Raw genomic sequence first — 55,920 nt, forward strand, 5'->3', positions numbered from 1 at the left:
TATGCTCACCTCAGAACATTACAGGTGCCTCAATGAAAAAAAGAAATTTCAGTGCAGAGTTTAAACGCGAATCCGCTCAACTGGTCCTTGATCAGAACTACACCGTTGCAGCTGCGGCCAGTGCTATAGCCGATCGCTGGCACCTGCTGAAGAATATCGGTGATGCGCTGGAACGAATGATGTACAGACACATGCCACTGATAAGGCTGGTTGCCACTGAGTTATCTCCCCAAAAGCAAATCCCTGAAGCGTCTCTGGTACCAGTCTCAACACTACGTCGCCCTGAGAAAATTAAACAGCAGCGGCGTGACAAGCAATATCAACGCTGGTCTGAGGTCGACGCTCTTCATAAAAAAGGTTGCGGGATCCGAGAAATATCACGCCTCACCGGGCTGTCCCGGGTGACGGTTCGTCGGTGGATACAGTCGAAAGCCTTCCCTGAAATATCAACGAAACCACCAAAACCCGGGCTTCTGGATCCGTGGCAGGGATGGCTGGAAGAACAACGAATAAACGGTAACCATAATGCCAGCCAGTTATGGCGAGAGATGGTGGATGCTGGTTTTACCGGGAGTGAAACGACCGTCAGGGATGCTGTGTCCAGGTGGCGTAAACATATCAACGCTCCGGTTGTCGCCCCGAGGCGGCTTCGCTCAGCATCCCGGGTCAGTCGCTGGTTAATGCCCTGCCGAATGATCAGAGGAGAAGAAAACTATGCGTCCCGCTTCATCGAGTCAATGTGCCAGAAAGAACCCCAACTGAAAATGGCGCAACAGCTGTCACTCAACTTCTACCGGATGCTGAAGATGAAGAATAAATCCCAGCTAAATCAGTGGTTCATTGACGTCAGTCGGAGCGGTCTCGTTGACCTTCAACGTGTTGCTGCCGGGATGGAGGCTGATGCAACAGCAATAAAACCCTCGACGAGCTCACTCCGACCGCGTACAGCAGCTTCTGAAGCGTTATCCGTGGTTTTGGCTTTACAGGGCGGGGATGGCGATAGGCAGTACCTGTCAAACAGCTGCCGGCTACGCCGGGCTTCGGCGCCACTCACTTTCCGTTCACCATTTAACATAGGCTGGCGCCTCCATGCCGCAAAGCGGCATCAAATACAAAACCCCAAAATGAATTTTGTTGACGATTCATTGAACAATAAACTGTTCACGAAACGTTACTTTTCTAAATTTACAATAATGTATAGGTTAATTATTTTATATAATAAAAACACATGCATAACTTAATTACCTGCCATTAACAATTGATTCTGACGATCAATTGTTTTTATGTGATAGTTTTTCACTATCAATTGGGTGTGTAATGATCGATATTAACCACTGTAAATACATCCTTATAAGGTCTATGGTGATTCTAACGCAGTATGCAATTTCACATCGCCATCCGGGAATATAAATATCCGGAGTGTAGTTTCACGGTAATAGCCATTTATTTAAATGGGGTATCTATGTCATTATCTATAACTGACCACATTAACCTCGATGTAATCATAGCCTCCTTATCCGGAGCCCTCGTTTATATTCTTACTCAGCATCATTTTGACAAAGGCAGACAACCATTTATTTTTATTGTCTCGTTTGTTATGGGAATTGTCGGAGCTGATACCGCACTTATGCTGGTGAATAATTTTATTCCTTCCGATTTTACCGGTAAACGTCCGGTCGGCGCTTTCCTCTGTAGTGCTCTGGCAGTTACTGTTATGATCAAAATCATTGCTTACATTGAAAATAAAGTAATTATAAAGAAAAAGGACTAAAGACCATTTAACCACGGAGCAGGACAGGGATTTTTGTGAGTATATTCTGAAAAAGAATTTTCGAGTGTTGGTAACCAGTACTCAGGATAAACGACAACCATCGGGTCAGGAGGTATATAATGAAAAGAAGAGGCGGAACACCTGCTGCGTATTGATGTCAGGGATGCCGAAGCATGTATCTCTGCGAATGTTAATGTCCCCTTGACGCAGAACCAGTTTGATGCCCTGGTCTCGTTTATATTCAATCTCGGTTGTGGGCATTTCAGTACATCAACTTTGTTGAGAAAACTGAACGCAAGGGATTACTCCGGCGCTGCTGAAGAGTTTCCCCGATGGGTGAAAGCAGGAGGGATAATCATGCCGGGTCTTGTTCGTCGTCGGCAATATGAGTACGAGCTCTTATAAGTGGCAGATAATCAATCCTTCAATGTTCGGAAATTGTTTGAAAAGAAAAAGGAAATTGTATATGTTTGTGAAAATAGATGGTAAGGGTCTTGAAGTTAAAGCTGTTCAATTAAAAAATGGAGTTTTGAATCATAAGCTTGATGTTTCAATTAAAACATCTGAGCTAACTGTCCAGATGGAACATAAAAATGCATACAGATTTTCTTTAAGTAAGGTTAAATTATCAAAAAAATCCGTATTGTTGATTGCTAATGAAGATGGTACGGATTTTGCCTCATTCATGGGGAAAAGAATCCAAGAATCAAATGATGGTGTCAGTATCACAACTCGCCCTCTTAAAGGCCATAAATTCATTTTTAAAATTATATCTCCCTTGAAAGGAGAAGATGGTTTTATTCTTGATTCATTGTCGTACATTAAAAATGAATATCTGATTAACCCAGACGAGAATGGCCAGTTTTACTCGTCTGAACTAGGTGATGTCGATCCTGGTGCCTATGAAGCGACCAGGCCTGTTGGTATTTATCATGGAGGTGTTACCGAATCAGGAACGAGTTGGATCTTAGGTAAAACAAACTTAGCTGTTACTAATAGCCACGTCATAATACCTTCAATTAATGAAAGTGGAGTATCTGCAGCCCTCGAGCTTTTACATGATAATACAGAAAATAGCATGAGTATTGATATTCAAAAAGTCCTGAAAATTGGAACTACAGACCCTGAAAACGATCCCAACAATGATTATGGTGTGGTTGAGTTGGATGAGTTTGATGTTAAATATTCCAGGTTGGCTGAACTTATCGGTGGATTATCACTTCATACAAATGATGATTCGCTACCAGGTAAAACAGTTTATATGCCAGGACATCCGGGAGGGGTGGTGCAAAAGACCTCATACTTTTCAACACAAGATATCAACGAAAGATGTTCCATCCTTGATGTGATTGAACAACAAGTCAAATCAAATTGTTTCTCAGCACCAGGCTCGTCTGGATCACCAATTATCTCTGCAGATGAAAGAAAAGTAATTGCTATGGACTGGGGGAGAGAAACTGAAGATGATGATAATGTTTATCGAGGGGTCAAAGGAACACATATATGGAATGGAATAAAAGCTTTTGTAAGTGAAGAGGACAATACTGAATCTTTAGGTTTGGCTTCTAAATATCCTTTGGTATCACGTTCAAATTTATTATCCCTTGATGAAGGATGGAGAAAATTAGCATCAATTGAATCCGTTTTTTTTCATGGGTTCACTGGAACGTTACTTCATCGTGACACATATACTGAATTCAGTGCTAAAGCTCAGGGCAATTTACTTGAATATGTAGTTGATATGAGATTTAGAATGGCAATAAAAACCGTTAATGGGTACACAAACCTTGTAACTATTCCTGATGTCAATACTGACCCTGAATTAGTTATATGCATTACACAAGAAGATAACCCTGATTTATTTAATCAGGTCGGTTACCATTATCGTTCGTGGGTAAGCTTGGAAGCGCGTACATCAAGGCCTTCAGCCGTATCAGGGTATTTTGTTTTTAATATTATAATACAGGCTTAATCCGTAATGCTAAGTGTATTTTAATTCAATCTAATATATTAAGCCTGGGTGCCCATGGAAGCTGCGCCACATCCGCGATGAAGTGAGCGAAAAACTGGAATATATCCCGGCTCACTTCGTGGTGAACCAGTATGTTCGCCCACAATATGGATGCACCTGTTGCCAGCGGGTGGTCAGTGGTGAAATGCCCGCTCATATCATCCCGAAAAGTACCGCAGAGGCCAGTCTGGTTGCGCAAGTGGTGATCAGTAAGTACCGCGACTATCTGCCCCTCTATCGCCAGCAGCACATCTTTGCCCGAATGGCTTTGTTAAATTTACCATTTTACAGGTACAGCAAAGCCGTTTCTACCTATTTCAAGGCAATCCGAACGCTGACTAGCATGCGTCATTCTAGTCATCGCTTCCCCGTTACTTTATTCATACCCATTTATAATGGGTTAGCCAGCCAGACCCGGCATGATTACTGCCCTCAGTAGTTCATGAGCCGGGGGGATGTCACCGGGTCTGGTGGGGCGTTGGTAACCGCTGATAGGGGCCTGGTCAGACACTTTTGCCGGGACCGTCTGTAACGTGGATGCCGGTACCTTCTCCCCGTGGTTATCTGGTTAACCCGTATAAACAGGGAGACAGAATGACCGAATCCAGCAATTACGAATAAGTTCAGGTCATTATTGGCGTTGATGTTGGTAAAGATACACATCACGCTGTTGCCGTTGATCGTTCAGGTAAAAGCCTGTTCGATAAGGCATTACCCATCGACGAAAACAAACTCAGATCGCTGATATCTGACCTGAAACAGCATGGTCAGATATTGCTGGTTGTTGACCCGCAGTCACCATCTGCGCATAACCCGTCGCCGTTGCCCGCTCTGAATGCGCCGCATCGCTGACTTACACGCCGGTGAAGCCAAAACCGATACCCGCGATGCGGCCATCATCGCCGAAGCGGCCCGTACCCTGCCTCACGCGTTATGCACGCTAAAACTGGCTGACGAGCAAATAGCCGAACTCTCCATGCTCTGCGGCTTTGATGATGATCTTGCCGCACAGACTACGCAGGCCACCAACCGTACCCCTGCTGCGTCATAAACATGCTTGACAACTAAATAGGAGCCCCCCGCCATTTACTCTCCCATCTGCGCATTGTAATCACCTTGCGACAGCCACTCTCCAAATATCTTCTTCATCCGTAGCATCGTCGTTTCCGCCAGTGGACGCCTGCCATTCCCAACATCTAACCGGCGGCTCTGCTCACATCAATCCCGTAAAATATAAACCAACAACTCGTTGCAATATTTTAACAAAGCTAAATTTTTGCGTTTTGTATTTGTTTTAGTTACTCGCGTTTTATATAAACATTCCATATACCAGTCGGGTAATTAGAAAGTTATATTCTGTTGCTAAATTGTTAGGGGTGTCTGTCTGGCTTAAAAATGGATGAATATTGGTTTTTGATTAAATTGTTTTAAATCAATGTGTTGTTTTTTTATTGATATCGAGTTGAACGATCGATAAGTTAAGGTGTGATAGTTTTTGACTATTGGGTTTGGGCTATTGATCGCCATTGTCGATTCTGTAAGGTTGTGTATACTCTTGTTCAACACAAGGAGATTCGGAGAGTTTTGGTATCTATGATTTTATTTTTCTGAGTAATTTACAGGGCCTCGAATGATAATGAGTAAAGGTGCGATCACCGTTAATTCAGGAGATTACATTTTAACTCGGGCGCAGATAGAGAACAGAGTCAGTGATTATAATTTCTCCGAAACAGGAGACATCCTGCGTTTTCTTTCTTGTGTCTGTGGTATGCAACCGGATGACTGTGGCTATATTTATATCCGAAGTAAACTAGGACAATGTCTTTCAAACCATGACGACTGCAGTGATTACTTTATTCCATTGCGTGAATTGGCCTGTGAGCTTGATTTTCTTGTCCGACGAAAGCTGAAAGTATTTTGTGATTAAATATTGAGATAGAGCGATTTTTTAAACATCGTCATTTTTGTCTGATGCCTGATGTACATGCTTCACCACATATCCAGACCCGGGTGATATAGACGTTTTTTCGCCAGAACTTATTTATATCGTCGGCATCACTGATCTGATATGAGTGTGTATGTTTTGGGTGTTTTACTGATTTTTCTTCTCTCTGTTGGCTTTATGGATAAGGCCAACCTGTTCGACCACAGGATGTATATAACATTTCTACCGGACATTATCCGGCAGAAATGGTTATATTTTTATTTTAATATATTTAACCTGGAGTTAATAATGAAACTGAACAAACTGGCTGTTGTTTTTGGTGCCGTAATGGCAATGTCCATGGGTGTGGCGCACGCGGAGGATGATGTTCCGACCACGCCGACCACCACCACCGTCTCCGGCGGTACTGTACACTTCCGCGGCAGCCTAGTAGATGCGGCCTGTTCTGTCAGCGCGGATTCCGCTGACCAGACTGTCACCCTGGGACAGTACACCCTGCACCACTTCAAGAACAAGGGCGACAAGTCTGCAGCCATCCCGTTCAAAATCAAGCTGGAAGACTGTGACACCTCTGTAGCTACCACGGCTGCCGTCGCCTTCTCTGGTCAGCAGGATGCCGCTCAGGCCGGTCTGCTGGCGATTGACTCCAGTTCCAACGGCAACACCGACACCGCTTCCGGCGTGGGTATTCAGATCCTGGATGAAGCTTCCAAGGCTGTCAGCCCGGATGGCTCAACTTTCTCCACCGCGCATACGCTGATTGACGGTGAGAATACCCTGAACTTCTCTGCGCAGTATGTATCCACCACGCCTGCACCGACTGCTGGTCAGGCGAACGCCGACGCCACCTTCATCATGCAATACCAGTAATCCGCAACCTGTAGCGTAACCTCCCCGGCTGGATACATGACAGCCGGGGCTTTTATGGGAAGGTGATTATATGCATTTCCGTCATTCCGGCGTGGTACTGGCCATGCTGTCAGGTCTGTCCTGTCTTCTTATGGGAACTTCCGGCGCGGAGGCCCGTAACCATGTGGTGACTGTCCGCGGAGGTGAGGTGCATTTACGAGGCGCACTGGCAGAAGGCAGCTGTGTGGTATCGGCAGAAAGCCGGGACATGCAGGTCAGCATGGGCCAGTACCGTAACGACACGTTTCACGGCGTCGGCTCCCTGTCTCCTGTACGGGTGCCATTCGCTATTCACCTGACTGACTGTAATCCGTCACTGGTCAGTGACGTGGGGGTCAGCTTTTACGGTATGACCGACCCGAAGGAAGCCGATGTGTTTCTGGTGACCTCCGGCGACGGGGCACCCACCGGCGTCAGCGGAGGTGAAGGTTACAGCGGACTGGGGCTGATGCTGTCTGATGAGTCCGGGCGACAGGTCATTCCCGATCAGGGTACCGGTACCACGGTTTCCGTGAACGCCAGCGAAGTGATTATGAATTACGTGGCTCGTTACCGGGCGACGTCCCGTGAAGTCTGGCCTGGCGCACTGCACAGCGAAGTCTGGTTCAGACTGGTTTACCCGTGACAGGGACCGGTCGTTTATTAATCCAACAGGTATCAACATCATGAGTTTCAGAATAACCGCGTCAGCGCTGATGCTGGCCGCTGCCGGAATGGCCGTTACCGGGCCGGTGTATGCCGGTGGGGTCGGTCTGGGCGCCACCCGGGTGGTTTATGCCGCCTCTGCCAGCCAGGCCTCTTTGCCTGTCACCAACAGCGACCCGCACGAACGTTATCTCATTCAGGCCTGGGTGGAGGACGAGAGTGGTCATAAGACGCATGATTTTGTCGTGACGCCGCCGCTGTTTGCCTCGGCGCCGAAAAGCGAGAACACGCTGCGCATTATGTATACCGGTAAACCGCTGCCGCAGGACAGGGAAACGGTGTACTGGATGAGCGTTAAAGCCATCCCGGCTGTCAACAAGGAGGCCATCAAGGACAAAAATACGCTCCAGCTGGCCATCCTGTCACGCATCAAGCTGTTCATGCGCCCGGACGGACTGGTGATGGGGGAAGCGGAAGCGGCCGACCACCTGCGTTTTCAGCAGAGTGGCGGTCACCTGACGATCACCAATCCGACGCCGTACTACGAGACGCTGGTTAACCTGTACGTGGGCGGAAAGAAAGTACCCAATACCATGGTGCCGCCAAAGGGACAGCAGTCCCTGAACCTGCCTGCAGGTACCGCCGGTGAGGTTCGTTTCCAGACGGTGAATGATTACGGTGCGGTGACGCCGCAGCAGACCGGGAAAACACAGTAACCAGAATCCATTGTCCGGGACCGAACGCTATGAATCCTCTTTTATTTACTCCCCGATATCTGCCCGCCGGAGTACGGGTCTCTGCCGTTGCGCTGGCTGTGCTGGGGGCCTTGACGTGCCCGTCACGCGCAGCTGACTGGTTTAACCCTGCGTTTTTATCCGGGGATGGTACGGAAGTGGCGGACCTGTCACGCTTTGAAAGCGGTGCCGGTCAGGCACCGGGCGTCTACCGGGTGGATGTCTGGCTCAATGAGGAGTTTGTCACCACACAGAATGTCCGTTTTGAAGCGGATGAAACACCGGTCGCAGACGGTCAGAGCACACCGGTTTCAGCGCACCGTGGTTCTGCCAATGAGGCTGCCGGAATGCCCCGGGATGATACAGGTCTGGTGCCTTGTCTGACGATGAAGTGGCTGAAACGACTGGGTGTCGCCACCTCCGGTGTTCCGGCCCTGCAGGGAATAAAAAGCGATGACGGACAGTGCCTGGACTTCAGGGCGCTGTTCCCGGGGGCCGGGTCTCACTACGATTTCTCCTCACAGCGTTTGGTTCTTACCTTTCCTCAGGCTGTTATTCAGAGTAGCGTCCGGGGATATATTCCGCCGGAAGAATGGGATGAGGGGATTAACGCCGGCCTGCTGAACTATACCTTCACCGGCGATAAGGGACGTGACAGTGACAGCTATTACCTGAACCTGAATGGTGGGCTGAATCTGGGGGCGTGGCGGCTGCGCCATAACGGGGCCTGGAGCTATTCGGATTATAAAAATGGTTACCGGACAAACCGGTGGCAGAGTATTTCCACCTATGCACAGCGCACGGTCATTCCGCTGAAGAGTGAGCTGATTCTGGGGGACAGCAGCAGCAGCAGTGATGTATTTGACAGTCTGGGCTTTCGTGGCGCGCGGTTGTACACCTCAGACCCGATGTATCCGGACAGTCAGCAGGGTTATGCCCCGACGGTCAGGGGGCTGGCTTCCGGTCGTTCAAAAGTGACAGTCAGACAGAACGGGTATGTGATTTATCAGAACACCGTCCAGGCTGGCGCCTTTGAAATTACCGACCTGAACCCGACGTCGTCCAGCGGTGACCTTGACGTCACAGTGGAAAGCGAGTCAGGCGATGTTCAGCACTACAGGGTGCCCTATTCGACGGTACCGTTGCTTCAGCGCGAAGGGCGACTGAAGTATGACCTCGTTGCCGGTCGCTACCGGAGCGGGATGCATGACAAGAGTTCACCTTTCTTTGCGCAGGGCACGCTGGCCCGAGGGTTTGCCGGCGGGTACACCTTGTATGGCGGTACACAGCAGGCCGGGCGATATCAGTCCCTGGCCGGCGGCATCGGGCAGAACCTCGGCACGTGGGGGGCGGTTTCCGCCGACCTGACCAGCGCCTGGAGCCGGCTGGCAGATGACAGCCGTCATCAGGGACAGTCATTGCGTTTTTTATACAACAAGTCGCTGAACGGGTTTGGCACAAATTTCCAGCTGCTAGGCTATCGCTACTCCACGCGCGGTTTCTACACCCTGAGCGAGGTGGCATGGGACGCGATGGAAGGATACCAGTACGCCTGGAAGGATGAGGGTAATGGCCAGGGGTATCGTTACGAACCGCTGAGTTATCACAACCTGCGCCGCAGTAAGAAAGGGCGGTTCCAGATGAACATCTCCCAGCAGTTGGGGGACCTGGGTTCGCTCTATCTGTCAGGAAGTCAGCAGACCTACTGGAATGCCACCGGGAAAGATTCCTGGTATCAGGCAGGATTCTCCAGCGGCTGGCACGGCATCAGCTACAACCTGTCGTATGCCCTTAACCGCAGTACCGGGCTGTCCGGGGATAACCGGCTGCTGTCGCTGAGTGTCTCTGTACCGTTCGGTAGCTTCCTGGGGCATAACAGGCCGGAACATGAGGCGCTGAACAGTCTGTATGCCACGGCACTGGCCAGCCGGGACCAGGACGGCGTGACCCGGGTACAAACCGGGGTTAGCGGGACTCTGCTGAAGGAGCACAACCTCAGCTACAGCGTGATGCAGGGTCACAGCAATGGTTCAGGTAACAGTGGCAGTGCCAGCGCATCACTGCGTGGGGGGTACGGCTCGGCCAGTGCCGGCTACAGCTACAGCCGTTACGACCACCGGGTTAACTGGGACGTGTCCGGCGGGGTGGTTGCTCACGCCGACGGGGTGACGTTCGGGCAGGAACTCGGTGACACCAATGTGCTGATAAAAGCACCGGGGGCGAAGGGGGTGCATGTGGAAAATGGCAACGGCGTGAAGACGGACTGGCGAGGCTACACGGTACTGCCGTACGCGACGATGTACCGGCGTAACCGGGTGGCACTGGATGTGAACAGTCTGGATATGCACACGGACCTGGACGACAACGTGCAAAGCGTGGTGCCGACGCAGGGGGCCCTGGTCAGGGCAGAGTACGGGACGCACACGGGGGTACGTGCCCTGTTGACGCTGATGCACAACAATCGTCCGGTACCGTTCGGTTCGGTGGTGGCAGAGAAAACGTCTGGCGTGACCGGTATAGTAAGTGAGTCGGGAGAGGTCTACCTGACGGGGGTGCCGCTGGCCGGGGAGCTTGAGGTGGTGTGGGGCGACAGTGATGCACAGAAATGCAATATGCCGTACCAGCTCCCTCAGAACAGTGAAGATGAGGCTGTGGTTACGATGACAATATCATGTAAGGCGTAATAAAATAAGATGAATAATATCCATGATCAATTTACTGCTGTATTGCTGTCAGATTTCAAGATCCCTGAATTACAAGGAGGTAATGAGTGAAAGCAATTGAAAGATATTTTCATGTCATGATTGTTTTTATTTTTTTTATTTATGGTGAATATGTAAACACAGCAAGCGCTGAATCATTTGGACCGTGCATCCCTGTTGGAGGAACGCATGTTTTTACGTACGATAATGTGAACGGCTCAGTCGATTCAGTAGGTAAAAATAAAGCCGGAGAAGTATTGGAAAATTCTTTTACCTATTCCTTAGATGGTAAATTTAGTACAACAGGTTGTAATGCCAAAGCTGCTGGATACATAACAACAACCAGTTCTCTCCCTAAATTGTCAAATGATGGTCAAAGGACCTGGTATGTTCTGAATGAATATCTGGCCGTTTCATTTGAGTCATGGGTTGGCGGGTACGTAAGCAAATATATACCAGTGCCATTCATCTCTGAATCAAATAAAACTGTTACCAGCTCCCAGTCCGTGTGGTCATCAGGGAGTAAGGGGAGGGTATCATTAAAAATTATAAAACCATTTGTTGGTTTCTCGGCATTTAGTAAAAGCGTTTTACATACTCAAATTTCAAAATCTCCTGATATTGGCGAGGCCGGACCCTATGTATCTGAACTCTTTATGTCAGGGGAAGTAGATGTTCCACAAAGTTGTGAATTAAATTCAGGGGATTATATTACAATGAGTTTCGGAGATATTGGTGCTCCGTCGTTTTCACAGGCTGGTGCCGGCAACAGGCCTGCTGGTATCAATCCTCAGACAAAAAACATTGGAATTAAATGTAAGAATATGGATGCTCAGGCTATGTTGTCCATGCGTCTTGAGGCTGACAAGGTATCTGGCAATGTCATGGTGTCGGATAATAAGGATGTGGGGTTTATTATCGCTGATGTAGACCATAAACCTCTCACCCCCAACAACATTGACAGCAAAATACCATTCAGACTGGATGACAACTTTTCTGCTACGGTTCCTGTGTCTGCCTGGCCTGTCAGTGTTACGGGAAATAAACCTGCAGAAGGTAAATTTACTGCAGCAGGTTATTTGCGTGTTGATTTCGACTGAGTAGGGCGGGAGATATATGATGAGTCTTGAAGAAAAATACGGTACGCTGGGGCTGTTAGTAATCGCGTTTTTTATCTCTTCTCTACTGGCATTCGCCCCTGCCAATGAAGTATATGCGGATGAGCTAGCTCCTGACGGAAGTGGGCTTGCGAGGATAAACATCAGGCTTACCGGCAATATCGTGGCACTGTCTTGTGAGGTCGATCCAGCCGATGTGGATAAAACTGTCAATCTGGGGGACTGGTCGATCGGGCAGCTCGCTTATCCCGGTGGACACTCCGAAGCAGTAGATTTCGCGATTAATCTTACGGGGTGTGCCGCCAGTGGTGTTAAATTGACCTTTACCGGTGATGCAGACTCCAGTAACAGCAGTCTGCTCGCACTTAATGACCAGAGTTCAGCAACCGGAGTGGCTGTGGAAATTATGGATGGTTTGCATAAACGACTACCTTTAAACGAGGCGACCGAAAGAGTTGCAGTGGATAATAATGGTAATGCCAGTCTTAATTTATCCGCTCGTTATCTTTCGACTGACGGAAGAGTGACTGCAGGTTCGGCGAATGCCGACAGTGTTTTCGCCTTGACTTATGATTGAACTCAAAGCTGATAGAGCCTCAGGGGAAAGAAACTGAGAATTCAAGCGTTATATTGCGTATTCCGATGATTCCGGTCAGTGATTCCGGCGATTTCGATCGTGCTTCCCACGCTGGTTATTTCTTACTTTAGTTTTTAACCCGTCTGATCGGTTTGCGCCAGTTTACGCATTGATTCGCCCCTGAGTAGCTCACTGATGGCCAGATTCAGCACGGCCAGCGTATGGAACACTTCATTCCGCAACCGCATCAGGATCCAGCGCTCCACTACCTGGACGGCATTTTCAACTTTGGGTTTGTCTTTCGGCTTGCGGGGTCGGGCCGGGATCACGGCCGTGTTGTAGTGCCGGGCCAGCTTACGGTAGTTCTCGTTCAGTACCGGCTCGTAGCGGTCTGCGCGGCTGACTGCCGCTTTCAGGTTATCCGGGATGAGAAGCTGAGGAACACCGCCGAAGAACTCGAACGCCCTGACGTGGGCCATCAGCCAGCTTTCCTGCCGCTGGTTTTCACAGGCTTCAACATAGGTGTAGTTTGAGGCACCGAGCGTGGCGACGAAGATGTGCGCCTGCCGTACCTCGCCCGTATCCGGGTTGATAACCGGGATCGTCGGCCCGCAGAAGTCGAGGAACAGCTTCTCACCGGCAACATGATGCTGACGCATACTGCGTTTTTGCTGCTTCAGCCACTCACCATAGAGGTTACAGAACTGGCTGTACCCGTAGGCGTTTTCGCCGGCTTCCTGTTGATATTCCTGCCAGAGCAGGATTTTGGTCATCCCTTTACGCTTCAGTTCCTGATGGCACTGCGGGAAGTCGGGCATCCGTTTATGGCTGTCGCTGGCGCGTCCGGTATAGAGCAACGCTTCGAGTTGTGATTCCGTCATCTCTTCTGGCAGGGGCCACGCCAGCTGGCTCCCCCTGAAGCGGGTGACCACATCAGATACAGTGCTGCACCCGATATTCAGACAGGCTGAGATGCTCCTGTTGGGCAGGTGACAGTCAAATTTCAGGCGCAGCAGTTCTTTAATTTTACTCATCCGCATTCTCAGTCTTGCCATGGCGACACTCCTCCGGAAGATGCGTTATCAGGAGAAAGTGTTGTCCATTGTTTTAAAAGTGAAAAGCGCGGGATTCCGACGACAGGATCACCGATTCCGACAATCCGATCACGGATTCCGGAGCCAGGATCACGGATTCCGACGGCGGGCCAAATCTGGCCGGAACAAATCGGAATTCGTGGTCGAATTAAATCGGAAAGTCCGATCGGATTAAATCGGAATCAATGGTCGGTTTGGGTCGGAATACGCACACATGAGTAACATTATTGGCAGGGCCAACTTATTGCTAACCACCTCCATAGGAGGTGGTGTTCATGCAGGGCTTAAAGAAGAATGGATGTGGCTACTTCCCGTCACAATATGATCTGAAGTTATTTATTGCTCCCTTCATATCACTGGCTTTTAGCTCAAATGTTTTACTTTTATCTCCCTCTGGAGTCCAGACTTTCACCTGTACGTCATTTTTAGCTATTTCCAGATCATGGATTAGGCTAAGAGTACTGTCTGTATCATAAGATTTGACTGTTAATGCATCAGGGGCTTTTTCGTTGAGCTTTCTGCTGGCAGTAAATTTGACCGGATGGTTATTATCTACCCGGATTTCTATATTAACCGGTGCATCCGTCGCAACATTAAGATCATTTTTCGGGCTGTAATAGGAAATTCCTCCGGGTTTTCCACCAACACATTCAAGAGCAATACCCTGGTGTAACTCTCCATTATCAGCAGTTAGTTTTCCATTCTCGGGTAAAACTGTTGCTACAGGTCTGTGGGGAGTAGCCTCTTTATTCTGCATAACTGTATCCGCAGATGCCATTTTTGCACCAGAAAACATCCCAAGAACCAGGAACGATACTTTCAACAATTTTCCGTTCATTATATTTCTCCATAATGATTACTGAATCAGTAAGACATCTGAAAACAGATTGCTCCCACCCTGATCACTACAGCTGTCATTGTCCTGTATTGACAGTCAACCGGGCATCAACGGTATCCGGGAAAGATTTCTTTGTCCACCGCGCCCACCGACACCATGGTAAGCGTACAGCATGAACCGTCTGGTCATAATCTGAAGCATCCGACAAAGTGGTGTCCACCAAAATAAGTAGTGGGAACCAAAGTGTCAGACATGCAGAAAAATATGACTCCCGGCAGGCGTAAAGGCTGCCCTAACTATTCTCCTGAGTTTAAACAGCAGCTCGTTGCTGCCTCCTGCGAACCCGGGATATCCATCTCAAAACTGGCGCTTGAAAATGGCATTAACGCCAATCTGTTGTTCAAATGGCGCCAGCAATGGCGCGAGGGAAAGCTGCTATTACCTTCTTCAGACAGCCCTCAGCTACTTCCTGTGACTCTCGATGCAGCTGCCGTACAGCCAGAACCGCCCGCAGAGGACCCGGAAACCCTCAGTATCAGCTGTGAGGTAACGTTCCGGCACGGGATGCTCCGCCTCAATGGCACTGTCAGCGAAAAGCTTGAAGCCCTGAAGCGAATCGGCGAGCTGTACGCCGTTGAGGCGGAGATAAGGGGAATGCCGGCGGAACAACGGCTTGCTGAACGTCAGCGGAAAACGAAACCGCTGCTTAGTACCCTGGAAAGCTGGTTGCGTGAAAAGATGAAAACGCTGTCGCGACACTCGGAGCTGGCGAAGGCGTTCACGTATGCGCTAAACCAGTGGCCGGCGCTGACGTACTATGCAGATGATGGCTGGGCCGAGGCGGACAATAACATCGCTGAAAATGCGCTGCGGATGGTCAGTCTGGGGAGAAAGAACTGGCTGTTCTTCGGCTCTGACCACGGTGGTGAGCGGGGAGCACTGCTGTACAGCCTGATCGGGACGTGCAAACTGAACAGCGTGGATCCAGAAGGCTACCTCCGCTATGTGCTTGACGTCATCGCCGACTGGCCAGTCAACCGGGTCAGCGAACTGCTACCCTGGCGCATCCCTGTCAATACGGCTCTCGCTGTACGCTTACCAGGATTATCAATATGACAGACAATAATAGACCCCTCCTGTGGCGTAAGCCGCTTCAGGATGGCGTGCTGAATTCTGTTGGATATCCGACGACCTTACGTCGTCGGATCGACAATGGTGCTCTGGAAATAAAAAAACCACAGCGGCAGGACACTATCTGGTTGCGTTCAATTGTCAGCTGGCACAGATGGCTCGGCAGTGATAAAAACACTATTCTCTACCTGCGACCCGGCCATGATGGTAATTATGTCTACCTGCAACGCCATATCCCGCAGCTGGACGGCCTGGTAAGCGGCGAGATTACAGAAAATTATCGGTGCGATATCTCCAGTATCGGGGGGCTGAGCTCGTCGGGAGAGGATGACCTGAACATATCTCAGCTGAATGATTTTGCGTTACAGCGTTGTTCTGAAATCACAATACCGGTCAGTTCCGAACAGCTGGCGCGAAATCTCAGTCGCTACACAGCACGGCTGTCGCAGATGGTGTTCAGCCAGTTCTCCTGGGCACCGGATCGGCTTTACTGGAACAATGTCGACGGCGCCCACCATTTTGCAGCAGCCCGTTTCCTGGCAACACAGTTGAGTCAGCCGGTTTCTCTGACAGGCCAGTTGAACACCTATAGTATAAATCCGCAAAAAATACGGCAGCTGACGGCGCAGTGGGATTTGTTCCTGGTACCGGAGGGAATTGTCTATGGCGAATTTAAAGACGCGCTATTGCGACTGAAATGCCCGTTTGGCGTATCCAATCCTCCTCACTGGGAAAATGGAGACGAGCAGCATTTCCGGGTTATCTGGCTGGAGCGGCACCAAACGGCTCCGGCGCGCGTATCACGCCTGCTGGCGCAGGCAGGATTTCCGTCACTCAGTCAGCAGTTGAGTGAGCTGAAATAGTCCAGGGCACGAGTAAAAGTTACTTTTACCAGGATAAACACAGGGGCGAGGTCGTCGCCCCATCTTTAGTCTATTTCACAAATTTCCATACACCAGGGGGGATTTTGTCATACAATTTCCCCATTGTCAGCTCTGCCAGGCGATGATCCACGGCAGCGTTAAAATGCTCAAGTTCAGAATCTGAAAGCGAATACTTATTTTTTTCAATAACCTTTTCCAGCGTTTCCCCTGAAGTACAGCGCCTCAATCGTAAAATCCATTCATTTTTGGTCATTTTTTCTCTGCAGGTTCTGTGTACTGTTTGAAATTCTAATATTCTAAGTATTAAAGTCAGTCATCAACGGACTATTATCTTTGTACTCTTTTACGAACAAACCATTTTGCGTATATGAGATAAACCACAGAAGTTAGAACTGCGGACAGACTATATATCCACATAACAGGAATCTCTTTATAAAAATTTATCAACTGGCCGCTGTTATCTGCCAGATCCAGAAGTCCTTTAACATAGTTAGTAACCTGAAATAATTGGTAGAAGGGTTCCATCAAAACATACACAAAAAATAAATTAAGCAGATATTTTAAAGTCAAATCATGCTCATGCCCGTTGAAGGGAGCATGCTGCGCAAAGCAGGCCACCCATCCCGAATATAGCCTTGCCGGGTTGCTGCACCGCAACCCAGATAGCTCGGGCATCCATCACATCATTCTTGTTGCCCATAACGAATGCTTTAACGAACCGTCCCTGCATCAACCGAACTGAGTTCCCCATCTTCTCCAGCTCGCGTGCCCAGTGCTGCGATCCACCACATGCCTCCATACCAATCAGGCAAGGTTCCCGATTACTGAAAAATGATAGAAAATCCTTGCTGCGTAATTGCTTATCGACCACTTCACCCGTGTGCTTATTGATGAAGTGAACTTGAATCAGACTTTTTGCGATATCAACGCCTACAGGTAGATATTTCATAATCGTATCCTTCAGTTATCCAGGTGTTTTGCAATACCGTAAGTCTGTAAGGATCGACACTCCGATTTCCCCGATAGCAATCACAAATCCCCTCCCCAAAAACACTTTTGAATCAAGACTGAGGCGGAGCGCAACACAGTGAGCACCGAACAGTCTTGCTGAAAAAGTGGAGATTTACACTCCGCTTGAGAAGGGTGGGATGCGTTCATCTCATTCGCTCCGTCTGATAATGTCCGGTTTAGTTAAAAATCATACTTCGTATGATTCAGATATAAAATGATAAACATCATGCCAGCTCAGTATGATTTTATGCATTTTCTTTAATTATCATATCTCTTGCGGATTTCCCGCCTCACAGATCCGATTTCTGGCTAAGTAAGAAGAAACTTAATCCATCAGCTAAGGAAATACGCTTTCTGTCCGCATACCGGATACCGGCATTCTCTCGTCTGCACAGGAAAATTATTTTCTAAGGACGAGATTTATAACGGGCGGGCATTATTTTCGAGCCCATCTGCCTGCGAAGTTTCTGAAGGAGAATAGTTTCCTTGTCATTCAGTCCCTCCCCATTCTTCACGAAATTTATAGCGGTTTCACTTCACCCAGTCTTCCAGCACCAGGTCCGGCACCCGTTCAAATTCCCGCGTGTTATTCGTCACCAGGATGGCGCCGGCGGCGATGGCGTGCCCGGCAATCGCGGTATCGTTCGGGCCAATCGGTGTCCCGGCCGCGGCCAGTGCCGCCTTGATCGTCGTGGTGGCATCCACCGCCACCCGATCCCAGGGCAGCACGGCATCGAGGCGGGCGCAGAATGCGTCGACCAGCTGCCCGTGGCGGGGTGAGGCTTTCCTGCCGATGGCGCCAAAGCGCATCTCGGCGTAGGTGATCGCCGAGACCACGATGCGGTGATTGCGCAGGACGGCCTGCTCCAGACGCTTAATGACGGCTTCCGGCTGCTCGCGCATGATGAACGAGCAGATGTTGGTGTCGAGCATGTAGGTTTTGTTCACAGGTTAAATCGTCCTTCGTCGGTGACAACGTCCTCGCGCTCCGCCATAAAGTCCGGATCGGCCTTTTCCAGCTGCGCGAACGAGCCCCAGGTCGGCCGGACAGGACGCAGGATGATGCTGTCCCCTTCCCGGACGATCTCCAGCTCACTGACCCCGTCAAAATCCAGGTCCCGGGGCAGACGTATGGCGCGGTTATTGCCGTTTTTAAATATCGAAACTGTGCGCATGGTTTTTCCTCATATGCTGAGTGTGCCAGGGAGTATTCCCGCATAGGTGAAGTATATGCCTTCAGAACGGGTTTGTATATGTAAAGCATATGCAGATGGTGAGTATATGCGTATGTCTGACCTATGCAGATGTCAGGCATATGGATATGCCACACCTATATACAGTTCTCTCTTTTTTCCGCCGAGATCCGATTTCTGTGAGTTCCGGATCTGCCGGTCGTCATCCGGCCCCGCCCTACCCTCCTCCACAATATGTGGTGGCTCTATCAGCTGCAGGAGCTACCAGATGTTGTGTTTCTCCCCTGCCCCGTGACCCGGCGCGCAGCAGCAGAAAACAGTGCTTCGCTTACTTCCTGACCGTGGTACACTTCCGGAAATTTCGGAATAACATAAAAGTCGGATCAGACCGGAATGGCCATCCGGTAATTTAACGGCGTGGTTATATGGTTGCTTATTATCTCTCAGGTGATGATTTTTACGTATGGAGATAATGCGAAATGAAAGAACTGACGTCAAAGGGAGTGGTTGGTATGAAACTAAGGAAAAAATCGTGAAACGCTTATTTCTTGTTGAACTAGACGAATCTCTGAAAATCCTCGGACACACCCATCTCTGGTTGCGTGGAGACCTTGAGCCGGACCTGCCTGATTACTTTGAAGTGATTAGCTCTGACGAACGTGAGCTCGCATGGTGGTGTGCTGATTCACAGAGCTGGTTCCTGACCAAGGAAGTTGATGTCATTACTCCCTTTAGTCAGAGCCAGGTTCCTGCGTTACCAGATTGCAGAGAGCTCATTAACGGCAATATTTTTAATCTGAGTGTACGTTTTTACTGCTAAGCACCTATGCAAGGAAATATTGCTGGCGGGATTTCTCAGTAAAGGAAGGATTATGTGTGATTTATGCAGGGCGGACGGGAATTACTTCCATACGCCAGAATGCGTGTATGACCAGCTGGTCAGTGAGTACCCCGTGATGTGGCTGCGGGATTCGACCCGGATCGGCGCCTGCTACACCCTCCGTGAACTGCTGTCGCCGGAAGGGATGGTGCTGGCCATACAGAACGCGCCTCCCATGAAGGGATGGCGGCTGCGTATGCGGTATAACGAGGCCACTGACGAAGAGATAGACCCGCAGTGCGGGGACTGTATCGAGCTGCCCTCCAGGACGGATGCCCGGCTTGCCTTCCGGTCGTTGCAGGATGACACCGCGTCAGCTTAGACGATTGGTCCACACAACAGCCCTTAACCCAGTTAACAGGAAACCAGATGAACAGAACCGATGATGAACCACAGACAGAAACGGACGTGATGGCCACCGCCTTCAGCACCATGCGCAAGTACGGCATGAATATCCTCACCGCCACCCAGCATATGGATATTAATGCTTACGTGAAATCCGATACGCGGATGCCGAGAACGCGGCTTCGCCGCTACCTGGGGCAGTATGGCCTGCGCGGTGAGGCGCTGAGCAGGGAGGTCAGACGTATCGTTGCCGGACCAGAGCGACGCGATAGCACTCTGCAGGACGGGATTTACTATACGTGGCCCTATGGCTGGGAGCCTGCAGATTTCACGCCAATGATGCGCCGTATTTTTCGCGGAAAGCGTACCCGTCATGTGATGATGTTTGACGAAATGGGTCTCCTGTTCAAAACAAAATGAGTGGCGGGTTTTCTCTGTTAAGGAATAAATATGGCTGACTGGTTTATTGCCACAGAAGGTGTGAAGGTTGTGAAGGACAGCACCAGCCTGTGGCCACAGATCATCACGGCGGTTTCGTCCATAGGCGCTGCACTAGGTGGTGTGAGTCTGACACATCGTTTTACCCGCAGACGAGAAGAGCGTGCTGCGGCTGATAAAACTGCGGCTGAACGTCTTTATATCGTTACCGAACTCGTATTTTCGCTGGAGCGCTATGCTTCGGCATGGAGATATGTACGATGGCATTCTTTGTATGAATTTTTAAAGGAGAACTCCATTCCGACATTGGATCTTTCTGGCGCAAGCGGCGACTGGCGAGTTCTTCCTTCCCGACTGATATTCAGGATTCGTTCGCTTGAAGCAGAGCAGGCTGCGTTAGTATTGCATATAGAACAGATGGATTCTCCAACAGATCTGCGCGAGCAACAAACCCTTTATCTTGAGTGCGTTCAAGCAGGTTTAAAGGCTTTTCTTCTGGCCGCTAAGTTACGCAGGGAAGCTGGGCTTCCTGATTCAGCTCAGTTAAGCGGCAAGTCGGGTACATTCATGCAATTACTTAATAAACGTCGGCAACACTGGGGCGCTGCAATTATTCAGAGGGAAACTGACAGGGAAGTATCTGAATTAACGAGGTCATTTAACTCTCAGTTTGAAAATAATAAAGGGAGGAAAGAATGACAGGTCTTGTCTCGTATAAAGGTCTGGACTCTCAGACGCATCTGCCAGTCGCTATTGACTATCCGGCGGCACTGGCGCTGCGCCAGATGGCTTTGGTACAGGATGAACTACCGAAATATCTGCTGGCGCCCGAAGTGAGCGCCCTGCTCCACTACGTCCCTGATCTGCATCGCAAGATGTTGCTGGCCACCCTCTGGAATACCGGCGCCCGCATTAACGAAGCACTGTCGCTGACCCGGGGAGATTTTTCGCTGGCACCACCGTATCCTTTCGTGCAGCTGGCCACCCTTAAGCAGCGCGCCGAAAAATCCACCCGAACGGCCGGGCGGTTGCCGGCAGGCACGTTGCCTCACCGACTGGTGCCGTTATCGGACACACAGTACGTCAGCCAGCTGCAGATGATGGTGGCCACGCTGAAAATTCCGCTCGAGCGGCGCAATAAGCGAAGCGGCAGAACCGAAAAAGCGCGTATCTGGGAGATCACCGACCGGACGGTTCGGACGTGGCTGAATGAAGCCGTGGATACCGCAGCGGCAGACGGTGTGACGTTTTCTGTACCGGTAACACCGCACACGTTCCGCCACTCCTACGCCATGCACATGCTCTATGCCGGTATTCCTCTGAAGGTGCTGCAGTCGCTGATGGGTCACAAGTCAGTGAGTTCAACGGAGATCTACACGAAAGTGTTTGCGCTCGATGTCGCGGCACGTCATCGGGTTCAGTTCCATATGCCGGGAACCGAGGCTGTATCGATGCTGAAAGGACAGGTTTAACTTTTACAGGCTGACGCGCCGGAGGCTTGTCCAGCCCCTCGTCTGTCCAGAAGCCAGTTCTGAACAGACGACGCGCTCGGAATGAAATGGTGTGGGTATTCCTGCCCTCATCCGGGCAGTAAAGGCGTTCTCAGGAAAGAATAATCAATGGCGGATCTGCGCCAGGTCATCCTCCGTCAGACCGGTCATTTTCATCACGGTATTGCGGTCAATGCCGTTCTTGAGCATGGTACGGGCAACTTCCAGTTTGCCTTCGTTACGGCCTTTTTCAATACCACGTTTTTCACCCAGCTGGATGCCCTTCTCGATCCCCTGCTCGATCCCCTGCTGGATACCCTTCTCAATACCCTTCTGCTCAAGTTGTTGTGCGATGGTCATAAGTGCGTCTCCGTGTTGCGGCACACGCTGTGCCAGTTCGCGTACAAATGCTTCGGCGTCGTCTGTTTCGCCCGCCTGGACTATATAGTGTACCAGTGATATGACCTGGGATGAAGTCAGGTACCCGGCCAGCAAAATGGGCGCCAGGCGGTCAACCAGTTCAGCCAGGTCACGCTGGTGAATATGTTTCTGCAGTAAGGTCAGAGCGGCCATACTGCGGTGGCCGGCGATTTCATCATCCGGAATAACGGTCACATCAACCAGCGGGAAAGCACTACTGTAGAGGCTGCCTGCCAGCGCCGGATCGTCAAACTCATCCAGCCAGCGGGTGGAGTACGGATACGGGCTGCGCTTACCGGTATAGAACAGGACCGGTATCACCAGGGGCAACTTCTTATGGCCTGCTTCCAGATGGCGCTGCATGGCTGCCACGGCATAGCGTATCAGGCGAAAAGCCATATGTTTGTCCGGCGAAGACTGGTGCTCAATGAGCACGTGAACGTAGCCGTCACCGCCGGTGGTTTTCAGGCTGTAGAGAACGTCACTGAAATACTGGCGGAGGTCATCCTCAACAAACGAGCCGGATTCCAGCTTCAGCGTAGTGAGGTCACAGATGGCACGCAGCTTTGCCGGGAGATGTAGCTCCATGAAATCCCGGGCTATCTCCGGCTGCGTCAGGAACTGCCTGAATGTCGCATCGTGGGGTGTGGGCGTAGTGGTTTTCTTTTTCATCGATCCATGCTCTGAAAAATGACCCAGTCATAATATCACAGGCAAAAAATGCTAACATTCGCGTAGAAGGCACTTGTCGTTCCTTCAGGGGGGCAGTGCCGGGGTGGTTCTGTCCTCCGCCTTTCTTCTCAGGCATGACTTTCCGTGATGCCAGTCACTCTACAGTTACATACATCTCTGAAGACATTTAAGTGGTCATGTATTTTATGGCCTCACATATCTGGTCACATTAGCGCGGAGGCAGAGGAAGCTCCCGGTATTGTTGACGCATGCCCTAATGTGACATCGGTTATCCCTTCACATTTTGATATACCGTCATGCGTGTCTTTCTTTTACTCATTTGAGTTTTTACTTACTCCGTGAGTTTTTGAGTATATGAGCCTTTGTGTAAATGTGTGTTTTTGCTTTTACTCATTTAACTGAGGTGGTAAACTCAAAAACTCAGAAGAGTAATTGAGTAAATACACAAAGGAGTTTTTGAGTATGAAGGTAATTTCTTTTCTTAACCCTAAAGGCGGTTCAGGTAAAACCACGGCAGTAATCAATGTGAGTACTGCAATGGCTCGAGCGGGATACAACATCGCAGTTGTGGATACAGATCCTCAGATGAGCCTGACAACCTGGAGTAAATCTGGGAAGGCTGCATTTGATGTGTTTACCGCCGCTTCTGAAAAAGATGTATATGGCATTAGGAAAGACCTTACTGAATATGATTTTGTCATCGTTGATGGTGCCGGTTCGCTTTCCGTTATTACATCTGCTGCGGTAATGGTCAGCGATCTTGTTATCATTCCGGTTACTCCCAGCCCGCTTGATTTTTCTGCAGCAGGAAGCGTTGTCACTGTCCTTGAAGCGCAGGCATATAGCCGGAAAGTTGAAGCTCGTTTTCTCATTACCCGAAAAATCGAACAGGCAACCATGCTTAGTGTTCTAAAAGAAAGCATCAGGGACACTGGAGTTAAATCGTTCCGCACGGCTATTACCCAGCGTCAGATTTACGTCAAATCGATTCTTGATGGTGACAGCGTGTTCGAGTCTAGTGATGGAGCGGCTAAAGGTGAAGTCGAAATCCTTACAAAAGAGATAGTTAGCATATTTGAGTAATTGTGTTTTTACTTATATACTCAAATGAGTAATTGATGATAGGAGTAAATATATGGCACTTGAAAAAGCCCATAGTGGTAGCAAAAAAATGACATTCGGTGAGAACAGAGACCTCGATAGGGTGGTTTCTGCGCCAGCCCTATCAGGAAAAGTTAAGCGTGTTAACGTCAATTTTGATGAGGATAAACACACCAGATTTAAAGCCGCCTGCGTGCGAAATGGAACTTCAATAACGGATGTCATCAACCAACTTGTAGATGGTTGGCTTAAAGAAAATGAATAACCGCCATTTAAGCAGTAATGTACATCGGACTGTCAGTGTCGAGGGATACTGCTGGCGTCCTCTTCAGGCTGTGGGGCGCGACCAGGCGCATTGAACGTGATGGTGATGATCTTTCTGGCCAGCCCCTCATTAGAAAGGGCATCATCCACACTGACATCACGAATCAGTGGACTTTCCTCTTCTATATGTTGGGCAATATCCCGCAGCCACTCTGCCAGCATTTCTCTGTCCATCTTTCTCCGCTCCGGTTGCGTACATTCAGCATCAACATACCACACCAGGAAAAGTGAAGTCTGCGTGGTGTGGTTAAAAGATAACCGTTTTGTCAGGCGTGCTGTCATCCGTGCTGGTAGCGACCTGCGCGGAATACCCTCATTTTATACACAGGATTGCCCACCGAAATTGTGGACAGCAACGATGAAAATACGATGTCGCTGCGCTCCTCATTCATACCGCTCTGCTGTGAACGCCGTGCCGCTACTGTAGCCGGGCCGCTGTGCAGAAAAGGGAGGCTTCGCCACCATCCTCACCCGGTCGCAGTGATTTCAAAATGCATTTTCCTCTGTCTTCCCGTCGTTCTCCGGCTCAATTTTCGCCGTCAAACCGTCCAGTCAGCGTCTGCTTTTATCTGCGCTGCGGCTTGCGGTGGTGCCCTTGTCTGCTCCGCTTTTCGCCCGGCTGTCGTATCGGCACGGCGTAACTGGCGCCGCATTTGAATAAGGAGAATGATTATGTCCCGTCTGATTTTGGGTGACTGTGTGCAGGTAATGACTGGCATTCCTGAGAAGGCTGTCGATTTCATACTGACTGACCCGCCATACCTCGTTGGTTTTCGTGACCGTCAGGGCCGCACCATTGCCGGTGATAAAACGGATGAATGGCTGCAACCTGCCTGTAATGAAATGTACCGCGTACTGAAAAAAGACGCGCTGATGGTGAGTTTCTACGGCTGGAACCGTGTCGATCGTTTTATGGCTGCCTGGAAAAATGCGGGATTCAGCGTTGCCGGCCACCTGGTGTTTACCAAAACGTACTCGTCCAAATCGGCTTATGTCGGCTACCGCCATGAATGCGCCTATATCCTGGCAAAAGGCCGTCCACGTCTGCCGCAAAACCCGCTTCCGGACGTACTGGGCTGGAAATACAGCGGCAACCGGCACCACCCGACCGAAAAACCTGTAACCAGCCTGCAACCGCTGATTGAGTCCTTCACACATCCCGGCGCGATTGTGCTCGATCCGTTTGCCGGCAGTGGCTCCACCTGCGTGGCTGCCCTCCAGTCTGGCCGTCGCTACATCGGTATCGAACTGCTGGAGCAGTACCACCGGGCCGGGCAGCAGCGTCTGGCCGCTGTCCGGCGCGCCATGCAGTACCCGGCCGCTAACGACGACCTGCCGGAGGCCGCGTAATGAATTATCAGGGACATGAACAACTGCGTGACGACCTGGCCGCGCTTTCCAGCACCATGAGCGACCTGCGCCTGCATATCCGGGCGCTGGAAGTAAAGTATCACGACGGATGCCCCGCGCTGGTTGATGCGCTGGCCGCTGATTTCCTGCGCAATCTCAACGCGGAGTATCTGACCGTTTACCTGCGCGTGCTGGCGTTCAGCGACTGTTTTCACGACTGACTGCGACCGGGCGGTGTTCCGCCCGGCCTTCTTACCCGATTTTGAGGAGATTACCCATGTATGGAACCCGACAAGCGCTTTGTGAGGAACTGGCGCGGATGTTTACCCACGATGAACCCCTGGCTCTGCTGGTCTGGACGGAGGAGGGGATTCACTCCGCGTGCCGGGAACTGCGACCAACAGACGACGAGATTACGGCCCTGCTGGAAACGGTCGGCAACAGCGACATGGAGGTGTATCGCCGGGAAGGCGTCACGGATGCGTCGGTGTGCGATCTGCTGACCCGCCATCGTGAAGCGGTTAACCGGCAGGTAATGGTCCCGGCGCAGGTGCTTTCGCGCCTGGTGCATGACGCAGAACGCAAGCTGGTTCACCAGGAGGGGCTGGCATGGGAGGCGGGCGGGCCGACACCCGCGCGTATCCGTCAGGGAATGGCGGACGTGGAGGTGCTGAAAGCGCTGCTGGCAGCGTGAGGCGATGCCGGAGGGATAGCCTCCGGCTTTTTCTTCTTCGGATGTCGCGCGGCCGCTCCGCTTTTCTGGCTCATCCTCCACGCTGTTCCGGCTTCGCGGTGAGTAACGTCCCGAGCGGTCTGCGGCTTACGCCGTGCCTCTACTCTAGCCCGAACGCTGCAAATGCAAGGGTTCACTGACGTCGATGCTTTCACCCGGTCGCCGTATGTTTAAATGCCTGTCGCGGTTCTTCCCGTCGTTATCTCGCTCAATATTCGCTCGCTAACCGTCCAGACCCTCTCCGCTGTTTACCGGCGCTGCGGCTTCATGCATCGCCCCTGCATTTTTCGCTCCCTGTCGGGCTGTCGTGTCGGCACGGCGTAAGCCGGAACTCAGACAACATCGACTATGGAGGATTTTTTATGCGCACTACGACCACCACACCGGCTGTTTATGTGGGTACGTATCACAAATACAACTGCGGCAGCATTTTCGGCAAATGGTTTGATCTGACGGAGTTTGACGGCAGGGAGGATTTTTACGAGGCCTGTCAGGCGCTGCATGCCGATGAATGGGACGCCGAATTTATGTTCCAGGACCAGGAAGGTATCCCGTCGCAGTTCGTCTCTGAAAGCTCCATTGACTGGGATTTTATCGCCGCTTACAAACGAGCCGAAGAAGAGGGCAGGGAAGCCGCGTTTATCGCCTGGGCGGAGTATACCGGCGAGTGTGACTATGACGCGTTTGATGATGCATACCGCGGCGAGGCGGAAAGTGAGGAAGACTATGCGCAGGAGATGGTTGACGATAACGGCCTGCTGAATGAGGTGCCGGAGCCGCTGCGCAGCTACTTCGATTTTGAGGCGTATACCCGGGATTTGTTCAGCAGCGGCTATGTGTTCCATGACGGTTATGTCTTCAGTAACTGATTTTCCCCGGCAGGCGGTTTAGCCGCCTGTCAGCCCGCGCGCAAAACCCTGGCAGGCTCTGCCTGCCGGCGAAGTACGCCGCGCCTGCGGCGCCGCGTATCTCCGCCAGTGCCTGATGTCCCGGTGGTGTCAGAGTATGAGTATCGATGTGTTGTAGCCGGTCGGCGATATTCCTGTTCTGTTGATAATCTCTGCGTTGTCGTTGTCAATAGTGGCCATACCGATGGCGTACTGGCTGATATCGCTGTCCTGTCGGTTTTTCTTCCTGTTGTGTCTGCCTGTGGGCGACTTCCCTGACGGGAACCGGCGCTGTCGTGAACGGAGCCGGTAAACCGTCTCCGCCCTGTCGGGCTTCCATCGCACTGTCGCAGGTTTAACATCACGCTTGCGGCATCCGTCTACGGATGCGCCGCTCTCACCAGCCCGGCGGTAATGCTGCCGGGCCTCTTCGGTGCAACGCCGTTTCGCGCCCGCGCGTTCCGTCGTTGCGGCGGGTTCCTGCTCATTCCTGGCCTGGTTTTTTCACCCTTTTGAGTCCTTTCGCCGGGGCTGAGACAAGCACAGCCGCTGTCAGCTGTCCAGGGTAAATGGCACGCGGTAAACCGCGCCCCGGACATCCGCCATCGCCCGCGCTGGTTTACGCCCCTGCGGCGAACGGCTCTCAAACGGGTGAAGGTAACAACCAGCGGGGGCGTTCAGCAGGTCCCCGCAAAACGTCAAAACCGCGGCCCCGGCAACTCAACGGGTGAGGGTTTTTTAAAAGCAAAACAGGTTCAGAAGGAGGAGCAACATGAGCGAGGCGCTGGCGGTTTTACCCGACGACACCTTTACCCGCGAACAGGCTGAGGCCGTTGCGTCACAGTACACCAACGTGGCGATAGAGGACGATCAGGGTTCGCATTTTCGTCTGGTTGTCCGTAAGGACGGTGAAATGGTCTGGCGCACGTGGAACTTTGAGCCGGGCGGCACGTACTGGCTCAACCGTTATATCGCGGACTACGGTATCCGCAAGCCGCAGTAAGAAAGAGGTGCCCTGCCGGAGCGCGAACTCCGCAGGGCCGGACAATCATTAATATCCCACAGGAGTATCAACTATGTCAGTAACCGATGTTAAAGCAAAAGCACCCAAAAAAGCGAGCAGCAAAAAAATCACGAAAGCGCAGGAAGAAGCCCTGAAAGCCGCCCTTGAGGCCGCTGTCATCGAGTATGTTCCGCTGTCCAGTCTCGCTAAATCCCCGCTGAACGTGCGCACCATCCCGTATTCCGTGGACAGCGTTCGCGGTCTGGCTGACTCCATCGAGGCGCTCGGACTGCTGCAGAACCTGATTGTTCACACCCTCGTGGACGGACAATCCGGCGTGGCCGCAGGTGGCCGCCGACTGACTGCCCTGAATCTGCTGGCGCAGGAAGACCGTCTTGCGGCCGATCATACCGTCATGGTGAAACGCGTCTCAGACGACATTGCTGCCCTTGCCTCCATTGCTGAGAACGAGCAGCGCGCCGCCATGCATCCCGCCGAGCAAATCGCAGGTTTCCGTACGCTGGCAGAGCAGGGCAAAACCCCCGCGCAGATTGGCGACGCCCTCGGCTTCGGCTCCCGCCACGTGCAGCGCATGCTGAAGCTGGCAAACCTCGCCCCGTCCCTGATGGATAAGCTCGCACAGGACGAACTGACCGTTGAGCAGTGTCAGGCGCTCTGTCTCGAGGACGATCCTGCCCGTCAGGTTGAGGTATTTGAAAGCGTGAAGGCCAGCTGGTCGAACGCGCCCGCACACCTGATTAAACGCGCCATTACCGACACCGAGATGCGCACCGACAACACCAAATTCCGGTTTATCGGGCGCGAAGCGTACGAGGCGGCGGGAGGTTACGTCCGTGAAGATCTGTTCAGCCAGGAAGAGGGCGACGGCACGGCAGACAGCGTGCTGGTTGAGCGTCTGGTGCAGGAGAAGCTGGAACGTATCGCGCAGGACATTCAGCAGCGTGAGGGCTGGGCATGGAGTCGCGGACGCGCAGCCCGCATCTGGTACCACGGCGAAGACGGTAAAGAGTTCGTTCAGCCTGTTGAACCCGATCCGGTGTACACCCCTGAACAACAGCAGCGTCTTGATGCGCTGCGGGAGCAGTACGACACATATGACAGCGTTTGCGACGAGTCGGATGCGATCGAAGCGGACATCCTCGCCATTCAGGCGGCGGCAGAAGTCAGCGCGTGGACTGACGACATGAAGTCAGGCGCGGGGGTGATGGTCAGCCTGTACGAAGGGCAGGTGTACGTCCAGCGCGGTGTGCGCCTGAAAGCGGATATGCCGGAAAAAACCGAAACCAGCAGCGTAACGGTGCCGTTCACCTCGCGCCAGCCCGACGCCGCAGAGGGGATCAGCGTTCCGCTGCTCACGAAAATGACCTCCGAGCGTACGCTGGCAGTCCAGGCAGCGCTGATGCAGCAGCCCGAAAAGGCGGTGGCGCTGATGGTCTGGCGCATGTGTATCTGCGTCTTCTCGGGCTGTCTGACCACGACGCATCCGTTCCGTATCAGCCTCACCGTGTCTCACGGCAGCCTGACGGAGAACGCCCCGTCCGGTAAGGATGGTGCAGCGTTTAACATCCTGATGACCGAACAGGCAAGGCTGAAAGCCCTGCTGCCGGAAGGGTGGGAGAAGGACTTCACCACCTTCTTTGCCCTTGACGGCGGGGTGTTGATGTCGCTGATGGCCTTCTGCACGGCCTGTTCCGTTGACGGGGTACAGACCCGCGATATGGGGCACACCTCCCGCAGTACCCTCGATACGGTCGAGGCGGCAATCGGCTTCCACCTGCGCGACTGGTGGCAGCCGACGAAGGACAACTACTTCGGCAGCCTGAAACATCCGCAGATTGTGGCCTCCCTGAAAGAGGCGGGGCTGACGGGCGCGGCGGGTGATGCGGAGAAGATGAAGAAGGGCGATGCAGCAGCGCATGCGGAGCACTTTATGCAGCACACCCGCTGGGTTCCGGCATGGCTGAAAGGACCAGAGCCAGCGGCTGAATCCGGTGCTGACGACGCGGTTTCCGATACCGACAGCACTGACAACGACACCACCAACACGGCACACGCCGCCTGATAACGGAGAGCCGCCCTTGTGTGAACAGGGCGGCAATAAGGAGATATCCATGCGCACTATTCTTACCCCCGATGTACTGAAAACGATGTCCTGTGATGAGTTTGAGGACTGGCGGGACAGCGGCGAAGACTTTCGCCGCGAACTGACCCACGCCGTTATGCGTGACCTGTCCTGCCCTGAGAACTGGGATGTAAACGGCGAGTACCGCAGCGAGTTCGGTGGCTTCTTCCCCGTGCAGGTGCGCTTTACGCCCCCGCACGGCAACTACCATATTGCCGTGTGCAGTCCGGGTGCCATCAGTCTGGCGTGGATGGTGGTGTTCGTTCCCGCCAGCGGTCGCCCGTTCTCCGTCATTCGTACCCTGAGCGTCTACCAGCCGGAGCTTGTCAGCCACACCGTCAGCCTGACGGCGCGTCTCGATGCGGACGGATACAGTCAGGCCAGCATCATCAGTATTCTGGCAGCGGAGGGCGCGGCATGATACCTGCAAACCTGTCACTGGTTCCCTTCAGCCCTGAGCGACGCGCCGCGATGGAGGCCATCGCGGAGGTTGAACGCCGGCGGTCGCGCGGCGCGGTGTCCACGGTGTATCCCTATGCCAGCGCCTTTTTCCGGCGGCTCACGGGCAGCACGCGCATCACTATCAGGGAAATCCATCATTTTGCGCCGGTGCTGACGGCGCGGGAGCTGCGGGGCAGCAGGGACAGCTGGCTCAGTGCCATCGATGCGCTGATTGAAAGTCGCGGGACGCGTTGCTGGCTGCCGCTTCCCGTTGGTGCGGGTCAGCGCCTCTTTCCGGAGGTGGCCTTTCAGCAGACCGAGCGGGTTCGCTGTCAGGACGCCCTGCGGGATGAAAAATACACCCGACAGCGTCACAAAGAACGGTGCCAGCGTGAGCAGGCGTACCAGGCGCTGGCGGGGCAGGCGGAGATTGAGCTGGCATTCCATACGCCGGAAACGGTCAGCAGCTGGAGCGCACGCTGGTCGGGGACTGAACTGCGCCAGTACGACCTGGAAGAGATGTTCTGGCGCTGGAGCGAGCGTTTCCCGTCACTGGAGCCAATGGAGCGCTGGACGATGGAGAGTCAGCCTTTCTGGACGGTGATGGCTGAAACGAATGCGCTGGCAAGGGAAAGTCCGGGATCTGTCCGGCAGCTGGAGCGCTGGATGGTACCCAACAAGCTGACAGCGCGGAGTCAGGTATGAAGTGGCGTTACTCGCTGCGCTGGAAGCGTCCCGGTCCCTGTCCCGGTGAACCTGAACTGGCGTCAGAAGTGGTGGAGGCAGGGAAGCCCGCCCCTGAGTCCGTGATGTCACTGTGGGTGGCTGGAGCCGGATATGCTGTATGCGTTGATTTTCTGTATGAACGGCCGATCAGGCGCTGGAGCGACGAGCGAAAGGCGGCAACCCGTCGCAGGAATCTGGCTCGTCGTGTTAACCGAATAGCACCGCTGTTTGCTGATGAACTCATCGGGCGGGAACTTGCGGCGCGACCGGACTATTATCGAGGAAAGTCTCACCGGTGAGTTTTGTTATTATCTCCTTCAAATCTTCGGGTCTGCAGGGGCCGGAGAGCAGTAGTAGTCTGCAGCCATAAAAGGAGGCTGATTCTGAATAAAGGACTGACATTATCGGCGCTGATTGCCATGACGCCGGAGGATTATGAGCAGTTTCGCTCTGATGGCTGGTCTTCTCGTAAGGTGCTGACGCAGGCCGTGCTGCGGGAGTTGGTTTTGCCGGAGGGCTGGGTGGTTTCACCCGAGAATCACACTGAATACGGTGGCGTATGGCCCGTTAGCCTGCGGTATGTTCCACCGCATGGCAGACACTGGTTCATGCTGACCAGCCCCGGCGAAGTCTGTGACCACTGGATGCTGTTGCTTCAGTCAGCCAGCGGACAGCGGATTAAATGTCTGCTCAGAATGCCGGTACTGGATACCTTTCTGATAAACAGCCTGCTGCTGCGGACTGATGTGCTGGATAAAAAACGGTACACGCTGGCGGGGCTGGCTAATGAACTGGCTGGCATCACCGTTACGGCAATATCCGGGCGTCGTCCCTGACGGGACACGGCTGTCGTGAACGGAGCCGGTAAACCGTCTCCGCCCTCCGGGCATCCATCCTGACGCAATGTCAACCCCTGCGCTTGCTGCGTCCGTAAACGGACGCGCCGCTTCACCCTGTCGGCGGTAAAACTGCCGACAGTCCTCTGACGCCCCGTCGTTCCGCCGTGTCGGGTGTGTTCATCCTCTCCCCGTACCTCTGGCGAGCCCTCTCCCGTTAAGTCCCCGGGCGGAGGGCTTGTCGTAGCACCGCCGTGTCGTCATCCGAAGGGTGAAATGCACTCCGCCAAAACTTTTTGCGAAGGATCGCAAAAACTTTTGTCTCCGCCCTTCTCCTGCCGCCCCGCCGTTGCTCCTTTGCCCTTTGCCGCCAGGGAACTCACCGAGAGATGGATTAACCACCAGACAGGAGGAAAAGCAGGATGAACACACAAAACGTCAACGTCAAAACCGCCACCAAAGAATCTACCGAAAGATGGGTGAAAACCTCGTTCCTGCGTACTGATGGCTTTGTGCGCAATATCCATTCCCGTAACCCGTTCGATGTTATTCGCGCGGACGTGGTGCTGGCCCGTATGGAAATACAGGCTAACCGGGGGTGTGGCCTGCACTACGAGATTTATGAGTCCCGTCTGCTGGGTATGGCTATGCATTACCTGGCAGAACTGCCACTGAAAGACCGTCCTGTGTTTATGGGGGCGGCAGCGAAACGGGGTTACATGCTGACGACTGCGGAAGAAGAACGTGCCGATGGTGAATGTGCTGACCTGATGATCGAGCTGGCGGCGGATTACTGATTACTTAACCGGCTGGCGGCAGGGGATGCCGCCAGTCACACCGGAGAAACATGATGAGCAACAGCAACACGAACAGTACGTTCAGCTTCGACGCATGGGAGAAAAGCGCGCTCAGCGAGCTTGATACCCTGCAAAACCACGTCAGTAAAGTCCTGATGAAGTACCAGAGCAATACGGACAAAACGGCGCTGGGCGAGTCTGCAAACCGCTATATGGGCGAACTCAGAACCGCTGTCACGCGCATCCTGAAAGCCACGCCAGCCATTCAGCAGAAAGTCGACGGGATTGCCGACATGCTGCACCTGATGGCGCATTTTTCCGGCATCACGTTCGACGAATAACCACCACGGCGAAATATCAACGCCATTAACCAGAAGGAGATAAACCATGCACTTAAATCTGACCGAATCCAGTGCCGAAGCAGGTATTTACGCGACCAGTGAGGCCGAACGCGCGTACTGGCTGAGCCGCGAAAAGTCATATCTGACCGCGCCCGTCGAAATCGACGTTCACGCCTTCCATGATGCGCTGGGGGTGATGTACCCGATGAACTGGCGCAGCAGTGAGAACGGCGAGTGTGAAACCTTCATGCTGGCGGAAATGGTCTGCGGCAATGTGACCGAAATCTACGCGCGGATCGGTATCCGTTATTACCGCATGCGTGACTACAGCAACCTTGACCACGCGGAGATTCTGGCACGCGTTAAGGAGGGAGTGCAGCGCCAGAAATGAGAAAAGCAGGCTTTCGCCTGCCTTAACCCGCCGGATTTATTCGCCTTCAACGATAAATCCGGCCTTCACCAAAAGGAACAAACCCATGCAATTCAGTGAAGTTTCGATTGTTACACCGACCGCCCTGTATGTCCAGATGCTTGAGGCGGAAAACGCACCCGTAAAAAAACAGGTGCGTATTAAACGCAGTGATATCGACCGTGACGACATCAGCGCCGAAATGCGGGCGCTGGGCCGTCACATAGCGCACTGCCGGAAGAAGGGGCGCGCCGTTCGTATTCCTGCCATGCGCGGGAGTGAGTGGGGGCAGGTGTTACGCACGCTCGAACTGAAGCGGGCATTTAGCTGACGGAGGAGCCGCTCCTTACGGGGCGGCATTTAAGGAGGAAATATGTCTCAACTCAGTTTTGCCCGCTTCTTTGATCAGGCGAGAGAAGCCGCACCCTTAACACCCGCTAAACCCGTCTTGCCCAAAGTGAATGCGCAGCCGATACCGCACCGGATGATGACAATCGACCAGGCCCGCCGCCAGTTTATCAGCGTGTTCAGGGATACCGCCCGCAGCCTGCGCCGCTGGGAGGTGTTCAGCGACTTTATCACGCTGGCCGCCAGCGAGCTGGATATGGCGCGGATAAGAACGCCGGAGAATATTGAGCAGAGCCGTGAAATCTGCGCGAAGTACGGCGAGAGCGATATCAGCAATCTGCATACGCTTTTCTGCCTGATGGTCTGCGCGCTGGAGGCAAAATTTCACGACTTTCTCGGCGCGATCTTCATGGAGCTTGAGCTGGGCGACGACCGGAACGGGCAGTATTTCACGCCGTATCACGTCCAGTCACTGCTGGCGAGGCTGCTGATGCCGGACGTCGACGAAACGATACGCCGTGAGGGATTCGTTACCGTAAGCGATCCGGCAAGCGGTGCGGCGGGAATGATTGTGGCGTATGCAGAATATCTGCTGGAGGCGGGCTATAACCCGTCTGAACATATGTTCGGAAGCTGCATCGATATTGATCCTGTTGCGGCTGATATGGCGTTTATTCAGCTTTCCCTGCTGGGTATTCCTGCCGAGGTGGTCACGGGCAATACGCTGACGATGAAGTTAAACAGGGTGCGGTATACGCCTGTGTACTACATCAACAACTTTGGTAAGCGGCTGGACGATCAGCGCCGTATCAGTGCCATGCGCGAATTTTTGCGCGGGCTGAATAAAGCCGCATAGCCAGCCTGAAGGGCAGGGGAATACCCTGCCTTTCGTGGCATCAAGGACCGCGCGCCTGCGGCGCAGAATAAGCAGGCTGCGCTGACGCGCTGCCTGCGTTATTCCGGCGCGAGGTTGTCTGAAGTTCCTGTCTTTTGGTTAGCTGATTACTATTCTTCATTCTCCTGCTGGCGATGGTCTTTATTATTCTGCCGCTGATATGGATATTATCCTTCCTTTTCCGGGCGTCGTCCCTGAAGGGACACGGCTGTCGTGAACGAAGCCGGTAAACCGTCTCCGCCCTTCGGGCGTCCATCCTGACGCAAATTCAAATTCACGCTTGCTGAATCCAGAATGGATGCGCCGCTTTCACCGTGGCGGTAATAAATTACCTCCACTCTGAAGCCCGTAACGGTAATTCGTCTTACGCCGATTTTCCGTTACGGGATGTGTGCATTCTCCTGGTGTGACTATCGCCCGATTTCATCAGTTCGCGGAGGGCTGCTTTTAGCATCAGCCAGGAAGGAAATAAAGGGGTATATAAACGCTGCGCGCCCCTTTATTTCCTTCCTGTCAGCTGCTCATTGCCCTTCGCCGCTCAGTGATGAAGTCGAACGATGTAATAACCCAATGAGGAGAAAACCAGAATGCACACATTAAACGTCAAAACCGCCACTCGTGAATCAGCCGAACAATTTAAGATCGATGAACGCCAGCGCTACTCTGTTACAGATGGTGATGAACGTCTGGATTTTATTCCTGCGCTCTTTTTTACGCCTTCTGCTGATAACATGATTGCCAGCTGGTTACGTCAGCATTCAGATTATGATGGCGGTTTCTGGAATTACTGGATTATTCCGCAGGGCACCGGAGGAAACATTGCTCCGAACTGTGTCAGATTCACCACGACGCAAACCGGATATATCGCACCGGAAGGTGAACAGCGCTATAACATGGTTTTTCCCGGTAATTAATTTGAAGCAGAGGTCAGTGCCGATGCTGCCGGAATTATTGCGACCCTGATGATCATGAACTGGTTGTCCTGGCAGGTTGCAGATATGGGGCCTGAATATTCGAAAGTCTGTAAACACCTCGTCGCTCGTCAGGATGCACTGAAAGACTACATCAGTATCATAAAACACCCTGAAGCAGATTTAATTTATCGGGCTATTGATTGACGACATAAATACTGGATGAATAAAAAGACCTCCTGTTGAGGTCTTTTTACTGTTTTGCAAAAGTCTGCGCTGCATTTTTATTATTCTTTATCGCCCGATATGTTGCCTCAATTTTTCTGGCATAGACATATCTTCTCTGCGCCTGTTCTTCTGTTTTCCTGAAACCTGCATTATAAGCGCCCACGGCCTGCCAGCTGACTCCCCACTTTTTGAATGCAATTGCAAGATAGTAAGCCCCGGTGTAGATATTCATACACGGATCGGAAATAAGGTGCTCCGGTTTGATTCCATAACGAGCCAGTTCGTTAAAGTGCTGGGAGTCCACCTGCATAAGTCCGGAGCCAAAGCCCGACACAGGATTGTAGCCTTTAACGTCTGTGCGGAAGTTCGATTCATTCCAGGAGATTGCCCGAAGTAGATCTGGATCTATATGATAATCTCTGCCCGCCATATCAAAACAATCTGCATTAGCATTCTGAGCGGCTATCAGTAGTAATGCTGCCAGAAGTAGATTCCTCACTATTATTTCCCTGTGATGTGTTTTAGATGCCCTGATGATCGCATTATTACCTGATCTCAGGCAAGCCAAATATGGCCAAGAATTACTCTATGGATGCCTGTGCTAATATGCTTCTCCGGTAGTTTCTGTCTCACACCCCACGCAAAATTTCATTTTGCAGGATTATCTAGTTAAATCATGTATTTACGCTTGGATTATGAATGCAAGTTAGTGTTTTATCGCACAGAAGGGCACTGCCATAGTGCCGTAATGTCGCCTGTTTGTGGCTTTATTGTGGCTAATGTAGTGCTAAATGAGAATAATCATGCAATTACTTTGAGTGCCACACATTGCGGTGCCGCTTAATGTGTGGCATTGTAGTGCCTGATTTTTGCTATTTGGCACTGTTGTGGTGCTGTGTTTTAATTGGCGTAGTTTTTTTACAGTGCCGGCATGGTGCTGTAAGGACAAGAGGGTAATAAAGTTATGCCACGGCAGAATGTTTATATGAAGCAAAAAACAATTGATGGTATCCGACAAATCGTCGATATGAGAAGGGAAGAGGGAGCGACAGCTTCTGATGCCAATATCTCCAGTGTCTGTTCCGAAATGCTGGAACTGGGAATGCGTGTGTACCTCAATGCAAAAAATAAGAAGGCATCAGATGCAGAAGCTGGTGAGGATGTATTTCAAAGCTCTCTTTTTGAAGAGGTTGTAAAATCAAGAATGGCATCACAGGAGATACTGGCGCTGATGTTTTCTTTGCAGGATATAAAATCTGATAGTCGTAACAATTATGATAAATTGATCGACTCTCTAAAAGAGAAAACAGATTTACGGGTCAAAAAGGTACTCAACAGAGAGTAGAATTTTCTGGTTAAGGAAGCCAGCTAACAATAGTGGTATGGGATGATTGCTACTTTTCTATTTTCAGAAAAACCATGCAATATATATGATGAATTAGTTTTGTAAGTATATCTTTTTGTGGTATATTTTAAATACAACATAAGGTTATGTTGTAGACAATAAGAAATCGCTCACACAGGGGGATAGCGCCCCCTGCATGAGCTAACCAAAAACCAACTTAGGAGAGTATGGTTATGGCTACGCACGATCGTATGGATCTGAATGTCAGATCTCAAGCGTTTTATCGGGATTTTTATCACTTCTGCAAAAATTCCTGTGAGATGTGGTACATAAAAGATGCAAACCATCATTTAGTTGATGCTAGTTTTGCTTTTTGTTCCCGATTTTCGCTCCTGAATGTTACAGCGACGAATCTTTCTTCAATGCAGAATGCTCTTTTCCCTTCTGGTCAGGGGGACTTGGCTATGCGCGCTTTTGAAAAGCAGGCCATATTACAAAATAAAGAGATGCTGATTTACACCTGTGGTTACCTTCGTGATTCCGATGGTTGCAATGCGTTTATCCTTAAAATGAATAAAATGTATTGTAGCGGATTGGAATATACGTTTGTTAATGTAATTGATGTGGCTTCATATGATTCTATAAATGAATGGATTCCATACCTTTTTACAGATATGAAAATTAATAATTCTGATGTTCAACTAAGCAACTTCAGGAAGGTCACTCCACTTACTCTCGTTTCTCAGGATGAATGGGATGTGGCGTGGTTGCTTATTTGCGGTTATACAATAAGAGATATTGCTGTAATTTTGAATTTTAATAAATCAACTATTGAATCTCGAATTGATAATGTTTATATGAACCTCCAGGTAGTTAATAAAATTGGACTTCTGAGGGTGGCTAAATTTTATGGGTGGATAAGATTTGTACCTGACAGGTATTCATCTGAGCCATTTTTATTGAAGATTGATTAGATTGAAAAGGAAGGTATTAGCCTTCCTTTTATTATTTTTATTAAAAGGTTCTTCGTTATTGTTAATGGTTTTGTCTATTAAATTTATTCCCCTTTCGACATCCCTTATAAAAAGCATTTACAGGACATTTTAGTGATTAGGAATGTTTATTCCCTGCCAACTGTTAAGTTGGCCAGGGAGTGTCACTTTTCTAATCGGTAGTCGAGTCGAAAAATGTGTATATTTCAATTGTTGTTGATTTGCATCAATGTTTTGCTCGATTAAAGTCACGTTAAACATAGCTATTTTTTAATGAACTTATTTAATTACAACAACTTATGTTGTCAATGTGTGTATTTATACACCAGACACCTGTCCGGTGTGACGAGTTTTCCGTTCATGAAACAATTTTATCCAATATTTATATGGATACTGTTTATGACTAAACCAGCATCAATTTCATCAGGGGCACCCCAAACCCGGAGAGTAAAAGTGATCCTTACGGCAGAAGCCAGTGAACTTCTTTCTGCCGCTGCTAAAAAGGGCAAGCGATCCCGACAAGTTGAAGCTATGTTGCGATTGCATGACAGTCTTAAGAATATCCCTGAAATACAAGTGTGTTACTGGGAAAGTAATAAATAGTCTTATGGGAAATATCATCCGACCTGCATTATCGATATTCCCCACCATTAAGTCGGACTGACGCCAACGGTCTGATTTCAGTTTTTTTTGTTTTGTCTTATCCGTTTTTTCTTCACCGATAAAACGGCGGGCATCCCTTTGCCCAAAATCCGTCGGGCGAGTTTCCCCCCACGACAGGTGTGACACCCTGGGGCGGTAGCGTGTCTGAAGACGTTTGTACAGATAATCCCCCGCGGCTTCTGCCTTGCGGGCGTCGCGGGGGCGTATCTGCCCGAACAACTTAATCGTTAATTAAAGGAAATAATATGGCTGATATTTCAGTGATAAATCAGGGGGCGGACGTTGTCTGCAAGGGGAATAAAAATGGGCTGCTCTCACGCATGGTGTCTGCCGTGAAAGCGGTGCCGTCGCTGGTGAATAACCGTACCGCGAAGGCGCTGTTTAAGTATGTGGCAATGCCGCTGGCATTATTTCTGGCGGCGCGCGGTATGGCGCATGCCGAAGACCTGACGGCGGCCGGCAAACAGGATGCGACGGATACCTTTGGTGAAGACTCCACCATGATGTACTACTTCATGATCGCGGAAGTTGTGCTGGTCTTCCTGCTGTACCTCAAATCACATAACCCGGCGACCTTCCTGCTTATCCCGGTGTTTATCGTGATTACCAAAATCATCTTCTCCATCATTTCTGCCCGCTCCGGGGGCTGATCGGCACGGAGACTAGTCAATGGATGAGGAACGCGCTTCGCGCTTCATGTTTCCTCAGACACTGACAGAGCAGACACGGCCCATCGGACTACCGATGGATGAGACAATAGCCCTGTTCGCACCGATGGGATGGGGCTTTTATACCGGTAAGTACGTTACCGGTCTGGTCATTGCCGTTCTGCTCTGGTTCTGTCTGAAGTATTTCAAAAAGGGGAGAGGGACCGACTGGCTGCTTAACGCCTGTTACTGGTACCTCCCGTCTTCACTCTTCAAAGGCATGTACAAAGTCATTCCCGATTCGTCATTCCGGCTGTGGCTGCGTTGATGACCAGGAGGTATTCCCATGGACCTGAAGGCAAAGCGCCTGTCGGCCCGCTACACATCACTCATCTTTCTGCTGCTTCTGGTGTTCTTTGGTCTGAGTCTTGCCGGCAACCTGGTGGCCTGGTTGCGACTCGATGCGCTGATTAACAGCCGTGAAGAGACCTATATCCCGATGGGGTTTGATACCCCGTTCACACTGACGCGCAACCGGATGGATGCGAACTATCTGGAGCAAACTGCCGAATCGCTGGTCTTCCTGCGCTACAACGTGTCGCCGGAATCGGTGAAAGCCAATCACAAAGCGCTGCTGCGCTTCTTTGATAACGAAGAGCGTCCTGCCATGCAGGAAGTTTTGGCCAGCGAAGCGCAGCGCGTTATCGACAATAACGTCACCACGGCCTTTTACCTGTCCGGTTTCGACACCTACCCGGCTTCGGGGATCGTCGATATTCACGGAACGGTACAGCAGTGGATAGGCAATCGTAAGCAGCTGCCGGAAGACAAAATTATCCGGATGGCACTGCGCTATCACCGGGGTATTACCACCATTCAGGATTTCAGGGAGCAGGTGGATGAAAAGAAAAAATAACAGGTATGGCAGGCACCGTCTGGCATTGCTGGTCAGTCTGCTCTGTCTGAGCGGCGCTGCGCTGGCAGAGCCGGTGGCGATGTTACCAGTAAAAATCCCCGTTTCGCCGGACAGCCAGGTCCGGGTTGCGCTCAGCAATACCAACCCGAATCTGCTGGTTGTGCCCGGCGATAAGATTATCGCCGTGGACAGTGCGCAGGGGATGTTTCTTAATGACAACAAGGCGCTGGGGCAGGCTAACGGCGGTGTGCAGCTGATGACCGCCCAGACTACCCCGTTCACCTTCTATGTCCGCACGGAAGGAGGGCTGACCGTTTCTGTTATTGGTGTCCCGCAGAAACGGGATGGCCGGGTGCTGCAGTTTATCTCCAGCCGTCCGGTACAGCATGATGATGCGCGGCGCTGGGAGCAGTCGCAGCCGTATGTGCGCACCCTGATCTCTGTTCAGCAGGCAGTACTGAGCGGCGGCGTACCGAAAGGGTTTACTGAAGCTCCTGTCGTGGCGGTACCGACATTTTCCCTGCCGGGCTGGTTGTCGGTGACGCCTCAACAAATGTGGAGTGGTGGTGGGCTTCGGCTCTATCGCCTGACGGTGCGTAATCGTGGTGCCAGTGTGCTGGCTATACCAGAACGACTGTTTCAGGCACCTGGCGTACGTGCAGTGATGGTGTTTCCGTTCAGTACCACGCTGATGCCCGGTACCGATACGCAAGTGTGGGTCACGGTCAGCAACGACGGGGAGGGGCAGGCTAATGGCTAACATTAACGTGCTGACCCGTCGCAAGCAGATGGCGGTGCTGATCGCCGTGGCGCTGGGATTAAGCGCTATCGGCGGTGTCGCCTGGTATATCGGTGCACCATCAAAGGTGTCCCCCGGTAAGAGCCAGGCAAAAAAACCGGTACCGGATATGACCGGCGCGGTGACCTCCAGTACCTTCGGTAAAAAAGTCAGCGATACGGCGGTGGCTGACCTGCAGCATACCGCGAATCAAGCCGATAAAAAGCTGGCCAGCTTCGAGAATCAGCTCAATAAGCTCGCCAGTGAAAACAAAGCCTACCGGGACAAAATTCAGTCACAGGATGATGATATCAAACTGTTGCAGACGCAGATTGATGCCATGAACCAGGCGGGGGAAAGCGGCAGCGGTAATGCCACACCGGGTCCGGGAGTGCCAGCCGGCACCCTGCCTGTCGGTGGTGGTTCGGGGGCGGTACCTCCGCCGACCGCCTTTTATCCCGGCGTTCCCGGCAATCAGACGACGGTGAATATCTCCCCACAGCTCAATCAGGGGCTGTCCACCATGAGTATCGATTACGGCGAAAAAAAGGATGATGCGCCAGCGCTGCCGTATATTCCGTCGGGGAGTTTTGCCGGGGCGACGGTGATTGAGGGGGCGGATGCCAACGCCTCAGTGACAGGGGAAAGCGCGTCATCACCCATGCTGTTCCGCCTGACCGGTAAGATGATTTTGCCGAATGACGGGGAATACGACCTGCGGGGCTGCTTTGTCACGGCGGCGGCCTATGGCGATATTTCCAGCGAACGTGCCCTGCTGCGCACCGACCGTCTGTCCTGCCGCATCCATGGCCATGTTATCGACCAGCCCTTCAAGGGCCATGTTTCCTTTATGGGTAAAAATGGTATCCGGGCTGAGCCGGTTATCCGCAACGGCAAGATTATCGGCTACGCCTTTGCAGGCGGGGCCATCGATGCGATGGGCAGTGCTATCTCAAATGTGGGTTCAACCAGTGTCGGTCTGGGGGCGGCGAATACCGTCAGCGGTGGCGATGTTGCCCGCGCCGGTCTCGGCGGCGGCACGTCTCAGGCAGGCAAAACCCTTTCGGATTACTTCATCAAACGTGCCGAGCAATACCACCCGGTTATTCCTGTGGGGGCCCGCGTTCAGGTTTCAGTGGTCTTCCAGGAAGGATTCCAGCTGCAGTATGCCGACGTGAAGAAGGAGAAGAAGCCCACGGTATCTTCTCAGGAAAAAGCGACCGGCAACGGTATCACCATCACCAAAGAAGCGCTGCGTAACCTCAATCTCGGGGACTCCGTGGGTGCCATGAAGGACCAGATACAGGCAGGAATGCAGGAATCGATGCGATGAAAACGTTATGGACAGATATCAGAGAGGGATGGCGGGCGATGCAATATCACTACACTGGCCCCGGAGCTGCATTGCACTTAATAGCGCTGGCTGTCCGCTGCCTGCTGTGGTGGGTGATGGGCTGCATTCTCCTTTTTACGGTCTACGGCGGGTTACTGTTGTTTTATCTCGAACAGATGCCGGGACGGGTGGCATCAACGATCCCGGGTCTGCTGACGGTGGTTCATGAGGTGGTGGTTCTCTGGCAGTGGCAGTGCATCACGGTACTGAGCTCGGTCCTGCCGCTGTTCTGTTTGTGGGTGACGCTTGTTCATTTTATTTGGGTACGTCCCGCTAACGCTGACCGTACCCGCATTCCGTTCAACCCGCGTCGTTAATTTTTCTTCCCCATTCAGGAGTTTGTATGCGTAAACCACAACGCCATCCTCTGGCTTTGTTGTCTTCCCCGGAGCTGGCGCAACACATTCTGGATAACTGCACGACGTTTATCACGCTGAGCCAGCCTGCTCACCCATTCCACCTGCCGGATGGGCCTCAACGAGACCATACGATAGTTGTCGGGCGTACCGGTGGCGGTAAAACAGACCTCTGTGCTCGCGTCATGAATGATGTGCTTCGCCGTCCCGGTGAGGGGCGCTCTGGTGAGTGATAAGCGCCACCTCTTCGGCGCACTGGCGGCCATAAAAATCTTCACCCGCTGAATTTCTTTCTCTCAGGATAAATCATGAATAAATTCATTATGCCTTTACTGGCAGGCGCTGGCCTGCTCTCCGGCTGTGCCGGAATGAACTCTGACTTTGACTGTAATACCGTGGCCCATGACCGCTGCATCACCATGGAGCAGGCTAACCAGCAGGCGGCAGGACGTACGTCGTCTTCCTCTGCGATGTCCGGCTTTGATGGTGATGCGGGAAAGACGGACGCGGCTGCTGAGACCCTGCCGCGCCTGGCACCGGTTCCGGTCTCACCTTCACCGCTGACCGGTATTCAGGCGGCCACCCGTGATGCGGGTACGCGATCAGTAAGAACGACGACGGGGAGCCTGCTGCTGCCCGCGTCGCGCCCGGTTCGTCCGGATGTGGGAGGCCCGGCAGTACCTTCCCACCGGCCGGCAGTCTCTCCAGTCTTGCCGACACCATCACCTGTCACTGAAGCCCGGCGCTATGCCGACACCGGGGTCAGTCAGCCTGTACGGGTCAATCCGACCACGGCACGACTGTGGATTGCAGGCTGGATTGACCGGGATGATGTTATGCATCAACCGTCGGTAGTGTCTTTCGTGGTGAAGCCTGATCACTGGGCCGGGAGCTGAATATGGCCCTGCATGATGAACTGTTCCGTCGCCTGATGACCGACTGGCAGCGGAAGGATGGTGCCGCGAAGGCCGGAGAGGCGCTGGACGATATGGACTACCCTTCTCTGGTCAGCGTGCTGCCGTACCAGCATTACGATAAAGACAGCGGCCTGTTTGTAAACCAGAACACCATGGGTTTTATCCTCGAATGTACGCCGCTGATTGGGGCTAACGACGGTATCGTGGAGGCCCTGGACAACTTCCTGCGTAACAAACTCCCCCGCGAACAGCCGCTGAGTGTGCTCCTCCTCGGAAGCAAGTGTGTCAGCCATCTGCTGGATAACGGTCTGTCGGATATGGCCTGGCAGGGGGAGCAGGCAACGCGCTTTGACCATATCACCCGCGCGTTCTATGAACACGGTGCCCTGTACGGACTGCCCAACAACAAAGGCTTCCCGCTGTCACTGCGTAACTATCGCCTTTTTATCAGCTACGCCGAGCCGTTGCGTCGTGATGTTGATGAATTGTTCGCCTCGCTGGGGCAGACGCTGAGTATCGTGCAGCAGTCGCTGTTTGCCGCAAACCTGCACTCTGAGGTGCTGGATGACCGGGGCCTGGTCGGGCTGGTCCGTGAAATTGTGAATTTCCGCCATGATCGCATCACGCCGCCGTCTGATGAGGTGGACCCGTATGAAGAGCTGAATGCCCAGTGCGTCGCCCGATCCATCAACCTGAAGGTGACGCCGGATTGTCTGCACCAGAGTCAGTCCTCTGCGGAAGGTGGTCGGGTGAAAACCCGCATCATGAGCTACATGCCGGAGAAGAACCCGGTGAAGTTTGCGCTGTGGCAGGGCGGGAACAACCTCAGTAATCTGCTGGACCCGACGTCGACGGTGCCGAGCCCCTTTGCTATCACGCTGACGACAGAACTGGATGTTCAGGCGAAGAGTCAGAACGAAGCGGTACGAAAGTTCGCCACCAACGATAAGCGGGCAAACTCACCGTTCGGTAAGTGGGTGCCGGGGGTTAAAAAGGCCGCCCGTGAGTGGGATGGATTGCGCGAGCGACTGTCTACCGGGCAGTCGGCGCTGGCGCGCTACAGCCTGGGCGTCACGCTGTTCTGCGAGGATGATAATGATAAGGCCCTGATGTGCGAACTGGCGCTACAAAACACCTTCCGCGCCAACGGCATTTCACTGTGTTCGCCCACTTTTATGCAGCTGCGTAACTGGCTGTCGCTGTTTCCGTTCATGATGCCGGAAGGGTTATGGAGCGATATGCGCCGCAGCGGTGCGACGCTCCGGGCAGAGTCGTTCAATGTCGCTAATCTGTTGCCGGTGGTGGCGGACAACCGTATCTGCCCGAAGGGCGTGCCCATTCCGTCGTACCGTAACCAGCTCTCGTATCTGGACCTGTTCGACAGCAAGTCAGGACTGGGTAATGACAACTATAACCTCGGGGTGTGTGGCACCTCCGGGGGCGGGAAGTCTTTCCTGATGCAGACCATCATCCGGCACATCCTCGACAGTGGAGGGCGGGCCTGGGTGTTCGATATGGGGGATTCGTACAAGGCCCTGTGCGCCAACGTCGGTGGGGTCTACGTCGATGCCACTGACCTCAAATTCAACCCCTTTGCCGGTATCGTCAATATTGTGGAATCGGCGGAGAGTATCCGCGACCTGCTGCTGGTCCTCTCCAGCCCGTCAGGCAAAGTCGATGATACCGCCAAGTCTATTCTGCTCAACGCGGTACAGGCGGTATGGGAGGGTAAAGCGCCTTCCGGACGGAAGGGGAATGCAGTGCTCATTGATGATGTATCCGACCTGCTGAATGCCTGGACTGTCCTGCCGAAATATAAAGATGCCACCACGGTGCGCAACATGATGGAAGAGATGGTGGTGTCGCTGCACAAGTACACCACCGGCGGTATCTACGGCGAATACTTCAACAGTCCGGAACCGGCGCTTGATGACAATGTCCGTTTCTGCGTGCTGGAGATGGGGCGACTCAAAAACAAACCTGACCTGCTGGCGGCCATCATGTTCTCGATGATGATTTATGTCGAGCAGCGGATGTTCCTGTCACCCCGTAGTGAGCGTAAGGCGGCCATCATCGATGAGGCCTGGAAGCTGCTGGCGAGCGAAAACGGCTTTATCGGTGACTTCATCGAGAACGGCTACCGCACCGCGCGTAAGTATGGCGGTGCTTATATCACCATCACCCAGGGGATTGAAGACTTTGATGGCGACAAGGCCAGCATCGCGGCGAAGGCCGCCTGGTCCAACTCGTCGTTCAAAATCATCCTGCGTCAGAACCGGGAAGCCTTCCGCAAGTACAACCAGAAGAACGAGGGGCAGTTCAGCCCATCGGAGCAGACCATCATTGAGGGTTTCCCCTCGGCCAAAGATGCGCACTTCAGCGCCTTTATGCTGCGCGTGGCCGGACAGATCTCGTATCACCGTCTGATACTCGACCCGCTGAGTCGGGTGATGTTCTCGTCCGACGGCGATGATTTTGAGTTTCGTGAACAGTGCCTGAAGGAAGGAAAAACCGTCCATGAAGCGCTCTGGTTACTGGCCCGTAAAAAATACGCTAAGGAAATGGAGGTGCTGGAACAATGGCAGATACAGTCGTGAATCAACCGAAGTCCCCTGAATTACAACCGTCTGTGGACGTTACTCCGACAGACGGAACGCGTCATCACGTCGCTTCAGCATCATCCCATCAACGTCTCACTCGCCGTCGTCGGCGCTGTCTGGTACCGGTGGCCTGTGTCACCGCCTTTATTCTGGTCATGAATGCCGGCATCTCGATGTTGCTGGCGCAGTGGCAGCGGCCGGAGACAGTGAGCTTCGATATGACTGGTACGGTGAATAACTTTATGGCTCAGGTGGCCGGGCGTCATCTCAGCGACGGGGAGGTAAAAGCCACCACCGCGCGTTTTAACATCGTCCTCAATGCCGCATTGACCGACTGGCAACGCCATCACGGCGCCATCATCCTGGTGGCACCGGCGGTGGTGAGCGGTGCCCGCGATATCACTGCAGATGTTCAGGCAGAGGTGGCGAACCGGATGGCAGAAGGAGACAGTCATGAGTGACGAAGTCGATGTGGCTCAGGACGTTGTTGAGCTGACGAACACCGTGGCGGTGCTGGCTATCCGCCATCAGTTGCAGGCAGCGGGGAGTGAATATTGCCAGTCATGCGGTGAAACCATCCCGGAGGCCCGTCGTCTGGCGGCACCCTGGGCGGACACCTGCACACCGTGCCAGAGCGTACTGGAGCACCGAAATAAGGTGGGGTACTGATGCATAAACGATACCTGACTTTGTTGTTCCTGGTCTGTCCACTGGTCGGGCAGGCTAAAGATCTGGGAGCCTGGGGGGATGTCTGGCCGGTGCAGGAGCAGAGCTTTCTGGCGCTGATTCAGGATCGCCTGCAGGGGTTGCAGGATAACGGACAACTGGCAGAGCTGCAGCAACAGTTCCAGGAACGGGTGGTGGCGCATACGCTACGCCCGGCACCGGTGGAGGGGCTGGTCACCGACACGCAGACACATACGTCCTGGTATGACCCGACCTTTGTGGTTGGCCAAACGCTGGCCGATGCGCAGGGCCAGGTTTTTGCGCGTCAGGGCGATATTCTGAATCCGCTGGATACGCTGGCGCTGAATACCACCCTCTATTTTATCGATAGTGATGATGCGCGCCAGGTCGCCTGGATGAAGGCGCAAACCCCGCCCACGCCTGTGTACAAGGTCATTCTGGTCAACGGCAACATCAAAACGGCAGCAGATGCGCTGTCAGAGCGTATCTACTTCGACCAGCAAGGCGTACTGACGAAGAAACTGGGTATTCACTACATTCCTGCGATGGTCAGTCAGGACGGTAAGCGCCTGAAGATCACCTCTGTTCCCATAAAGGAGGCCCGGTAATGCTGTTCCCGCTTGTTATTACCCTGCTGTGTTTCACCGTCGGCGCGCTGCTGTTGGTGGTGATATTCCAGCGACGGGAATACCGTCGTCTGCAGACGGATGCTGATGGGATCGTGATGCGCTATCTGGCGGTTGCTGAGCGGTTTGAGTCCCTGGTCCGTGAGCTGACGGAGCCTTACGGCGGGGTATTGTATGATGTGATGGAGGTGGAGCAGCTTGCGGCCCGGATGAAGGCGTTGCCCGACAGTGAAATACGGGAGACCGCTGAGCGTATTCTTGGGCGCCTGAATGGACGAATGCGCATGTTACTGAAGCAGGTGTCTGACCGCTATCGCCTGTCTGATGCCGATCGGCTGCGCTGGCTGAGTGAACCGGAATCCCCGGAGGCCGGCAAATGACATTCAGACTTTCTGCTTTACTACTGGCCTGCGGTCTGACCATCGGTACCGGTACGCTGGCCTCTGAACCCGAATGCCAGGGACGCTTCGTCAACCCGATCACCGATATCTGCTGGGAATGTATGTTCCCGATGTCCATCGGCAATGCGGCCGTGTCGTCCGGCTCGCTGCCGGATACGGAGAACCCATCTTCCCCTGTCCAGTTCTGCCCGGTCCCGCCGCCGGTGTTTGAGCGTATAGGCCTTGCGATTGGCTTCTGGGAGCCGTTTGCCCTGACGGACGTGACCCGCGCGCCGTTCTGCATGGTCAATCTTGGTGGCACAAGTATCAGCGCAGGCAAGCTTGGCAGCGGAGGTGGGAAACGCCAGGGGGCGGTCAATACCGGTGCCTTCTACCACGTCCACTGGTACAAATACCCGCTGACCTGGTGGCTCAATATTATCACCGACCTCGGCTGCCTGCAGGGTGGGGATATGGATATCGGCTATCTGTCCGAACTGGACCCGACCTGGGATGACAGTTCGCTGGCCTCGGTGCTGGCACCTGAAGCATTCCTGTTCGCCAATCCCATCGCGCAGGGGGCCTGTGCCGCTGATGCGCTGGCCAGCGCCGTTTCAAAACCCTTAAACCCACTGTTCTGGTGTGCCGGTTCGCACGGCAGTATGTATCCGTTTACGGGGTTTGTTTCCAATCAGGCCAGCCCACAGGCCGCCAGCGTGCTGCTCTCCGAGCGAATGGACTACAAGCTGCACCGCCAGGGGATGATCCTGAACAGTGTCGGCGCCGATACGGCCGTGTGCTATGAGTACCCGTCGCCCATCATGCCGAAAGATCGTTACCGCTATCAGATGGTCAACATGTATCCGGATGCGGGACGTTGCCATCCGTTTGGCCGTACCGTGATGGCGTGGGAAGCCGGGCATGCCACGCCGGCGAGTCGACAGAACTTTGGTTACCTCATCTGGCGCAAGCGTAACTGCGTCTTCCTCTGATTTTCCGGGAACAATCTGATGAACCTTAAAATTTTTACCGTGCTGGTCGGTGCGCTGCTGGCGGCTGCCTGCGTACAGGCCGATGGCCTGACAGACGAGCAGCAGCTTTTTCGTACCCTGCGGGAACAGAGTGGGGCGATACGCCAGCTTCCGCAGAACGCCGCAACAATGCCGGACGTCAACGCACTTTTGCAGGACAAACTCTCCGGGGCTGACCGGCAGTGGATAGGTGATATGCAGCGCCGGGTGCAGTCATCTGTCGCACCGGACAGTGAGGCCCGTCCGGATGCCTTGTATTTCCTGTCATTTTCCATCCCCGAGGAGGGACTGAAGCAAATGGTCCCGGCAGCAACGCGCTTTCATATTCCGGCGTTGATTAATGGTCTCGTGGATAACAACTTCCGCAAAACCGTGGAATCGGTCTTTCGTCTGGCGCGGGAGAACAATCAGGGTGGGGTTCAGATTGATCCCCGGCAGTTCAGCAAATACGGCATCACCACGGTTCCGGCCCTGGTGGTGACCTGTGATGCCGGATATGACCGCCTCACTGGCAACCTGAAATTGAAAGAAGCACTGGAGCGGATTGCAGCCGAAGGGGACTGTGCCGATACGGCGAAGAAGTTGCTGAAGGAGGGAGCATCGTGAAAAAGCAGCTGATTCCGGGCGTTCTGTTGCTGGCCTCAGCAGTATCCGTACTGGCAAGCCCGCAGTATGACGAGGCGGCAAAGTATGCCGGCAGCGTGAAGGATCAGGGGATGAATGTGATGAAGGGGACCGACCCGGCGACGACGATCCCCGGCTACACCGCGAAACCGGATGAATCCGGTTATTACGGCGGGACCACCGCCACCAGTAATCCCGACCTGGAAAACGCCGGCAACAGTGAGATGCATAACGGAGAAGCCGGTAAGACCATCATGGAGGTCATTAAGAATCGCCCGAAGGATCTCATCTCCACCGACGCCCCCTTTATCAGCGGTTCGCTGGATATTGAGGATAAGGCTGAGGCCATCATGTCCGGTACCGATACGCAGTGCAAGGATGTGAATGTGGATAAGACCCAAATCACAAATTATACCTGTGAACGCACGCCAGCTGTGCAGCTGGCCTGTACACGAACGGCGACGGCTGGCGGAGGTCACGAAGAAGATTCGACCGAAATAAAACAGGTGGTTATTCAGTCTCAGGGGATTACTTTTGCATCTTCAGATGCCGGATATACCGGCACCTGGACTTCGCCGGTGACCGGGAGGGTAGTGACGGCGTCAGCCACGTATTCCTGGAATAAGCACCTGGCGTTCAGTAATTCGAACTGGTTTATGCGGGTGACCACCCCTTTCGGGTTGATCTCAATGGATGATGATACCGGCAGTCCGGCCCTGAGCAGTGGGGCGCAACTGACGGAGGGGGCGGGAATGGTGTTTTCCATTCGTACCCGAAATAATCAACCTGCGGTGGATTCCATCTGGAAGAACAGCAACATGCGTTACAGTTTTACCATCACGCTGAGGGTTGCGGTTCCTGTAAAAAAATGGGTTCCGGACGTGGTGTGGTCGGAGAACTGCCCGTTTGATAAGACCGACCAGGTGCTGATCAACAGCGTCTGTACCGACCCCGGCGGCGATCGTACTTTTACCGTCAACGGTGAGAACTATGTTCTGCACAGCGACTGCTGGCAGTATACCGACACGTATGTCTCTCAGTCGGCCGATAACGGTACCTGTAACGACTATATGCAGAATCCCGCCTGTACCGTTGGCTCCACGACCTGCCTCGACAGCCTGAATGGTACCTGTTTGCGTGAGCAGGTGGTCTTTTCCTGCGAGGAAAAAGTGAGCGGAAGCGCGCAGTTGTGCGGTGGTGAGCTGGTCTGTACCGATGGCAGTTGCGACCAGCTGGATGACGGTAAGTCAAATGGGTTTCAGTCTGCCGTCTCGGGACTGGCCGCGCTGGCGGCCGCCGGTAAAGATATCGCCGCCCTGAATGGCGTCAACGTCTCCGCCTTTACCGGTGAGGGCCACAGCTGTCGTAAGGCGATGGCGGGTTTCAGTAACTGCTGCAAGGACAGCGGCTGGGGTAACGATGTCGGACTTGCCAGTTGTAACACCGAAGAGAAGGCGCTGGGGGAGGCCAAAAAGCGCAAGCTGAGTATCTACGTCGGCTCGTACTGTGCGCATAAGGTGCTTGGCGTCTGCATAGAGAAGAAGGAGGGTTACTGCCAGTTTGAAAGTAAGCTCGCGAAAATCATTCAGGATCAGGGGCGTCGCGGGCAGCTGGGTATCGGCTTTGGTAGCGGAAGTTCGCCGGACTGCCGTGGACTGACGGTGGCAGAACTGCAGCGTCTGAATTTCAAAAACATTAACTTTGCCGACTTTTATGATGACCTGGAGAACGGTACCACGCTGCCGGCAGACCAGGAGCTGCTTGACCGCGTTAAAGAACAGATCGCCGGGAAGATGGCAGGAGGTGGCCAGTGAAGCGAACCCTCCCGACAGTATTCCTGTTGCTGGTTACCGGGACGCAGGCCGCGACCATCAATACTGAGCCTTCGCAAAGCGCATTTCCTCCGGCTGCCTTCTCATCCACCGGGACCTATGTGGATGCGCCCATTGTGGGCTGGCACTGGTACAACGAACCTCAGCCAGAAGAGGAGGATGAGCCGGAAGATGACACTGTACCGCTCAGCGTCCTGCCGCCAAACCTGCAGATGTCACTTCTGCAGAAGCTGACAAAAGAAAAGCTCAACAGCGCCATATTGTCTCCCTCCCCGGAGAAAGCGGCGGACTATCTGCGCATGCAGTCTTATCTGATGAACCTGTCCGGGCAGTTTACGCAGTCAGCCAAAAAGGCGCTGCTGCTGTATCCGGATCTCGATTACAACCTGGAGCACAGCCGCTATAACGGCACCGCAACACTGCAACAGACGGCGGCCCGTCAGCTGCAGAATGATGCCATTCATAACCTGGGGCAGCGCTATGGTCTGTTCCTGTTTTACCGGGGTAACAATCCGCAGGATATGCAGATGGCGGCCACGGTGAACCAGTTCTCACAACAGTACGGACTGTCGCTGATCCCGGTCAGTATGGACGGCGCGCGCAGCGAAGTGCTGCCGCAGACCCGACAGGACAGCGGGCAGGCGGCGAAAATGGGCGTTGGCCAGTTTCCGGCGCTGATACTGGTTGAGCCGGGCAGTGAGCAGTATCAGCCACTGGCCTGGGGCTTCATGACACAGGACGACCTGGCCCGGCGTTTCCTCGATGTGGCGACCGATTTTAAGGCGCAGTACTGATCAGACCCAGTCTTCTGCCCGAAGGCCGGAAACGCGGGAGAACTCCCGCATATTATTGGTCACCATAATGAGCCCCCGGCTGCGGGCATGACCGGCAATCATCTGATCGTACGGACCAATGGGCTGGCCCGCTTTTGCCTGTTCGGCCCGGATCTGCCCCGTATGGGTGGCGGCATGTATATCGTAATCCAGTACAGTAAGGCGTGCCGCGAACCCTTCCACGACGGCCAGATTGCGTTCCGGTGCGCTGCTTTTCTCCGCACCATAAATAAGCTCCATCAACGTTATTGTGCTGATGCAAAGCTGCTGCCGGTGAAGGTTGAACTTCTGCCTGACGGCTTCAGGTTTATTTTTTATGGTGAAGATACAGATGTTGGTGTCCAGCATGTACTTGAGCATCAGAAGTCTTCCCGCATCTGTGCTTCGGGCTGTTCCCGGGCCGACATAAAGTCTGTGGTAACGGTCTCGCCATCAAACCAGGCATCCCAGGACTCACCTGCCGGTGAAATGATACGGGTCCGGCCAACAGCCACAATCTCAACATGTTTCACATCATCAGGCAGTGCAACTGCTTTCGGCAGGCGGACAGCCTGACTGCGGTTACTTAAGAATACAGTGGTTTCCATGAGAACCTCCTTTAGGGATATACATCTTGTATATCCAGTATGATTGTGCGGGAGTATATGTCAATGGGATATACGTTATTTTGTTCTACAGAGGGTAAGTTCAGTGAGTAAGAACAGTGAGAAATTGAGTGAAAAAGTGAAGCAGGAGAATCTGCTGATGTTCTGTGGGATGGCCTTTATGGCTGCCGGGCCGGTGTTCTGGCTCCTGGCCAGTATGGCGCTGGATACGCGGGCGCTCAGTCTGGGACCGGACAAGGTTGATGTCCTGGAATGGGTGAGTATTGCAGTATCACTGCTGTTGAGCCTGTGTGGTGCGGCCCTGGGTGTGGCAGGCTGGGCGCTGGCGTCATGGCATGCCTGGCGTGCTATCCGGCAGCCCGGGGGGATGTGATGAAAATCCGACTCCCAAAAGTGGCGCTGGGGCTGGTACTGATGCTGAGCGGGGTTGTGTCGATAGTGCATGCCTCTACGCTGGATGAGCTAAAGGCGCTGGAAGCTGGCAAGGGAGAACCGCAGCCCCGGACAGAGGTAAGGTCAGTACCAGAGATTTCCACCACGCCTGCAGGGCGGGCATACCGCCTTCCGGATGGTCGTTCGATAAATACTGCCGATTATCGCCTGGTGTTGTTTATGCAGTCTTCCTGCCATTTTTGTCAGCAGTTTGATCCGCAGCTTATCCAGCTGTCCACGCAGACGGGCTTTAAGGTGTTCCCCTATACGCTGGACGGGAAGGGCGATGTGAGTTTTCCGCAGGCGATCCCGGCCCCGCGTGCCGTTCTCGATCAGTTCTTTGGCCCCGGTAATAACGGCGTGACGCCCACGACCTGGCTGGTGAACGTGAATACCCTGCAGAGCTGGCCACTGGCGCAGGGGATAATGGATATGAACAGTCTGCTGCAGAGAATAAATCAGGCTCTGATGTTCCGTCAGCGTTAGCGTCCCACTTACCGCTTCATATACCCCCTTTTATCTGTAACTTCCGGAGAACTTCAATGAAACAGGCATCTTTTCTGATGAAACTTGCTGTTGTCTTTTTTCTGCTGGCGATCGCCTGTGGCTTTGCTGGCTGGGGCGCATGGAAATACTGGAACGCCATGTTCAGTGCGCTCGGTTATGGCACTGCGGATTTTGTGACGCTGAACACGGAAAATCAGGCGATGAAAACCCCGCTCAATCTGACCATGTATGCCATGCCGGTCGGCTTCTGGTGTGCAGCGGCCGGCTTTCTTGCCGCATCCGGTGTGTCTTTTCTCCTTGATGTTGTTGGTGATATCAAAGCGCATTTCGTTGATTTGTATTTAGCCATGCGCAGTAAGGATGATACCCATGAGTAAAACGTTTCTGACCGGGGTACTGGCACTGGTCTGTTGTGCGTCCACGTATGCAGATGTGAATGGCGATCTTAATAACTACTTCAACAAGCTGGGTTTTGAAGGTAATGCCACCGGCGCTGCTGCCTGGCAGGGTCAGGCGGCAGGCTATATGACCGGCGGTAACCTCTTTCTCAGGAGCCCGGTCAAACAGATGCAGGTGATGTCGTTTACACCGCCCTCGCTGAATGCCGGCTGTGGTGGTATCGATGCCTACCTCGGGGCATTCTCGTTTATTAATAGCGACCAGCTGCAGCAGTTCATTAAGAACCTGATGGCTAACGCCCAGGGCTACTTTTTCGACCTTGCACTACAAACCGTGGCACCGGAGTTGAAGGATGCCAAAGACTATCTGCAGAAGCTGGCGGCGGACATGAACAGCATGAATATCTCCAGTTGCCAGGCGGCACAGGGCATCATCGGCGGCCTGTGGCCGAAGACCCAGGTCTCCCAGCAGAAAGTTTGTCAGGACATTGCGGGGGAAAGCAACCTCTTTGCCGACTGGGCGGCCTCCCGACAGGGTTGTACGGTCGGCGGAGAGATGAACAGCGTGCTCGATAAAGCCGGCGACAAGGATAAGGACCGGGTGCTGCGTAACAAGAACCTGATGTGGGAACTGCTGGGGCGTAATGCCATGCTTGACGGGGACACGGAACTGAAAGAAATGGTGATGAACCTGACCGGGACGCTGATATTTGACCGCAATGGTGCGGCAAAATCTCTGATACCGGAGGTAAACCACCAGGGATTACTGGTAGCCCTGATGAAGGGCGGTAATGTGGAGATCCAGCGCTGTGTCTCGAGCGGCGACTGCCTGGAGCTGAAAAACGGCTCAGTCACGATCAGCAGTAACCGTGCCCTGATATCGCGGGTGAGAGACATGATTGGTAGTATCCGCGATAAATTACGTACTGATGAACCGCTGTCAGAGGCGGAAAAAGGGTTTGTCCAGAGTACCTCCATTCCGGTGCTGCGCTACCTGGTGGACCCGATGCAACTGAGCCTCAACGTTGACATGTTGTCCTCGCTGTCGGATTACAT

Annotated in this window: 64 protein-coding genes and 9 pseudogenes (1 of these 73 only partly in view); 62 read left to right on the plus strand and 11 right to left on the minus strand. The window is 52.9% G+C overall.

Going from position 1 to position 55,920, the window contains the following annotated elements:
* Positions 1-107: 107 nt before the first annotated feature.
* The 12 genes and pseudogenes from GO007_RS29655 to GO007_RS25920 all read left to right on the plus strand — a co-directional run.
* A pseudogene (locus GO007_RS29655) lies at positions 108-932 on the plus strand (ISL3 family transposase); the annotation flags it as partial.
* 446 nt (positions 933-1,378) lie between these two features.
* Complete coding sequence (locus GO007_RS25870; RefSeq protein WP_095104997.1) at positions 1,379-1,771, plus strand: putative holin; 393 nt, start codon at positions 1,379-1,381, stop codon at positions 1,769-1,771.
* 135 nt (positions 1,772-1,906) lie between these two features.
* A pseudogene (locus GO007_RS25875) lies at positions 1,907-2,176 on the plus strand (lysozyme); the annotation flags it as partial.
* Between the two features lie 61 nt (positions 2,177-2,237).
* Positions 2,238-3,743: a trypsin-like serine peptidase gene (locus GO007_RS25880; RefSeq protein WP_157349388.1), complete on the plus strand. Its 1,506-nt coding sequence runs from the start codon at positions 2,238-2,240 to the stop codon at positions 3,741-3,743.
* A gap of 61 nt (positions 3,744-3,804) precedes the next feature.
* A pseudogene (locus GO007_RS25885) lies at positions 3,805-4,048 on the plus strand (IS66 family transposase zinc-finger binding domain-containing protein); the annotation flags it as partial.
* A gap of 364 nt (positions 4,049-4,412) precedes the next feature.
* A pseudogene (locus GO007_RS25890) lies at positions 4,413-4,815 on the plus strand (IS110 family transposase); the annotation flags it as partial.
* 1,200 nt (positions 4,816-6,015) lie between these two features.
* Complete coding sequence (gene fimA / locus GO007_RS25895; RefSeq protein WP_095105113.1) at positions 6,016-6,597, plus strand: type 1 fimbrial major subunit FimA; 582 nt, start codon at positions 6,016-6,018, stop codon at positions 6,595-6,597.
* A gap of 70 nt (positions 6,598-6,667) precedes the next feature.
* Entirely contained in the window at positions 6,668-7,261 is a 594-nt protein-coding gene (locus GO007_RS25900; RefSeq protein WP_095105002.1) for a fimbrial protein, read from the plus strand.
* A 40-nt stretch (positions 7,262-7,301) separates the two neighbouring features.
* Positions 7,302-7,997: a fimbria/pilus periplasmic chaperone gene (locus tag GO007_RS25905; protein ID WP_157349389.1), complete on the plus strand. Its 696-nt coding sequence runs from the start codon at positions 7,302-7,304 to the stop codon at positions 7,995-7,997.
* A gap of 29 nt (positions 7,998-8,026) precedes the next feature.
* Complete coding sequence (fimD, locus tag GO007_RS25910) at positions 8,027-10,699, plus strand: outer membrane usher protein FimD (RefSeq protein WP_095105004.1); 2,673 nt, start codon at positions 8,027-8,029, stop codon at positions 10,697-10,699.
* An 86-nt stretch (positions 10,700-10,785) separates the two neighbouring features.
* On the plus strand, positions 10,786-11,817 hold the full coding sequence (locus tag GO007_RS25915; protein ID WP_223261835.1) for a fimbrial protein: 1,032 nt from the start codon (positions 10,786-10,788) through the stop codon (positions 11,815-11,817).
* 16 nt (positions 11,818-11,833) lie between these two features.
* On the plus strand, positions 11,834-12,412 hold the full coding sequence (locus GO007_RS25920; protein ID WP_095105006.1) for a fimbrial protein: 579 nt from the start codon (positions 11,834-11,836) through the stop codon (positions 12,410-12,412).
* A gap of 152 nt (positions 12,413-12,564) precedes the next feature.
* On the opposite strand, the pseudogene istA reads toward GO007_RS25920, so the two are convergent.
* A pseudogene (gene istA, locus GO007_RS25925) lies at positions 12,565-13,467 on the minus strand (IS21 family transposase); the annotation flags it as partial.
* A 343-nt stretch (positions 13,468-13,810) separates the two neighbouring features.
* Positions 13,811-14,344 carry a hypothetical protein gene (locus GO007_RS25930; protein WP_095105008.1) on the minus strand — a complete coding sequence of 178 codons (534 nt, stop codon included), beginning with the start codon at positions 14,342-14,344 and terminating at the stop codon, positions 13,811-13,813.
* A 264-nt stretch (positions 14,345-14,608) separates the two neighbouring features.
* On the opposite strand from GO007_RS25930, the pseudogene tnpA reads away from it, so the two are divergent.
* From tnpA to GO007_RS25945, 3 genes and pseudogenes are all read left to right on the plus strand, one after another.
* Positions 14,609-14,929: pseudogene (gene tnpA, locus GO007_RS29755) on the plus strand (IS66-like element accessory protein TnpA); the annotation flags it as partial.
* A gap of 15 nt (positions 14,930-14,944) precedes the next feature.
* Positions 14,945-15,460 (plus strand): annotated as a pseudogene (locus tag GO007_RS25940) (IS66 family transposase); the annotation flags it as partial.
* Positions 15,457-16,338: a DUF6685 family protein gene (locus GO007_RS25945; protein WP_095105009.1), complete on the plus strand. Its 882-nt coding sequence runs from the start codon at positions 15,457-15,459 to the stop codon at positions 16,336-16,338. The pseudogene GO007_RS25940 and the gene GO007_RS25945, both read left to right, overlap by 4 nt.
* Before the next feature lie 70 nt (positions 16,339-16,408).
* Here the strand turns inward: GO007_RS25945 and GO007_RS25950 are convergent, their stop codons facing one another.
* The 4 genes and pseudogenes from GO007_RS25950 to vapB (GO007_RS25965) form a co-directional block, all read right to left on the minus strand.
* Positions 16,409-16,612 (minus strand): HHA domain-containing protein, encoded by a 204-nt coding sequence (locus GO007_RS25950; RefSeq protein WP_003026790.1) that lies wholly within the window; start codon positions 16,610-16,612, stop codon positions 16,409-16,411.
* Positions 16,613-16,987: 375 nt separating this feature from the next.
* Positions 16,988-17,308: pseudogene (locus GO007_RS25955) on the minus strand (IS110 family transposase); the annotation flags it as partial.
* A 593-nt stretch (positions 17,309-17,901) separates the two neighbouring features.
* Entirely contained in the window at positions 17,902-18,318 is a 417-nt protein-coding gene (locus tag GO007_RS25960) for a PIN domain-containing protein (RefSeq protein WP_095105013.1), read from the minus strand.
* Positions 18,315-18,545 carry a type II toxin-antitoxin system VapB family antitoxin gene (vapB, locus tag GO007_RS25965; RefSeq protein ID WP_095105015.1) on the minus strand — a complete coding sequence of 77 codons (231 nt, stop codon included), beginning with the start codon at positions 18,543-18,545 and terminating at the stop codon, positions 18,315-18,317. Before vapB (GO007_RS25965) ends, GO007_RS25960 begins: the two co-directional genes overlap by 4 nt.
* Positions 18,546-19,095: 550 nt before the next feature.
* On the opposite strand from vapB (GO007_RS25965), the gene GO007_RS25970 reads away from it, so the two are divergent.
* The 5 genes from GO007_RS25970 to GO007_RS25990 are packed head-to-tail and all read left to right on the plus strand — an operon-like array spanning position 19,096 to position 21,698.
* Entirely contained in the window at positions 19,096-19,383 is a 288-nt protein-coding gene (locus GO007_RS25970) for a hypothetical protein (RefSeq protein ID WP_095105017.1), read from the plus strand.
* A gap of 52 nt (positions 19,384-19,435) precedes the next feature.
* Positions 19,436-19,765, plus strand: coding sequence for a hypothetical protein (locus tag GO007_RS25975; RefSeq protein ID WP_095105018.1), 330 nt, complete (start codon positions 19,436-19,438; stop codon positions 19,763-19,765).
* Positions 19,766-19,812: 47 nt separating this feature from the next.
* On the plus strand, positions 19,813-20,208 hold the full coding sequence (locus tag GO007_RS25980; protein WP_189339924.1) for a hypothetical protein: 396 nt from the start codon (positions 19,813-19,815) through the stop codon (positions 20,206-20,208).
* 30 nt (positions 20,209-20,238) lie between these two features.
* Positions 20,239-20,925, plus strand: coding sequence for a hypothetical protein (locus GO007_RS25985; protein WP_095105020.1), 687 nt, complete (start codon positions 20,239-20,241; stop codon positions 20,923-20,925).
* Positions 20,922-21,698, plus strand: coding sequence for a site-specific integrase (locus GO007_RS25990; protein WP_095105021.1), 777 nt, complete (start codon positions 20,922-20,924; stop codon positions 21,696-21,698). The genes GO007_RS25985 and GO007_RS25990 overlap by 4 nt, the downstream gene beginning before the upstream one ends.
* A 144-nt stretch (positions 21,699-21,842) precedes the next feature.
* Here GO007_RS25990 and GO007_RS25995 read toward each other — a convergent pair whose 3' ends face one another.
* On the minus strand, positions 21,843-22,808 hold the full coding sequence (locus tag GO007_RS25995) for an Rpn family recombination-promoting nuclease/putative transposase (RefSeq protein ID WP_095105022.1): 966 nt from the start codon (positions 22,806-22,808) through the stop codon (positions 21,843-21,845).
* A gap of 483 nt (positions 22,809-23,291) precedes the next feature.
* Here GO007_RS25995 and GO007_RS26000 point away from each other — a divergent pair, with 483 nt between their 5' ends.
* Complete coding sequence (locus GO007_RS26000; protein ID WP_095105024.1) at positions 23,292-23,912, plus strand: ParA family protein; 621 nt, start codon at positions 23,292-23,294, stop codon at positions 23,910-23,912.
* A 52-nt stretch (positions 23,913-23,964) separates the two neighbouring features.
* A complete protein-coding gene (locus tag GO007_RS26005) occupies positions 23,965-24,195 on the plus strand; it encodes a plasmid partition protein ParG (RefSeq protein WP_017694173.1) in 231 nt (76 codons plus the stop codon).
* A 32-nt stretch (positions 24,196-24,227) separates the two neighbouring features.
* Here GO007_RS26005 and GO007_RS26010 read toward each other — a convergent pair whose 3' ends face one another.
* Positions 24,228-24,536, minus strand: coding sequence for a hypothetical protein (locus tag GO007_RS26010; RefSeq protein ID WP_095105026.1), 309 nt, complete (start codon positions 24,534-24,536; stop codon positions 24,228-24,230).
* 390 nt (positions 24,537-24,926) lie between these two features.
* On the opposite strand from GO007_RS26010, the gene GO007_RS26015 reads away from it, so the two are divergent.
* The 16 genes and pseudogenes from GO007_RS26015 (at position 24,927) to GO007_RS26090 (ending at position 36,281) form a co-directional block, all read left to right on the plus strand.
* Positions 24,927-25,604 carry a DNA methylase gene (locus GO007_RS26015; protein ID WP_095105028.1) on the plus strand — a complete coding sequence of 226 codons (678 nt, stop codon included), beginning with the start codon at positions 24,927-24,929 and terminating at the stop codon, positions 25,602-25,604.
* Positions 25,604-25,825, plus strand: a complete 222-nt coding sequence (locus tag GO007_RS26020) for a hypothetical protein (RefSeq protein WP_061278937.1) — start codon at positions 25,604-25,606, stop codon at positions 25,823-25,825. The genes GO007_RS26015 and GO007_RS26020 overlap by 1 nt, the downstream gene beginning before the upstream one ends.
* Before the next feature lie 56 nt (positions 25,826-25,881).
* Positions 25,882-26,298 (plus strand): DUF1380 family protein, encoded by a 417-nt coding sequence (locus GO007_RS26025; RefSeq protein ID WP_095105030.1) that lies wholly within the window; start codon positions 25,882-25,884, stop codon positions 26,296-26,298.
* Between the two features lie 401 nt (positions 26,299-26,699).
* The gene (locus tag GO007_RS26035) at positions 26,700-27,206 is read left to right on the plus strand and encodes an antirestriction protein ArdA (RefSeq protein WP_095105031.1); all 507 of its coding nucleotides are present in this window, start codon (positions 26,700-26,702) and stop codon (positions 27,204-27,206) included.
* Positions 27,207-27,996: 790 nt separating this feature from the next.
* On the plus strand, positions 27,997-28,227 hold the full coding sequence (locus GO007_RS26040; protein WP_047359683.1) for a DUF905 domain-containing protein: 231 nt from the start codon (positions 27,997-27,999) through the stop codon (positions 28,225-28,227).
* Between the two features lie 73 nt (positions 28,228-28,300).
* Positions 28,301-30,310: a ParB/RepB/Spo0J family partition protein gene (locus GO007_RS26045; protein ID WP_095105033.1), complete on the plus strand. Its 2,010-nt coding sequence runs from the start codon at positions 28,301-28,303 to the stop codon at positions 30,308-30,310.
* Positions 30,311-30,359: 49 nt separating this feature from the next.
* A complete protein-coding gene (gene psiB, locus GO007_RS26050; protein WP_095105035.1) occupies positions 30,360-30,791 on the plus strand; it encodes a conjugation system SOS inhibitor PsiB in 432 nt (143 codons plus the stop codon).
* Positions 30,788-31,516 carry a plasmid SOS inhibition protein A gene (locus tag GO007_RS26055; protein WP_095105037.1) on the plus strand — a complete coding sequence of 243 codons (729 nt, stop codon included), beginning with the start codon at positions 30,788-30,790 and terminating at the stop codon, positions 31,514-31,516. The genes psiB (GO007_RS26050) and GO007_RS26055 overlap by 4 nt, the downstream gene beginning before the upstream one ends.
* Positions 31,513-31,836 carry a theronine dehydrogenase gene (locus tag GO007_RS29000; protein ID WP_095105038.1) on the plus strand — a complete coding sequence of 108 codons (324 nt, stop codon included), beginning with the start codon at positions 31,513-31,515 and terminating at the stop codon, positions 31,834-31,836. The genes GO007_RS26055 and GO007_RS29000 overlap by 4 nt, the downstream gene beginning before the upstream one ends.
* A 3-nt stretch (positions 31,837-31,839) precedes the next feature.
* Positions 31,840-32,373, plus strand: coding sequence for a conjugation system SOS inhibitor PsiB (gene psiB / locus GO007_RS26060; RefSeq protein WP_223261836.1), 534 nt, complete (start codon positions 31,840-31,842; stop codon positions 32,371-32,373).
* Between the two features lie 422 nt (positions 32,374-32,795).
* Complete coding sequence (locus GO007_RS26065; RefSeq protein ID WP_095105040.1) at positions 32,796-33,170, plus strand: hypothetical protein; 375 nt, start codon at positions 32,796-32,798, stop codon at positions 33,168-33,170.
* 53 nt (positions 33,171-33,223) lie between these two features.
* Positions 33,224-33,511 (plus strand): hypothetical protein, encoded by a 288-nt coding sequence (locus GO007_RS26070; protein WP_095105041.1) that lies wholly within the window; start codon positions 33,224-33,226, stop codon positions 33,509-33,511.
* Positions 33,512-33,557: 46 nt separating this feature from the next.
* A complete protein-coding gene (locus GO007_RS26075; protein ID WP_095105042.1) occupies positions 33,558-33,902 on the plus strand; it encodes a hypothetical protein in 345 nt (114 codons plus the stop codon).
* 85 nt (positions 33,903-33,987) lie between these two features.
* A complete protein-coding gene (locus GO007_RS26080) occupies positions 33,988-34,251 on the plus strand; it encodes a hypothetical protein (protein WP_095105043.1) in 264 nt (87 codons plus the stop codon).
* Positions 34,252-34,407: 156 nt separating this feature from the next.
* Complete coding sequence (locus GO007_RS26085) at positions 34,408-35,124, plus strand: N-6 DNA methylase (protein WP_370525606.1); 717 nt, start codon at positions 34,408-34,410, stop codon at positions 35,122-35,124.
* 626 nt (positions 35,125-35,750) lie between these two features.
* Positions 35,751-36,281 (plus strand): annotated as a pseudogene (locus GO007_RS26090) (antirestriction protein).
* 46 nt (positions 36,282-36,327) lie between these two features.
* Here the strand turns inward: GO007_RS26090 and GO007_RS26095 are convergent.
* Positions 36,328-36,801, minus strand: coding sequence for a transglycosylase SLT domain-containing protein (locus GO007_RS26095; protein WP_058655889.1), 474 nt, complete (start codon positions 36,799-36,801; stop codon positions 36,328-36,330).
* Between the two features lie 465 nt (positions 36,802-37,266).
* On the opposite strand from GO007_RS26095, the gene traM reads away from it, so the two are divergent.
* The 20 genes from traM (at position 37,267) to traF (ending at position 52,883) form a co-directional block, all read left to right on the plus strand.
* Positions 37,267-37,647, plus strand: a complete 381-nt coding sequence (gene traM / locus GO007_RS26100; RefSeq protein ID WP_072269103.1) for a conjugal transfer relaxosome DNA-binding protein TraM — start codon at positions 37,267-37,269, stop codon at positions 37,645-37,647.
* 233 nt (positions 37,648-37,880) lie between these two features.
* Entirely contained in the window at positions 37,881-38,621 is a 741-nt protein-coding gene (locus GO007_RS26105; RefSeq protein ID WP_157349390.1) for a helix-turn-helix transcriptional regulator, read from the plus strand.
* Positions 38,622-39,038: 417 nt separating this feature from the next.
* Entirely contained in the window at positions 39,039-39,242 is a 204-nt protein-coding gene (locus tag GO007_RS26110; protein ID WP_095105047.1) for a TraY domain-containing protein, read from the plus strand.
* A gap of 305 nt (positions 39,243-39,547) precedes the next feature.
* Positions 39,548-39,952, plus strand: coding sequence for a type IV conjugative transfer system pilin TraA (locus tag GO007_RS26115; protein ID WP_095105049.1), 405 nt, complete (start codon positions 39,548-39,550; stop codon positions 39,950-39,952).
* Between the two features lie 46 nt (positions 39,953-39,998).
* Positions 39,999-40,277: a type IV conjugative transfer system protein TraL gene (gene traL / locus GO007_RS26120; RefSeq protein WP_230979153.1), complete on the plus strand. Its 279-nt coding sequence runs from the start codon at positions 39,999-40,001 to the stop codon at positions 40,275-40,277.
* Positions 40,278-40,295: 18 nt separating this feature from the next.
* Positions 40,296-40,865: a type IV conjugative transfer system protein TraE gene (gene traE / locus GO007_RS26125; RefSeq protein WP_095105050.1), complete on the plus strand. Its 570-nt coding sequence runs from the start codon at positions 40,296-40,298 to the stop codon at positions 40,863-40,865.
* Positions 40,849-41,625, plus strand: coding sequence for a type-F conjugative transfer system secretin TraK (gene traK / locus GO007_RS26130; RefSeq protein ID WP_095105051.1), 777 nt, complete (start codon positions 40,849-40,851; stop codon positions 41,623-41,625). Before traE ends, traK begins: the two co-directional genes overlap by 17 nt.
* Positions 41,618-42,976, plus strand: coding sequence for a TrbI/VirB10 family protein (locus GO007_RS26135; protein ID WP_095105053.1), 1,359 nt, complete (start codon positions 41,618-41,620; stop codon positions 42,974-42,976). Before traK ends, GO007_RS26135 begins: the two co-directional genes overlap by 8 nt.
* Positions 42,973-43,353 carry a hypothetical protein gene (locus GO007_RS26140; RefSeq protein WP_058655883.1) on the plus strand — a complete coding sequence of 127 codons (381 nt, stop codon included), beginning with the start codon at positions 42,973-42,975 and terminating at the stop codon, positions 43,351-43,353. Before GO007_RS26135 ends, GO007_RS26140 begins: the two co-directional genes overlap by 4 nt.
* A 26-nt stretch (positions 43,354-43,379) precedes the next feature.
* On the plus strand, positions 43,380-43,625 hold the full coding sequence (locus tag GO007_RS26145; RefSeq protein WP_095105054.1) for a hypothetical protein: 246 nt from the start codon (positions 43,380-43,382) through the stop codon (positions 43,623-43,625).
* Positions 43,626-43,700: 75 nt separating this feature from the next.
* Complete coding sequence (gene traV / locus GO007_RS26150) at positions 43,701-44,288, plus strand: type IV conjugative transfer system lipoprotein TraV (RefSeq protein WP_095105055.1); 588 nt, start codon at positions 43,701-43,703, stop codon at positions 44,286-44,288.
* A 2-nt stretch (positions 44,289-44,290) separates the two neighbouring features.
* Complete coding sequence (gene traC, locus GO007_RS26155; RefSeq protein ID WP_095105057.1) at positions 44,291-46,906, plus strand: type IV secretion system protein TraC; 2,616 nt, start codon at positions 44,291-44,293, stop codon at positions 46,904-46,906.
* A gap of 32 nt (positions 46,907-46,938) precedes the next feature.
* Positions 46,939-47,370 carry a type-F conjugative transfer system protein TrbI gene (gene trbI, locus GO007_RS26160; protein ID WP_370525604.1) on the plus strand — a complete coding sequence of 144 codons (432 nt, stop codon included), beginning with the start codon at positions 46,939-46,941 and terminating at the stop codon, positions 47,368-47,370.
* Positions 47,363-47,578, plus strand: coding sequence for a TraR/DksA C4-type zinc finger protein (locus tag GO007_RS26165; RefSeq protein WP_032713693.1), 216 nt, complete (start codon positions 47,363-47,365; stop codon positions 47,576-47,578). Before trbI ends, GO007_RS26165 begins: the two co-directional genes overlap by 8 nt.
* On the plus strand, positions 47,578-48,204 hold the full coding sequence (gene traW, locus GO007_RS26170) for a type-F conjugative transfer system protein TraW (RefSeq protein ID WP_095105059.1): 627 nt from the start codon (positions 47,578-47,580) through the stop codon (positions 48,202-48,204). The genes GO007_RS26165 and traW overlap by 1 nt, the downstream gene beginning before the upstream one ends.
* Positions 48,204-48,602 (plus strand): hypothetical protein, encoded by a 399-nt coding sequence (locus tag GO007_RS26175; protein WP_095105061.1) that lies wholly within the window; start codon positions 48,204-48,206, stop codon positions 48,600-48,602. Before traW ends, GO007_RS26175 begins: the two co-directional genes overlap by 1 nt.
* Complete coding sequence (traU, locus tag GO007_RS26180; protein ID WP_095105063.1) at positions 48,599-49,594, plus strand: conjugal transfer pilus assembly protein TraU; 996 nt, start codon at positions 48,599-48,601, stop codon at positions 49,592-49,594. The genes GO007_RS26175 and traU overlap by 4 nt, the downstream gene beginning before the upstream one ends.
* An 18-nt stretch (positions 49,595-49,612) precedes the next feature.
* Positions 49,613-50,239, plus strand: coding sequence for a type-F conjugative transfer system pilin assembly protein TrbC (gene trbC / locus GO007_RS26185; RefSeq protein ID WP_095105065.1), 627 nt, complete (start codon positions 49,613-49,615; stop codon positions 50,237-50,239).
* Positions 50,236-52,071 (plus strand): type-F conjugative transfer system mating-pair stabilization protein TraN, encoded by a 1,836-nt coding sequence (gene traN / locus GO007_RS26190; RefSeq protein WP_095105067.1) that lies wholly within the window; start codon positions 50,236-50,238, stop codon positions 52,069-52,071. The genes trbC and traN overlap by 4 nt, the downstream gene beginning before the upstream one ends.
* On the plus strand, positions 52,068-52,883 hold the full coding sequence (traF, locus tag GO007_RS26195) for a type-F conjugative transfer system pilin assembly protein TraF (protein WP_223261839.1): 816 nt from the start codon (positions 52,068-52,070) through the stop codon (positions 52,881-52,883). The genes traN and traF overlap by 4 nt, the downstream gene beginning before the upstream one ends.
* Here traF and vapC read toward each other — a convergent pair whose 3' ends face one another.
* Positions 52,884-53,282, minus strand: a complete 399-nt coding sequence (gene vapC, locus GO007_RS26200; protein WP_095105069.1) for a type II toxin-antitoxin system tRNA(fMet)-specific endonuclease VapC — start codon at positions 53,280-53,282, stop codon at positions 52,884-52,886.
* Positions 53,282-53,509 (minus strand): type II toxin-antitoxin system VapB family antitoxin, encoded by a 228-nt coding sequence (vapB, locus tag GO007_RS26205; protein ID WP_095105071.1) that lies wholly within the window; start codon positions 53,507-53,509, stop codon positions 53,282-53,284. The genes vapC and vapB (GO007_RS26205) overlap by 1 nt, the downstream gene beginning before the upstream one ends.
* Before the next feature lie 103 nt (positions 53,510-53,612).
* Here vapB (GO007_RS26205) and GO007_RS26210 point away from each other — a divergent pair, with 103 nt between their 5' ends.
* The 4 genes in view from GO007_RS26210 to traH are tightly spaced (at most 56 nt apart) and all read left to right on the plus strand, a layout consistent with a single transcriptional unit that may run on beyond the window.
* Positions 53,613-53,900 (plus strand): hypothetical protein, encoded by a 288-nt coding sequence (locus GO007_RS26210; protein ID WP_095105073.1) that lies wholly within the window; start codon positions 53,613-53,615, stop codon positions 53,898-53,900.
* Positions 53,900-54,445, plus strand: coding sequence for a type-F conjugative transfer system pilin assembly thiol-disulfide isomerase TrbB (gene trbB, locus GO007_RS26215; RefSeq protein WP_095105075.1), 546 nt, complete (start codon positions 53,900-53,902; stop codon positions 54,443-54,445). Before GO007_RS26210 ends, trbB begins: the two co-directional genes overlap by 1 nt.
* 56 nt (positions 54,446-54,501) lie before the next feature.
* Positions 54,502-54,843 (plus strand): hypothetical protein, encoded by a 342-nt coding sequence (locus GO007_RS26220; RefSeq protein ID WP_095105081.1) that lies wholly within the window; start codon positions 54,502-54,504, stop codon positions 54,841-54,843.
* A protein-coding gene (traH, locus tag GO007_RS26225; RefSeq protein ID WP_370525605.1) for a conjugal transfer pilus assembly protein TraH crosses the window boundary here: on the plus strand, positions 54,827-55,920 show its 5' portion. It continues 283 nt past the right edge of the window; the window shows 1,094 of its 1,377 coding nt (coding positions 1-1,094); the start codon lies at positions 54,827-54,829; its stop codon lies beyond the right edge, outside the window. Before GO007_RS26220 ends, traH begins: the two co-directional genes overlap by 17 nt.

It is taken from the genome of Klebsiella sp. 10-1 (assembly GCF_009758445.1).
GTDB lineage: Bacteria > Pseudomonadota > Gammaproteobacteria > Enterobacterales > Enterobacteriaceae > Klebsiella > Klebsiella scottii.

Coding starts and splice junctions, on each gene's coding strand:
- GO007_RS25870 (WP_095104997.1), top strand. CDS start 1,379: ATGCAATTTCACATCGCCATCCGGGAATATAAATATCCGGAGTGTAGT.
- GO007_RS25880 (WP_157349388.1), top strand. CDS start 2,238: ATGTTTGTGAAAATAGATGGTAAGGGTCTTGAAGTTAAAGCTGTTCAA.
- fimA (WP_095105113.1), top strand. CDS start 6,016: ATGAAACTGAACAAACTGGCTGTTGTTTTTGGTGCCGTAATGGCAATG.
- GO007_RS25900 (WP_095105002.1), top strand. CDS start 6,668: ATGCATTTCCGTCATTCCGGCGTGGTACTGGCCATGCTGTCAGGTCTG.
- GO007_RS25905 (WP_157349389.1), top strand. CDS start 7,302: ATGAGTTTCAGAATAACCGCGTCAGCGCTGATGCTGGCCGCTGCCGGA.
- fimD (WP_095105004.1), top strand. CDS start 8,027: ATGAATCCTCTTTTATTTACTCCCCGATATCTGCCCGCCGGAGTACGG.
- GO007_RS25920 (WP_095105006.1), top strand. CDS start 11,834: ATGATGAGTCTTGAAGAAAAATACGGTACGCTGGGGCTGTTAGTAATC.
- GO007_RS25930 (WP_095105008.1), bottom strand. CDS start 14,344: ATGAACGGAAAATTGTTGAAAGTATCGTTCCTGGTTCTTGGGATGTTT.
- GO007_RS25945 (WP_095105009.1), top strand. CDS start 15,457: ATGACAGACAATAATAGACCCCTCCTGTGGCGTAAGCCGCTTCAGGAT.
- GO007_RS25950 (WP_003026790.1), bottom strand. CDS start 16,612: ATGACCAAAAATGAATGGATTTTACGATTGAGGCGCTGTACTTCAGGG.
- vapB (WP_095105015.1), bottom strand. CDS start 18,545: ATGCGCACAGTTTCGATATTTAAAAACGGCAATAACCGCGCCATACGT.
- GO007_RS25975 (WP_095105018.1), top strand. CDS start 19,436: ATGTGTGATTTATGCAGGGCGGACGGGAATTACTTCCATACGCCAGAA.
- GO007_RS25980 (WP_189339924.1), top strand. CDS start 19,813: ATGAACAGAACCGATGATGAACCACAGACAGAAACGGACGTGATGGCC.
- GO007_RS25985 (WP_095105020.1), top strand. CDS start 20,239: ATGGCTGACTGGTTTATTGCCACAGAAGGTGTGAAGGTTGTGAAGGAC.
- GO007_RS25990 (WP_095105021.1), top strand. CDS start 20,922: ATGACAGGTCTTGTCTCGTATAAAGGTCTGGACTCTCAGACGCATCTG.
- GO007_RS25995 (WP_095105022.1), bottom strand. CDS start 22,808: ATGAAAAAGAAAACCACTACGCCCACACCCCACGATGCGACATTCAGG.
- GO007_RS26000 (WP_095105024.1), top strand. CDS start 23,292: ATGAAGGTAATTTCTTTTCTTAACCCTAAAGGCGGTTCAGGTAAAACC.
- GO007_RS26005 (WP_017694173.1), top strand. CDS start 23,965: ATGGCACTTGAAAAAGCCCATAGTGGTAGCAAAAAAATGACATTCGGT.
- GO007_RS26010 (WP_095105026.1), bottom strand. CDS start 24,536: ATGACAGCACGCCTGACAAAACGGTTATCTTTTAACCACACCACGCAG.
- GO007_RS26015 (WP_095105028.1), top strand. CDS start 24,927: ATGTCCCGTCTGATTTTGGGTGACTGTGTGCAGGTAATGACTGGCATT.
- GO007_RS26020 (WP_061278937.1), top strand. CDS start 25,604: ATGAATTATCAGGGACATGAACAACTGCGTGACGACCTGGCCGCGCTT.
- GO007_RS26025 (WP_095105030.1), top strand. CDS start 25,882: ATGTATGGAACCCGACAAGCGCTTTGTGAGGAACTGGCGCGGATGTTT.
- GO007_RS26035 (WP_095105031.1), top strand. CDS start 26,700: ATGCGCACTACGACCACCACACCGGCTGTTTATGTGGGTACGTATCAC.
- GO007_RS26040 (WP_047359683.1), top strand. CDS start 27,997: ATGAGCGAGGCGCTGGCGGTTTTACCCGACGACACCTTTACCCGCGAA.
- GO007_RS26045 (WP_095105033.1), top strand. CDS start 28,301: ATGTCAGTAACCGATGTTAAAGCAAAAGCACCCAAAAAAGCGAGCAGC.
- psiB (WP_095105035.1), top strand. CDS start 30,360: ATGCGCACTATTCTTACCCCCGATGTACTGAAAACGATGTCCTGTGAT.
- GO007_RS26055 (WP_095105037.1), top strand. CDS start 30,788: ATGATACCTGCAAACCTGTCACTGGTTCCCTTCAGCCCTGAGCGACGC.
- GO007_RS29000 (WP_095105038.1), top strand. CDS start 31,513: ATGAAGTGGCGTTACTCGCTGCGCTGGAAGCGTCCCGGTCCCTGTCCC.
- GO007_RS26065 (WP_095105040.1), top strand. CDS start 32,796: ATGAACACACAAAACGTCAACGTCAAAACCGCCACCAAAGAATCTACC.
- GO007_RS26070 (WP_095105041.1), top strand. CDS start 33,224: ATGAGCAACAGCAACACGAACAGTACGTTCAGCTTCGACGCATGGGAG.
- GO007_RS26075 (WP_095105042.1), top strand. CDS start 33,558: ATGCACTTAAATCTGACCGAATCCAGTGCCGAAGCAGGTATTTACGCG.
- GO007_RS26080 (WP_095105043.1), top strand. CDS start 33,988: ATGCAATTCAGTGAAGTTTCGATTGTTACACCGACCGCCCTGTATGTC.
- GO007_RS26085 (WP_370525606.1), top strand. CDS start 34,408: ATGACAATCGACCAGGCCCGCCGCCAGTTTATCAGCGTGTTCAGGGAT.
- traM (WP_072269103.1), top strand. CDS start 37,267: ATGCCACGGCAGAATGTTTATATGAAGCAAAAAACAATTGATGGTATC.
- GO007_RS26105 (WP_157349390.1), top strand. CDS start 37,881: ATGGCTACGCACGATCGTATGGATCTGAATGTCAGATCTCAAGCGTTT.
- GO007_RS26110 (WP_095105047.1), top strand. CDS start 39,039: ATGACTAAACCAGCATCAATTTCATCAGGGGCACCCCAAACCCGGAGA.
- GO007_RS26115 (WP_095105049.1), top strand. CDS start 39,548: ATGGCTGATATTTCAGTGATAAATCAGGGGGCGGACGTTGTCTGCAAG.
- traL (WP_230979153.1), top strand. CDS start 39,999: ATGTTTCCTCAGACACTGACAGAGCAGACACGGCCCATCGGACTACCG.
- traE (WP_095105050.1), top strand. CDS start 40,296: ATGGACCTGAAGGCAAAGCGCCTGTCGGCCCGCTACACATCACTCATC.
- traK (WP_095105051.1), top strand. CDS start 40,849: ATGAAAAGAAAAAATAACAGGTATGGCAGGCACCGTCTGGCATTGCTG.
- GO007_RS26135 (WP_095105053.1), top strand. CDS start 41,618: ATGGCTAACATTAACGTGCTGACCCGTCGCAAGCAGATGGCGGTGCTG.
- GO007_RS26140 (WP_058655883.1), top strand. CDS start 42,973: ATGAAAACGTTATGGACAGATATCAGAGAGGGATGGCGGGCGATGCAA.
- GO007_RS26145 (WP_095105054.1), top strand. CDS start 43,380: ATGCGTAAACCACAACGCCATCCTCTGGCTTTGTTGTCTTCCCCGGAG.
- traV (WP_095105055.1), top strand. CDS start 43,701: ATGAATAAATTCATTATGCCTTTACTGGCAGGCGCTGGCCTGCTCTCC.
- traC (WP_095105057.1), top strand. CDS start 44,291: ATGGCCCTGCATGATGAACTGTTCCGTCGCCTGATGACCGACTGGCAG.
- GO007_RS26165 (WP_032713693.1), top strand. CDS start 47,363: ATGAGTGACGAAGTCGATGTGGCTCAGGACGTTGTTGAGCTGACGAAC.
- traW (WP_095105059.1), top strand. CDS start 47,578: ATGCATAAACGATACCTGACTTTGTTGTTCCTGGTCTGTCCACTGGTC.
- GO007_RS26175 (WP_095105061.1), top strand. CDS start 48,204: ATGCTGTTCCCGCTTGTTATTACCCTGCTGTGTTTCACCGTCGGCGCG.
- traU (WP_095105063.1), top strand. CDS start 48,599: ATGACATTCAGACTTTCTGCTTTACTACTGGCCTGCGGTCTGACCATC.
- trbC (WP_095105065.1), top strand. CDS start 49,613: ATGAACCTTAAAATTTTTACCGTGCTGGTCGGTGCGCTGCTGGCGGCT.
- vapC (WP_095105069.1), bottom strand. CDS start 53,282: ATGCTCAAGTACATGCTGGACACCAACATCTGTATCTTCACCATAAAA.
- vapB (WP_095105071.1), bottom strand. CDS start 53,509: ATGGAAACCACTGTATTCTTAAGTAACCGCAGTCAGGCTGTCCGCCTG.
- trbB (WP_095105075.1), top strand. CDS start 53,900: ATGAAAATCCGACTCCCAAAAGTGGCGCTGGGGCTGGTACTGATGCTG.
- GO007_RS26220 (WP_095105081.1), top strand. CDS start 54,502: ATGAAACAGGCATCTTTTCTGATGAAACTTGCTGTTGTCTTTTTTCTG.